Source organism: Zavarzinia compransoris, from assembly GCF_003173055.1.
Lineage (GTDB): Bacteria > Pseudomonadota > Alphaproteobacteria > Zavarziniales > Zavarziniaceae > Zavarzinia > Zavarzinia compransoris.
In genome coordinates this window covers 332,378-388,260 of sequence record NZ_QGLF01000003.1, presented here as the reverse complement: position 1 = coordinate 388,260, position 55,883 = coordinate 332,378, and the positions used below count along the sequence as shown (strand labels likewise).

Sequence of the window (55,883 nt, the reverse complement as noted above, 5' to 3'; positions counted from 1 at the left end):
CTGCTGGCGGCGATCGGCCTCGGGCTATGCGTCTCCGAATTGTTCCATGTCCGCGGCTTCGTGCGCGACCTCGTGCTCGCCCTGGCGGTCACCGGCTTCGCCGCCGTCATCCTGCGCCACACCACCCTGGCGGGGCCGGTCGCGATCGTCATCGCCGGGGGCTTCTGCCTCGGCTATCTCGGCAATCTCGCCTCGATGAACCTGTTCGGCACCGCGATCGAGCGGCCGGAACGGGCGCAGCAGCTGGCCGACTGGCGCGCGGCGGCGGCGGCCGGGCGGCTGCGCCTCTTCGTCGACGATGTCGGCCTGCGCGACCTGCTGGATTTCGATTCCCGCGACATCGGCTCGTGGAACCGGCACGACCCGATCCCGGGCGGCATTCCGACCGGTTTCGACGTCCTCGGCCCCGACGAGATCTGGCTCGTTTCCGGCTATACATTGTTCGGCTACCTGCGGGGCGAAGCCTTCGCCCCGGCCGGTGCCCTCGGCGGCTACGAGCGGGCGCCGTCGCTCGGCTGCTATGCCGGGCGGGTGGGCTGCCGGCTGCCGCTGCGCCATCACGACTACCTGATGTTCCGCCGGGGCGCCGACGGCCAGGTGGTGACCGAGGTCTTCTGACCATGGCGCCCCGCCCCTTCCTGTCGCTCGTCGTCCCCGTCCGCAACGAGGAGGAAGTGCTCGACGCCTTCTTCGCCGCCCTGGCGCCGGTGGCCGAACAGGTGGCGGCGACGGCAGGCCCGGTCGAATTCATCTTCATCGACGACGGCTCGACCGACCGCACGGCGGCCCTGCTCCGCGCCCGCGCCGAAACCGATCCGCGCGTGCGGCTGGTCTCCTTCTCGCGCAATTTCGGCAAGGAAGCGGGGTTGACCGCCGGCCTGCACTTCGCCCGCGGCGACGTGGCGGTGCCGATCGACGTCGATCTTCAGGACCCGCCCGAGCTGATCCCGGCGATGATCGCCAAATGGCGCGACGGTTTCGACGTCGTCTATGGCGAACGGGTGTCGCGCCCGACCGACACCTGGCTGAAACGCCTGTCGGCGGAACGTTTCTACCGCCTGTTCAACCGCATCTCGGACGTGCCCATTCCCTTCAACGCCGGGGATTTCCGCCTGATGGACCGGGCCGTGGTCGAGGCGCTCTGCGCCCTGCCGGAACGCACCCGCTTCATGAAGGGGCTGTTCGCCGCCATGGGCTATCGCCAGGCCGCCCTTCCCTATGTCCGACCGGAACGGGCGGCGGGGACGACGAAATTCCGCTTCCTCCGGCTCTGGGCCTTCGCCCTTGACGGCATCACCTCCTTCTCCTCGATCCCCTTGCGGGTGTGGAGCTATGTCGGCGGCGCCATCGCCCTCCTTGGCCTGCTCTACGGCGGTTTCATCGGCCTGCGCACCCTGGTCTTCGGGCGCGACGTGCCGGGCTTCGCCACGCTCGCGGTCATGACCTCGGTGATCGGCGGGCTGCAATTGCTCTCGATCGGGGTGCTCGGGGAATATGTCGCCCGGCTTTTCGTCGAGGCGAAGCAGCGCCCGATCTTCATCGTCCGCGAACTCGCCGGCTTCGACGACGAGGAGGCGGCGGAACAGGCGCGCAAGCTCGCCGGCAAGGCGGTGATCGCCCGCCATCGGCCCCGCCCTGCGCCCCAGGCGCTGGAGCCGTGACCGGCAGCAGCCTTGACAGGCGGCGGGCGAAACCCGAAGTTGCCCGCCCGAACTTCTCGGATTGGAGACTACGATCATGTCGGTATCGCTGACCCTGCCGGACGGCAGCCTGCGCTCCTATCCGGGGCCGGTCAGTGGCACTACCCTTGCCGCCGACATCGGTCCCGGTCTGGCCAAAGCCGCCCTTGCCCTGCGCGTCGACGGCATTCTCGTCGACCTCGCCCATGTCATCGAACAGGATGCCCAGGTCGAGATCGTCACGCGGAAGTCCGAGGATGCCCTGGACCTGCTGCGCCACGACTGCGCCCATGTGATGGCGGAGGCGGTGCAGGAACTGTTCCCCGGCACCCAGGTGACCATCGGCCCCTCGATCGAGAACGGCTTCTATTACGATTTCGCCCGCGGCGAGCCCTTCACCCCCGACGACCTCGCGGTCATCGAGCAGCGCATGCACGCGATCGTCGACCGCGACGAGGCGATCCGGCGCGAAGTCTGGGACCGCGACGCGGCGGCCGATTTCTTCCTCTCGAAGGGCGAGATCTACAAGGCCGAGATCATCCGCGACATTCCGGCGGGCGAGAAGATCAGCCTCTACGCCCAGGGCGATTTCATCGACCTGTGCCGGGGCCCGCACCTGCCCTCGACGGGCAAGCTCGGCCACGGCTTCAAGCTGATGAAGGTGGCCGGGGCCTATTGGCGCGGCGACCATCGCAACGCCATGCTCCAGCGCATCTACGGCACCGCCTGGCGCGACGAGAAGGAACTGAAGGACTATCTCCACCGGCTGGAGGAGGCGGAGCGCCGCGACCACCGCAAGCTGGGCCGGGAGATGGACCTCTTCCATCTGCAGGAGGAAGCGGCCGGCTCGGTGTTCTGGCACCCGAAGGGCTGGACGCTGTACCGTGTCCTCGAGAATTACATCCGCCGCAAGATCGACGTGGATGGTTACGAGGAGGTGCGCACGCCCCAGCTCGTCGACAGTTCGCTCTACGTCGCCTCGGGCCACTGGGAGATGTATGGCGACAACATGCTGAAAGTGCCGGTCGACGACGGCAAGCGCATGTTCGGCGTGAAGCCCATGAACTGCCCCGGCCATGTGCAGATCTTCAAGCAGGGCCTGGTGTCCTACCGCGACCTGCCGATCCGCATGGCCGAATTCGGCTGCTGCCACAGGAACGAGCCTTCGGGCGCGCTGCACGGCATCATGCGCGTGCGCCAGTTCGTGCAGGACGACGCCCATATCTTCTGCACCCCCGACCAGGTGGTCGAGGAAACGAAGAAATTCTGCCGCCTGCTCGAAAGCGTCTATTCGGACCTCGGCTTCACCGACTTCAAGGTGATCCTGGCCACGCGCCCGGAAAAGCGCATCGGCACCGACGCGGAATGGGACAAGAACGAGGGCGACCTCGCCGCCGCGATCAAGGCCGCCGGCATGGATTTCGAGATCTCGGTCGGGGACGGCGCCTTCTACGGCCCGAAGATCGAATTCCACCTGCGGGATGCGATCGGCCGGACCTGGCAATGCGGCACCCACCAGCTCGACAGCCTGCTGCCCCAGCGCCTGGATGCGACCTATATCGCCCCCGACGGCTCGAAGCAGCGCCCGGTCATGCTGCACCGGGCGATCCTCGGCAGCCTGGAGCGCTTCATCGGCATCCTGATCGAGCATTACGCCGGTCACCTGCCGCTGTGGCTGAGCCCGACCCAGGTGGTGGTCGCCACCATCACCTCGGACGCGGACGATTACGCCGACGCCGTCGCCGGCCTCCTCAAGGCGCGCGGGCTGCGGGTCGAGACCGATCTCCGCAACGAGAAGATCAACCTGAAGGTGCGTGAGCATTCGCTGGCCAAGGCGCCCTACATGCTGGTCCTCGGCAAGCGCGAGGCGGAGAACCGCCAGGTCGCCCTGCGCCGGCTGCACGGCGGCGAGCAGACCGTGATCGCCCTCGACGAGGCGCTCGACCGCCTCGCCACCGAAGCCCTGCCGCCCGCCTGACCAGGAGCCCAGCCATGCCGGCCGCCCCCCCGCATGTCGTCGATGTCATCCCGTTCAAGGAGCGATATTCGGCCACGGCGGCGGGGGCGATCGCGCTTTGCGTCGACCAGATGGCGGCGGTCACCGCGGCCCGCACCACCGTGCTGGGGCGGGCCTGCGCCGATCCGCTGCCGGGCGGGCGCTTCCGGCCGGTGCGCTCGTTCTTCCTCACCTATCGCTTCGCCGCAGCCTATGTCATGGGCTGGGAGGCGCTGTTCTATTTCGAAGGCGTGCTGCGCGCCCTGAAGCGCGAGAAGCCGGACATCATACAGGTCCACAACCGGCCCCTGCTGGCGGTCATGCTGCAAAGGGCCTTTCCCAAGGTCCCGGTCTTCCTGTTCCTGCACAACGACCCGATGGAAATGCGCGAATTGCGCCCGCCGAAGAATATCGGCAGCCAGCTGAAGGTGCTGGCCGGCGTCGTCGCCCTGTCGGGCTGGATCGAGAACCGGCTCTACGAGGCGGTGCCCAAGGTGCCCCGCGGCCTCGTCCATCGCATCGGCAATGTCGTCGACTGCCCGGCCGCCCATGAGGACGAGGCCGGCCTTTTCGCCGCCAAGGAGAAGCTGATCCTCTTCGTCGGGCGCATCACCGGCGGCAAGGGGCCGCTCGCCTTCGCCGAAGCCATGGTCCGCCTGCTCGACGATTATCCCGGCTGGCGGGCCCTGTGCCTTGGCGGATTCCGCATGGGCACGACCGACTGTTCGAAGCCGGACGGCTATCAGCAGCAATTCCTCGATACCGTCGCCCGCCATCAGCGCCTCGAATTCCTGGGCCCCCGGCCCTTCCCCGAGACCATGGAACAGATGCGGAAAGCGGCGATCCTGGCCGTGCCGTCGCGCCACCACGAGGCTTTCGCCCGGGTCGGGGTCGAGGGCATGTTCGCCGGTGCCGCCATGATCGTCTGCAAGAAGGGCGGCGCCCTGCCCGAAGTCGTGCCCGAAGCCTCGGGCGCCCTGCATATCGACGATGCGACGACGGCGGAGATCGAGGCCGCGACCCGCCGCCTGCTCGACGACGACGCCGAGCGGACGCGCCGCGCCCGCCTGGGCCGGGCCTATGCCCTCGACCATTACGCGCCGGCCAGCGTCGGCCGCCGGATCGACGCCCTTTATACAAGCGCCCAGCACGAGGTGACGCGATGAGCGGCCGGATTGCCGATCTTTCCGTCTTCTTCATCACCCTGAACGAGGAAGACCGCCTGGGCCCGGCACTGGCCAGCGTGCGCGACCTCGTCGACGATATCGTCGTCGTCGACAGCGGCTCGACCGACGGCACGGTGCGGCTGGCGGAACAGGCGGGCGCCCGCGTCGTCCACAATGATTTCCCCGGTTACGGCAGGCAGAAGCGCCTGGCCGAAAGCCTGTGCCGCCACGACTGGGTGCTGAACCTCGATGCCGACGAGCGGGTGACGCCCGAACTCGCCGCCGAGATCCGCGCCCTCTTCGCCGGCGGCCGCCCGCCCCAGGGCGCCTATCACACGCCGATCCTGCAACTCTATCCGCATCAGGACAGGCCGACCGCGGGCGCCTTCGAATATGACCCCGTGCGTCTCTACGACCGGGCGCGCTCGCAATATTCGGAAAGCCCGGTGCACGACCGGGTGGTGCTGGGCGCGGGCGTTGCCGCCGGGCGCCTGAAGGGCGGCATCCTGCACCAGTCGATCCGCAACCTGTCGCATCTCATCGCCAAGTCCAACGCCTATACCGACAAGCAGCTGGAGGAAATGCTGGCCAAGGGGCGCAAGGTCTCGGGCCTGCGCCTCGCCGTCGAATTCCCCTTCTCCTTCCTCAAGGCCTATGTCGGGCGGCGTTACTTCCTGATGGGCACCTACGGCATCGGCGTCGCCGCCACTTACGCCTATTTCCGCCTGATGCGGCTGGCCAAGCTGCACGAGGCCCGGCTCCTGAAAGAGAAAGTGCAGGCGAAGGGGTGAGTGCGCCGCGCGTCCTGGTCGTCACCCCCTATGGCGTCGGCGGCGGCGTCACCGAGGCGTTCTTCACCTCGCTCGAAATCCTGTGCCGGGCGGGCGGCACGCCCCTGGCCGCGATCGATGCCGGGGCCGCCTTCCGCGGCCGGCTGGCGGCGGTCGAAACCCATGAGGTGCCGAGGCTCGGCGCCGGCGGCAGCCTCAACGCCTTTCTCGCCGGCCGGCGCCTGCGCCGTCTCGCCCGGCGCCTGCGGCCGGATTTCATCCTGGCCCACAACGGGCGCTACATCGATGCCCTGGCGGGCCTGGGCGCGCCGCTGACCGGCGTCGTCCACGGCGGCAAGCTGAAGCGTTTCCTGCGCGCCGACCGGCTGATCACGGTCAATGCCGAACAGCGCGACGGCCTGATCGCCCTCGGCTTTCCCGCCGGCCGGGTGCGGCTGATCCCCAACGCCCTGCCCGTCGACACGCTGCCGCCCTTCGCCCCGCGGCCCTTCGCCCCGCGACCGCCAGCGACACCCCTGCGCATCGGCACCCTGCGCCTGCTGCTGCGCGAGAAGGGCGTCGACGTGCTGATCGAGGCCGCGGGCCTGCTGGCCGCCCGGGGCCTCGCCGTCGATCTCCACATCGGCGGCACGGGGGCGGAGGACGCGGCCCTGCGGGCCCAGGCGGCCCGCCTCGGCCTTGCCGGGCGCGTCACTTTCCACGGCTGGGTCGGCGACCAGGCCGGCTTCCTCTCCGCCCTCGACCTCTATGTCATGCCGTCGCGCCACGAGACGTTCGGCATCGGCATCCTGGAAGCCCAGGCCGCCGGCCTGCCGGTGATCGCCAGCGCCTGCGAGGGGCCGCGCGCCGTGATCCGCGACGGCGAGACCGGCCTGCTGGTCCCGCCCGGCGATGCCGCCGCCCTGGCGGATGCCGTCGCCCGCCTGAGCGCCGACCCGGCCCTGGCCGGCGATCTGGCCCGCCGGGGCCATGCCGATTGCGCCGCGCGCCACCTGCTGCCCGCGATCGCCGGCGCCTATGCGGATGTCGTCCTCGGCCATGGCTGAAACCCCGCGCGTTGCCATCGTCTTGCCCCGCTTCGCCCGCTATCAGGAACAGGGGGCGACCTCGATCGACCTCTATGCCCGGGATTCGGTCCGTTTCAGCACGCTGCCCGGGATCGCCGTGATCGGCCCGCCCTGCGGCACCCCTTTTCCGGACGGCGGAACCTATGTCCCGGTCCCGGCCGGGCCCGACTGGCGGCGCCAAGTGCTGCGGGCGCTCCGGACGATCAAGCCGGACGTGGTCGAAGTCCATCAGGACATCAACCTCGCGGCATGGGCGGCGCGGCGCCTGAAGGCCCCGGTCGTCGCCATCCGCCACAATACCCAGAAGCTGCCCAAGCTGTGGGTGCGGCGCTTTTTCAAGAACCTGCAATGGAACGCCATAGCCGCCTTCGGCTTCGTCAGCGAATTCCTGCGCACCGAATTCTGCGCGGCCCTGCCGGATTTCCAGGGGCGGAGCCATGTCCTCTATAACGGCATCGATCCCGAAGCCTGGGCCCCGCCCGCCGCCGCGGCACGGGAAAAGCTGATCGTCTATGTCGGCCGGCTGGTCCCCGAAAAGGGCGTGCCCGAACTGATCGAGGCCTGCGACCGCGTGCTCGGCCGCCACCCGGACTGGCGCCTGCTGATCCTGGGCGGCAATATGGCGGATGCGGACCGGAACACGGTCGCCGCCGCCGGCGCTTTCGCCGACCGCCGCCCCGGCCAGGTGACCATCGAGGGGCCCGTGCCCCACGACCGGCTGCCGGAACGCCTGGCGCGGGCCGCCATTGCCGCGGTGCCTTCGATCGTGCTCGAAGCCTTTGGACGGACGGCGGTCGAAGCCATGGCCGCCGGCTGTGCGCTGGTCGTCAGCCGGCGCGGCGGCCTGGCTGAAGTGGTGGCGGACGGCACGGCCGTGATCGCCGAGCCGCCGACCGCCGCCACCCTGGAACAGGCGCTCGAACACCTGATCGCCGCGCCCGATCTCCGGGCCGACATGGGCGCGAGGGCTAGGGCGGCGGTGACCGGGCGGTTTTCCCTGGCTGCCAGTATCGGGCACCACGACCAGTTGCGCCGCAGGCTTGGCGCCGCCGATTGACAAGGTGACGATGCAATCGATACACAAACCCCCTGGCCGGCCGCCGAGCGGGAGAAGGCCCAGCGGGAGAAGGCCCAGCGGGAGAAAACTGTGTCCGCAACACCCCTGATCAGCCTCGTGGTGGCGACGAGAGAGCGCGCCGCCACGCTGGAGGGCACGCTGGCAGCCTGCCGCCTCGTCGCCGGCGACGATATCGAGATCGTGGTCTGCGACAATGCGAGCGCGGACGACACCCCGGCCGTGATCGCCGCCGCTGCCGCCGCCGATCCGCGCATCACCGCCGTTCGCCGCGACGCGCGGGGGAGCATGCGGCAGAACTACGGCACCGCCCTGGCCGCGGCGCGCGGCGACTATGTCTGCTTCTTCGGCGACGACGACGCCCCTCTGCCCGGCGGCATCGCGGCACTGCGCCACATCATCAGGACGGAACGGCCCGATGCCGTCGGCTGGTCGCTGGTGGGCTACGATTGGCCGGGGGCCCGCGTCGGCCTCGAGGGCGGCGTGCTCAGTCTTCGGGCCCGCAGCCTGTTCGGCGGCCTGACGCGCATCGATGTCGAGGGCATTCGCGGGAAATTCGCGAATGCCGCCATCGAATACTACCGCGACGGCATCAACATCTATCACGGCTGCGTCTCGCGCCGGGTGATCGAACGGGTGGAGGCCGATCTCGGGACTTATTTCTTCGAGCCGAATCCCGACCTGTTCAGCTGCATCTCCAACCTGTGGTACACGAAGAATTACCTGTTCTACGGCCACCCGGTGACATTGGCGGGGGTCGGGCCGAAATCGATCGGCGCCGCCTTCTCCGCGGTCGGCGCCGCCGACGGCAAGGGCCAGGCCATCCGCGATCAGTTTCGCCGCGAGGTCGAGGCCGATCCCGTCGGCAGCCTGATCGGCCTTCAGGTGCGTTCGGTGCCCGCCCATACCTTTGCCTGCGTGGTCAAGGCCAATGAACATATGCCCGCGGCCGGGCGCTTGCCGGTCGATGCCCGGGCCTGGGCGCTGATGGTTCTCGGCAAGGGCAATGCCCAGCCCCCGCACGAGCGCGAGGCGACCCGCCTTGCCACCAGGCTGCTGGTCGAGCGCCTGGGCGCCCCCTGGACCGCGGACATGGAGCGGGCGGCGGAGGCCATGCTGGCCGCGCCCGCGCCCGTCTACCGCGGGAACCGGCTGAAGCGGGCCGATCTTCTGATTCCGGCCGGGCAGGGCCGGATCGACCAGGTGGTCCTGCTGGTCGAGCGCTTGCTCGGACGGCGCCCGCCGCCCGAACTGGGGGCCGGCGGCGGTATCGGCAAGGCCCTGGCGCTGGCGGCGGCCGAACTTCGCTGCCGCCTGCTGCCGCTCTACCGGCGGGGCTGAGATGGCGGCGGGGGATCGCACCATCATCCTGTGGGGGGCGACGGGCCATGCGCGGGTGCTGCGCGACATCCTGCTGCCCGGCGGCTGGACCATTGCCGCCGTCTTCGACAACCGCCCGGTGGCCGCCCCCTGGGCGGACGCGCCGCTGTTCATCGGCCGCGAAGGCTTCGCCCGCTGGCGCCGGGACTGGCAGGGGGCCTTGCCCGGCTTCGCCCTGGCGATCGGCAGCCACGGCTTTGCGGCCGGGAAACTGGCGCTGGCGGCATGGCTCGGCGACGAAGGGCTGTCGCCCCTGACCATCGTGCATCCGAGCGCGGTGGTCGAGCCCTCGGCCCGGCTCGGCCCCGGCGCGCAGGTGCTGGCGGGCGCGGTGATCGGCGCCGAGGCGCGGATCGGTGCCCACAGCATCGTCAATACCCGGGCCTCGATCGATCACGACAGCTGCCTTGGCGATGCCGGCCACCTGGCCCCCGGCGCCACCGTGTGCGGCGAGGTGACGATCGGCCATCGGGCCATGCTGGGCGCCGGCTGCACCGTGCTGCCGCGCCTTGCGATCGGAGACGGCGCGCTGATCGGCGCCGGCGCCGTGGTGGTGCGCGACGTCGCGCCGGAAACCCGGGTGACGGGAATCCCCGCCCGCCCCCGGCCATAGAGGATCAAACGCCCCATGCCAGCCACCCCTGAAAGCTCCGGCGGATTGAAGACGCGATGACGGTCCGAGCCCCCGAACTCATTCCCGTTGCGGCCCCCTGGATCACGGCGCGCGAAGGCGACCTGTGCCGCGAGGCGGCCCTGACCGCCTGGGGTCCCGATCACTACCGCTTCAACCGCGAATTCGAACAGTCCTTCGCGCGCTATCTGGGCGTGACCCATGCGGTTTCCCTGCCCCATGCGACGGCGGCCCTGCACCTCGGCCTTGCCGCGCTCGGCGTCGGTCCCGGCGACGAGGTGATCGTGCCGGCGGTGACCTGGATCGCCTCGGTCGCGCCCGTCACCTATGTCGGCGCGGCGCCGGTGCTGGTCGATATCGATCCCGTGACCTGGTGCATCGATCCGGCCGCGGTCGAGGCCGCGATCACGCCCCGCACCCGGGCCATCATCGGCGTCGACCTCTATGGTTCCATGTGCGACTGGCCGGCGCTGCGCGCCATCGCCGACCGCCACGGCCTGGGCCTGATCGAAGATGCCGCCGAGGCCCTGGGCTCCAGCCTGAACGGCCGCCGGGCCGGGGCATTCGGCGATGTCGCGGCCTTTTCCTTCCACGGCTCGAAGACCCTGGCCACCGGCGAGGGCGGCATGGTGACCACCGACCGCGACGATCTTCTCGCCCGCATCCAGGCCCTGCGCGACCACGGCCGGCCACCGGGCGACCGCTTCTTCCTCAACACCGAGATCGCCTTCAAGTACAAGATGAGCGCGGTACAGGCCGCCCTCGGCCTCGCCCAGATGGAACGGATCGACGCGATGATCGCGCGGAAGCGGCAGATCTTCGCCTGGTATCGCGACCGCCTGGGCCACCGCCGGGACATCCGCATCAATGCCGAGCCGCCGGGTGTCGAGAATTCCTTCTGGATGGTCTCGGTCGTGCCCGACGCCGGCTGCCCCCTGGATAAATTCGCCCTGATGGCGGCGCTGCGCGAACGCAATATCGACAGCCGGCCCTTCTTCTCCCTGCTCAGCGAGATCCCGGCCTTCGACAGCCGGCCGGAGGCGGCCCGCTTCCTGCCCCCGGTGCCGCGCGGCCGGCTGGCGGCGACGAAGGGCATCAACCTGCCCTCCGGCTACAATATGGACGAGGAAAAGGCGGATCTGGTCAGCCGGGCCCTGATCGAAGTGCTCGACGCCGCCGCCCCGGCCTGACGCCGCGGCGTTTCAACGCGGCAAGCCCCGGTCCGGCCCCAAAAGCGCGGCAAGTATGCGATAGCGCATTGCCACGGGCGCACGGACGGGGCTACAGACAAGGCCCATGTCCCGGCAACGGCAGAGGTCAATTTGAAGGCGGTCATCCTGGCGGGGGGCCTGGGCACGCGGATTTCCGAGGAATCCCACCTGCGCCCCAAACCCATGATCGAGATCGGCGGGCGGCCGATCTTGTGGCACATCATGAAGATCTACGCCCACCACGGCATCGACGATTTCGTGATCTGCTGCGGCTATCGCGGCTATATGATCAAGGAATATTTCGCCAATTACGTCCTGCACAATTCGGACGTGACGATCGACGCCACCACGGGCCGCATCACCTATCACCAGACGACGGCCGAGCCCTGGAAGATCACCCTGGTCGATACCGGCCAGGACACGATGACCGGCGGCCGCCTGAAGCGGGTGCGCCCTTACCTGCACCCGGAAGAACCCTTCTGCATGACCTATGGCGACGGCGTCTCGGATCTCGATATCCGCGCCTCGGTCGACTTCCATCGGGGCCACGGCAGGCTGGCGACGGTGGGCGCGGTGATCCCGCCCGGGCGCTATGGCGCGCTGCGCCTCGACAGTGATTTCGTCACCGATTTCACGGAAAAGCCGCCGGGCGACAATGCCTTCATCAACGGCGGCTATTTCGTGCTGCAGCCGGCGGTCCTTGACCGTATCGCCGGCGATGCCACACCCTGGGAATCGGCCCCGCTCGAGGGCCTGGCCAAGGACGGCGAGCTGGTCGCCTTCCGCCACACCGGCTTCTGGCACGCCATGGACACGCTGCGCGACAAGACGACCCTCGAAAACCTCTGGTCCGCCGGCAAGGCGCCCTGGCGCCTGTGGGCATGAGCGGCGGCCATCCCGATCCGGCGCTGTGGGCCGGGCGGCGGGTCCTGCTCACCGGGCATACCGGGTTCAAGGGCGCCTGGGCGGCACTCTGGCTGGAACGGCTGGGGGCGCGGGTCACCGGCCTCGCCCTGCCGGCCGAGGAATTGAGCCTCTACACGCTGGCCCAGGTCGGCCGCAGCCTCGAAAGCCATGTCGCCGACCTGCGCGATCCCGCCGCGGTCGAACGGGTGGTGCAGGCCGCCGACCCCGAGATCGTGCTGCATCTGGCGGCCCAGCCGATCGTGCGCCGTTCGCTGGCCGAACCGGTCGAGACTTTCGCCACCAATGTCATGGGGACGGTGCATCTCCTCGATTCGCTGCGCCGGGCCCGGGGCCTGCGCGCCCTTCTCGTCGTCACCTCGGACAAGGTCTATGCCAATGCCGAGGACGGCCGCGCCTTCGCCGAGACCGACCGGCTGGGCGGCAAGGATCCCTATTCCGCCTCCAAGGCCGCCTGCGAGATCGCGGTCCAGGCCATGGCCCAGAGCTTCCTGGCCCGGAACGGCGTCCGCGTCGCGACCGCGCGGGGCGGCAATGTGGTCGGCGGCGGCGATTTCGCCGAGGACCGGCTGGTCCCCGACGCGGTGCGCGCCGTCCGGGCGGGCCGGGCCCTGGTCCTGCGCCACCCGGAGGCGACCCGGCCGTGGCAGCATGTGCTCGACTGCCTGGCCGGCTATTTCGCCATGGCGGAGGCGCTGCTGGCCGGCACCGACCTGCCCCCGGCGTTGAATTTCGGTCCCCTGCCGGGCACGGACGTCACGGTGGGCGCCCTGGCACGGTCGATCCTCAAAGCGCTCGGCGGCGACGGGGACTATGTCCACCAGCCGGTGCCGGGCTCGGTCGAGATGACGGCCCTGGCCATCGATTCGGCGCTGGCGCGCCGGGTGCTCGGCTGGCACGACCGGCTGGCCGGCGAACGCCTTGCCAAGGCGACCGCGGATTGGTACCGAGCCTGGATCGAGGGGGCGGACGCCCGCGCCCTCACCCTGTCCCAGATCGCGAGTTTCGAGGCCCTGCCGTGACCGACCGCTCTCCGCCCTGCCGTTTCTGCGGGGCGCCCCTGACCCGGACCTTCCTCGACCTCGGCAAGACGCCGCTGGCCAATGCCTATGTGACGGCGGCGGATGTCGCGGCCGGCCGCGATCGCGCCTATCCCCTGCACGCCCGGGTCTGCGACGCCTGCCTCCTGGTCCAGGTCGACGAGGCGGTGCCGGCCGAGGCGATCTTTTCCGACTACGCCTATTTCTCGTCCTATTCCCCGGGCTGGATCGAGCACGCAAGGCGTTACGCCGCCGCCATGACCGAGCGCTTCGGCCTGACCGGCGCCTCGCTGGTGGTCGAGGTCGCCTCCAACGACGGCTATCTGCTGCGCCATTTCGTCGAGCGCGGCATTCCCGTGCTCGGGGTCGAGCCGGCGGCCAATGTCGCCGCGGTCGCACGGGCCGCGGGCGTTCCGACCGAGGTCGTCTTCTTCCACCGCGACAGCGGCCGCGACCTGGCCGCGCGCGGCTTCAAGGCCGACCTGATGGCGGCCAACAACGTCTTCGCCCATGTCCCCGACATCAAGGGCTTCGCCGCCGGTTTCGCCGAAGTGCTGAAGCCCGAAGGCGTGGTCACCTTCGAATTCCCCCACCTGCTGAACCTGATCGACGAGGTCCAGTTCGACACGATCTACCACGAGCATTATTCCTATCTCTCGCTGGTGGTGGTCGAACGGGTGCTGGCGGCGGTCGGCTTGCGCGTCTTCGACGTCGAGGAACTGCCGACCCACGGCGGCTCGCTGCGCGTCTTCGCCTGCCATCGGGGGGCGGGCCACGGCGAACGGCCGGGCCTGGCCCTGGTCCGGGCGAAGGAACGGGCGGCCGGCCTGGACCGGGCCGCGGCCTATGACGGCTTCGCCCCCAGGGTGGCGGCGGTGCGCGACGGTTTCAGCGCCTTTATCGCCAGGGCCAAGGCCGAGGGCCGGCGCGTCGCCGCCTACGGTGCCGCGGCCAAGGGCAATACGTTCCTCAACTACTGCGGCATCGCCGCCGACGACATCCTGCTGGTCGCCGATCGCAACCCGGCGAAACAGGGCCGGCTGCTGCCCGGCAGCCATATCCCGATCGTCGCCCCCGAGGCCCTGATCGAAGCCGCCCCGGACGATCTGGTCATCCTGCCCTGGAATGTCGCCGACGAAGTGGTCGAGAGCATGGCCGCGCTCAAGGCGCGCGGCTGCCGCTTCTGGACCGCGGTGCCGGCGCTCCGCGAGCGCTGAGCCCATGCGCTTCGTGCCGACGGCGATCGCCGGCGTCACCATCGTCGAGACCGAGCCCCGCCTCGACGGGCGGGGCGCCTTCGCCCGGCTCTATTGCCCGCTCGAATTCGCCGCCGCCGGGCTCGGGGATTTCCGGCCGGCCCAGGTCAACCTGTCGCGGAACACGGCGCGGCACACGCTGCGCGGCCTGCACTACCAGGACCCGCCCCGGGCGGAAGCCAAGCTGGTGCGGGTGACGCGGGGCCGCATCTTCGACGTCGCCGTCGACCTGCGCCCCGGCAGCCCGACCCTGTACCGCTGGACCGGGACGGTGCTGGACGAGGACGGTCTGCGCGCCCTCTTCATTCCCGAAGGCTGCGCCCACGGCTTCATCACCCTCGCCCCGGAAACCGACGTCCTCTACCAGATGGGGCGGAATTTCGAGCCCGGCTGGGGCCGCGGCCTGCGGTATGATGATCCGCGGCTGGCCATCGCCTGGCCGGCGGTGCCGGCGGTCGTCGACGACAAGGATCGCAACTGGCCCCTTCTCGGTGCCGACGTCTGAAAAACCGCCCGTTTTTGTTGACCCTGCGCCCAGGTGACGGTTCTAATTCCACACGGTTGAACGGTGCGAGGAGTGGCGCCCGGTCGCTGCCCCGGGGTGCCCTAGCGGAGGTTGATCATGTCCTTTTCCGTCAAGTCCTGTCTTCTGACCGCCGCGCTGGCCGCGGCGGCCTTCGCGGGGGTCGCCCACGCGGAAGACAAGGTCGTCAACGTCTATAACTGGGAAGAATATATCGACGACACGACCCTGGCCGATTTCGAAAAGGAAACGGGGATCAAGGTCGTCTATTCCACCTTCGATTCGAACGACACGCTGGAGGCCAAGATCCTGGCCGGCAAGTCGGGCTATGACGTGGTCTTCCCGTCCGGCGCCTTCCTCGAGCGCCAGATCAAGGCCGGCGCCTACCAGAAGCTGGACAAGTCGAAGCTGCCCAATCTCGTCAACCTGGATCCGGCCATCGTCGAGAAGCTGGCCCTGTTCGATCCCGGCAACGAGCATGCCATCGACTATATGTGGGGCATCACCGGCATCGGCTACAATGTGAAGAAGATCAAGGAAATCATGCCGGATGCCCCGGTCGATTCCTGGAAGATCGTCTTCGATCCCGAGATCATCGCGAAGTTCAAGGATTGCGGCGTCGCCATCCTGAACGCCCCGGACGAAGTGATCCCGGCCGTCCTCAAGTCGATCGGCGAGGATCCGAACTCCAAGGATCCCAAGGTCCTGCAGAAGGCGCTGCCGATCCTCGAAAAGATCCGCCCCTTCATCACCCGCTTCGAAGGCTCGTCGATGATCGACAAGCTGGCGACCGGCGAGGTCTGCCTGGCCGTCGCCTGGAACGGCGACGTCTTCCAGGCCAAGGCCGCTGCCGATGCCGCCAAGAACGGCATCGAGATCGCCTTCGCCGTGCCGAAGGAAGGCGCCCAGCTCTGGTTCGACTCGATGGCGATCCTCGCCGACGCCCCGCACCCCGAGGCGGCGCATGCCTTCATCAACTACATGATGAAGCCCGACGTGATCGCCCGCAATTCGGCCTCCACCCAATATGCCAACGGCAATGCGGCGGCGAAGCCGCTGATGGATGCGGCCGTGACCTCCAACCCCGGCATCTATCCGCCGGCGGAGGTGATGAGCACCCTGTTCCTGATCACCGCCTATTCCCAGAAGGAACAGCGGATCCTGAACAAGCTCTGGGAAACGATCAAACTGGGCGAATAAAGCCCGATACCGGCCGGCGCCCGGGCGGCGCCGGCCTTTTTTCATCGCTGGCCTTTTTCATCGTGACGCGTTTCCCGGCTGCGGGGTTCAGAGGGGGTTAAGGGGATGAATGTGACGAGCGCCTCGCGGGTGCCGTTCGAGCCGTGGAACGACCCACAGGCCAAGCCTTACATTCGCATCGTCAATGTCACCAAGACCTTCGGCGACTTCGTGGCGGTCGACAATCTGACCCTCGACATCTACCAGCGCGAGTTCTTCTCGCTGCTCGGGCCGTCGGGCTGCGGCAAGACCACCTTGCTGCGCATGCTGGCGGGCTTCGAACGGCCGACCGCGGGCCGGATCGAGCTCGACGGCGTCGACATGTCGGCCGTGCCGCCCTACGAGCGGCCGGTGAACATGATGTTCCAGTCCTACGCCCTGTTCCCGCATATGACCGTCGAGGACAATATCGCCTTCGGTCTCCGCCAGGACGGCGTGCCCAAGGAGGAACGCGCCCGCCGGGTCGAGGACATGCTGAACCTCGTCCAATTGACCAAGTTCGGCAAGCGCAAGCCGCACCAGCTTTCCGGCGGCCAGCGCCAGCGCGTGGCGCTGGCCCGCTCCCTGGTCAAGAAGCCGAAGATGCTGCTGCTCGACGAGCCGCTGGGCGCCCTCGACAAGAAGCTGCGCGAACAGACCCAGTTCGAGCTGATGACCATCCAGGAACAGGTGGGCATCACCTTCGTCATCGTCACCCACGACCAGGAAGAGGCGATGACCGTCTCGTCGCGGATCGCGGTGATGAACCACGGCCGCATCGCCCAGGTGGCGACCCCGGCCGAAATCTACGAATACCCGAACAGCCGCTATGTCGCCGAATTCATCGGCGACGTGAACGTCCTCGAAGGCCGCCTGGCCGAGGTCGCGTCGGACCATGTGATCATCACCTCGGCCGAGGCGGATACCCATATCTACGTCGACCGCGGCACGTCCGCCGCCTCGGGCGCCACGGTCTGGGTCGCGGTCCGGCCCGAGAAGATCGACGTCGCCCTGACCCCGCCCGAGCAGCCCGAATATAATTGCATCAAGGGCGCGGTCTGGGACATCGGCTATCTCGGCAACCTCACGATCTATCACGTGAAGCTCGAGAACGGCAAAAAGGTCACCGCCGCCGTCGCCAACCGGCGCCGCCTGCGCGACCGGCCGATCACCTGGAACGACGAGGTCTATCTGACCTGGGCCCCCGACAGCGCGGTGGTACTGGTGTCATGAGCGCGCCCGACGACAGCCCCGACCGGCCGGCCGCCGCCCTCATCACCCACGACCACGGCGATTTCCTCGATTCGCTGGAAGCCGGGCTCCGCCGCAACGGCCTCGGCTTCGCGGCCCCGGCCGTGATCCGCTTTCTGGCCCTCTTCACCGGGCGGGGCGCGGTCATCGCCCTGCCCTATCTCTTCCTGCTCGCCTTCTTCCTCATTCCCTTCTTCATCGTCCTGAAGATCAGCTTCGCCGAGACCGCCCTGGCGATCCCGCCCTATACCCAACTGATCGAGATCGTCGACGACGGCTTCGAATATTACCTGAACCTGAAGCTGAACCTCGCCAACTACTGGACGATCTTCACCGAGGACACCTATGTCCGCGCCTATCTGAACTCGGCCAAGATCGCGGCGATCTCGACCGCGCTCTGCCTGCTCATCGGCTTTCCCATGGCCTATGCCATGGCGAGGGCCAGCGAATCGATCCGCCCCACCCTGCTGATGCTGGTGATCCTGCCGTTCTGGACTTCGTTCCTGATCCGCGTCTATGCCTGGATCGTGATCCTGAAGACCGAGGGCGGGCTGCTGAACACGTTCCTGATCTCGATCGGGGTGCTTTCGCCGGACGATCCCCTGCGCATCCTGAACACCGAATGGGCGATGTATATCGGCATCGTCTATTCCTACCTGCCGTTCATGGTGCTGCCGCTCTACGCCAACCTGGAGCGCATGGACCTGACCCTGCTGGAAGCCGCGGCCGACCTCGGCTGCCGGCCGATCAAGGCGTTCTGGGTGGTGACCGTGCCGCTGGCGATCCCGGGCATCATCGCCGGCTGCTTTCTCGTCTTCATCCCGGCGGTGGGCGAATACGTCATTCCGGAGCTGATGTCGGGCGACAATGTCCGCGTGATCGGGCGCAAGCTCTTCACCGACTTCGCCAGCGAACGGAACTGGCCGCTGGCGGCGGCCGTCTCGGTCATTCTCCTGCTGATCCTGGTCATTCCGATCATGGCGTTCCAGCGCCAGCAGGCGCGATTGCAGGAGGCCGGCCGATGAAGGGACTGAGCAAGATCAACCTGGTGGCGCTGACCTTCGGCTTCGCCTTCCTCTATATCCCGATCCTCATCCTCGTCTTCTTCTCGTTCAACGACAGCCGGCTGGTGAACGTCTGGGGCGGCTTTTCCTTCCGCTGGTACGGGGAATTGTTCCAGAACGACGACCTTCTCGGCGCCGCCTGGATCTCGCTGCTGCTGGCGGCCGCGGCATCCACGCTTTCGGTCGTGCTCGGCACGGTGGCGGGCTTCGTCATGGCCCGTTTCACCAGTTTCCGCGGGCGCACCCTGTTCTCGGGCATGATCTATGCGCCGCTCGTCATGCCCGAGGTGATCACCGGCCTGTCGCTCCTCCTCCTCTTCGTCTCGATCGACTGGGGGCGGGGGCTCGGCACCATGATCATCGCCCACACCTCGTTCTGCATGTCCTATGTCGCCGTCGTCGTGCAGTCCCGCCTCGTCTCCTTCGACCGCTCGATCGAAGAGGCGGCCCAGGACCTGGGGGCGACGCCGTTCAAGACCTTCTTCGTCATCACCCTGCCGGTGATCGCGCCCGCGCTGGTCTCGGGCTGGCTGCTGTCCTTCACCCTCTCCCTCGACAATGTGGTGATCACCTCCTTCACCTCGGGGCCGGGCTGGGACACGCTGCCGGTGAAGATCTTCTCGGCCGTGAAGCTGGGCGTGAAGCCGGAGATCAACGCCCTCTCCACGATCATGATCCTGGTGGTCGCGATCGGCGTCATCGCCGCCTCCCTGGTGCAGAAACGGGCCATGGTCGAACGCCAGCGCGCCGAGCGCATGGCGGCGGCCGAGAGCTGAGACGAAAGTAAAAGATGGGCGCGGGTCAACACAGAGCTGCATGTGATGCATGAAGCTAATCGTTGAATCCGGGGCCAAACGCGCCCATCTTGTGAACAACAGGACGCCGACGGGCACCCCCCAATGGCCCGGCGGTTCCTCAGCGGTACCTTCCCCCCAATCGGTACCGCGCGCGTTTCCCAATAACGCGATAGCGCCCGATCGATCCCCCCTCGATCGGGCGCGTTTCGTTTCTGCCCCCCTCCGCCCATCTCGGACTGGACAGGCCGGGGGCTTGGGGCAATATCCCCCTATGACGACCGGCCCCGAACCCGCCTTCCGCCCTGCGGCCCCCGAGACCCTGACAACCGATGTCCTGATCGTCGGCGGCGGCATGATCGGCCTGACCGCGGCGATCGCCGTCGCCCGCGCCGGGCTTTCGGTCATCGTCGCCGAGGAAACGCCGCCGCCGCCGACCCTCCTGCCCGCCTTCGACGGCCGGGTGTCGGCGCTTGCCCATGGCTCGTGCCAATTGTACCGGGCGCTCGGGCTCTATGACGCGCTCGCGGCGGACGGCCAGCCGATCCTCGACATCCATGTCACCGACGGGCGGCTGGGCGAGGCGGCGTCGCCCCTGTTCCTGCACTTCCACCACGGCGACGTTGGGGCCGAGCCTTTCGGCCTGATGGTGGAGAACCGCCATATCCGCATCGCCCTGCACCGGGCGCTAGAGCGAATTGCCGATTCATCGAATCGGCAATTCGCTCAAATGTCATTGAATGGAGCGGTTTTGCCGGAAACCGCTCTGGCCGCCGAGGAGCGGGTCCGCCTGCTCGCCCCGGTCAAGGTCGCCGCCACCGCCCGGGACGGCGCCTTCGCCACCGCCACCCTGGCGGACGGGCGGGCGGTGCGCTGCCGCCTGATCGTCGCCTGCGACGGCCGCCATTCGCCGCTGCGCGAGGCGGCGGGCATCAGGACCGTGGCCTGGGACTACCGCCAGGCGGGCATCGTCGCCACGGTCGAGCACGAGCGCCCCCACGCGGGCGTCGCCTACGAGCATTTCCTGCCCGGCGGCCCCTTCGCCATCCTGCCCATGACCGGCAACCGCTCGTCCCTGGTCTGGACCGAGCGAGCCGACCTCGCCCCCGCCCTGATCGCCCTGGACGCGGCCGATTTCGATGCCGAGATGCGGCGCCGCTTCGGCACCCACCTGGGCGCGGCCCGGGCGGTCGGGCCGCGCTTTTCCTACCCCCTCGGCTTTCACATCGCGACCCGCTTCGTCGAGCGCCGGCTGGCGCTGGTCGGCGATTCGGCCCACGGCCTGCACCCGATCGCCGGCCAGGGCCTCAATCTCGGCCTGCGCGATGTCGCGGCCCTGGCCGAAGTGCTGGCGGACGGCTGCCGGCTGGGCCTCGATCCCGGCGACCCGACCCTGCTCGCGCGCTACGAACGCTGGCGCCGGCTCGATTCCGTGGTCATGGGCACGGTGATGGACGGGCTCAACCGCCTGTTCTCGAACGATGCGCCGCCGGTCCGCCTGCTTCGCGACCTCGGCCTCGCCGCCGTCAATCGCCTGCCGCCGCTGAAGAAATTCTTCATGCAACATGCCCGTGGTAGTATCGGGAAGCTGCCCCGGTTGCTGGACGGCAGGCCGCTTTAAGGGATTGGTGCCGCCGATGGCACAGCTGGTCGTGACCTACATGGAAATGCTGGGGCCGCCGCGCGGCGCGAAGCCCCTGGCGCCGGCCGACGCCATCGTCCGGCGCGAGGCCCCTGCGCGCGAGGATTACCTGGCCCTCTATCACGCCGTCGGCGATCCCTTGCGCTGGGACGAGCATGTCACCATGGCCGCCTCGGCGCTGGACGCCTTCCTGAGCGATCCGGCGACCCATATCCATGTCCTCCGGCTCGGGCGCCGGGCGGGCGGCTTCTGCGAATTTTCGGGCGCGGGCGGGGACACCGTGGAACTCACCCACTTCGGCCTGATCCCGGTGCTTCAGGGCCGGGGACTCGGCCCCTTCCTGCTGCATCAGGCGCTGGTCGACCTCTGGGGCCTGGGCCCCACCCGGCGGGTCTGGCTGCGCACCGACAGCTGGGACCACCCCAAGGCGATCGCCACCTATGCCCACGCCGGTTTCCGCGTCTTCGACCGGCGCACCATCTCGGTCGCAGGTTAAGGCTCAGTCGCAGGTTGATAAGGCGTCAGCGCATCAGGCCCTTGGCGCTCAGCGCCTCCAGATAGGCGACGAACATCTGGGCCTGATCCTCGCCGAAGCGGCGCAAGGTCGCCCAGGTGTAGAGGCCGCTGTCATGGCCGTCGTCGAAGATCAGGCGGACGGCATAATGGCCGACCGGCTCCGCCCCGACGACGGCGACATGGCGCTTGCCCGCGACCAGGCGCTTGGTCGCGGGGCCATGGCCCTGGACCTCGGCCGAGGGGCTTTCGACCCGCAGCAGTTCGGCCGGGATACGGTCCTTGCGGCCGTCGTCCCAATCGACTTCAAGGGCCCGCTCCGCCCGGCGGATGCGGATTTCCAGCGGCCAGGGCTCGCCGCCGCCCGCCGCGCCGGTCACGCCGGGCCGCCTTCCTCGTCCAGGCGCCGCGCCTCGTCGATCAGCATGATCGGAATGCCGTCGCGGATCGGATAGGCCAGCCGTGCGGCATCGGAGACGAGTTCGCCCCGCTCCCGGTCATAGCGCAGCTTCTGGCGCGAGGCCGGGCAGACCAGGATTTCGAGCAGCTTCGGATCGACCGTGCCGTTCGTCGTCGTATCGCTCATGACGGGAGATCCTATTGCAAAGGGGTTTCGGGTTCGCCGGGGCGCGCGGCGACCGCCATGCCGAGCAGGGTGATCATGGCGTCGGCCCGCGCCGACAGATCCTCCGCCTCGAGCAGGGCCTGTTTTTCCGCCGGCGAAAAGGGGCAGATCATGGCCAGCGCATTGACCAGGGGTTCGGCCGGGGCCCGTTCGATCGCCTGCCAGTCGGCGTTGAGGCCGTGCAGTTCGAGATAGGACCGCAGCACCGGATAAAGCCGGCTGCGCTCGAACCCCGAAGGTTCCGGCGGGGGATCGAAATCGGCGGCATAGGCGGCGAAATCCGCGACCACCTGGCGATAGGGCGTCACCCGCGCCAGTTCGGTGGCGATCCGGAAACGGCCGATCCCGGTCAGGGTGATCATGAAGCGGCCGTCGCCGGTCTCGGAAAAGGCCGTGATCTTGCCGGCGCAGCCGACCTGGAAGATCGCCGGCTCCGCCTCGCGGCTGTGGCTGTCCAGGGGCTGGACCATGCCGATCAGCCGGTGCCCGGCCATGGCGTCGCGCACCATGGCCAGATAGCGCGGCTCGAAAATATTCAGCGGCAGGCGGCCGCGGGGCAGCAGCAGGGCCCCGCTCAAGGGAAAGACCGGCAGGATCGACGGCAGTTCGTCGAAGCCGATCAGCCCGGCGCTGGCCGACATGGCCGCCCGTCCCCGTTCAGGCGAAGAGGATCGACGACAGGCGCCGGCGCCCGTCGGCCGCCAGCGGGTCCTCGAAGCCGAGCACGTCGAACAGCTTCACCAGCTGCTTGCGCGCGGCCTCGTCGTTCCACTTGCGGTCCCGCTTGACGATGTCGAGCAGGTGGTCGATCGCCTCGCCGTTGCGGCCCTCGGCATGCAGGGCGACGGCGAGGTCGAAGCGGGCCTGGAAATCGGCGGGATCGGCCTCGACCGCGGCCAGCAGGGGCCCCAGTTCGCCGACATCGGCCGCCTCATGGGCCAGGGCCAGGGCGGAACGGGCGCCGGCGACCTCGGCGTCATTGGCCTTTTCCTCCGGGATCGCGGCGAGGAATTCCGCCGCCTCGTCCAGGCTGCCGCGGGCGACGGCGATCTTGGCGAGGCCGGCCAGGGCGCCGTGGTGCTGGTCCTCGGCCTGGAGGACTTCGGCATAGGCGGCTTCCGCCTCGTCCAGCCGGCCCTCGGCGACGGCGGTGCGGGCGAACTCCAGCACGTCGTCGACGGGCGAGGCGCCGCCGGACATTTTCACCAGGCGGTCGACGAAAGCCTTCACCTGGCTTTCCGGCAGGGCGCCCTGGAAGCCGTCGACCGGCTGGCCCTGATAGAAGGCATAGACCGCGGGAATCGACTGGATGCGCATCTGTTGCGCGATCTCGGGGTTCTGGTCGACGTCGATCTTGGCCATGAGCACGGCGCCGCCGGCGGCCAGCACCGCCTTTTCCAGCAGGGGGCCGAGCTGGCGGCAGGGCCCGCACCAGGGGGCCCAGAAATCGACGATGACCGGCACCTTGCGCGAGGCGTCGAGCACATCCTGGCGGAAGCTGGCGAGGTTGACGTCCTTGATCAGGTCGGCGGCGGCGGCACCGGCGCCCTTGAGGCCGCCCGACGGGGCCTGGCCGATAAGGGTTTCCATCTTATATTCCGTCCGTTGGTCGCTGTGACCGTGCTTGCGATGCGTTAAGGACCCGGGCGTTGCGCCCCGGCCCATCAATAGGCGTCCGCGCGGCCGAAGGCACGCGCATTCGCATTACCTCATAGATGGGGCCCGCGCCAGTATCTGCAAGCAGACAGACCGATCTGCAAGCGGATGAGCCGATCTGCAAGCGGGCGAGAGGGCGTCAGGGCGCCTCGCCCTTGGCGGCCGCCCGCGCCGCCGTCACCGCCGCCAGGTCGACGAGGGCCGGGACATGGCCCGTCGCCTCGAGGAAGCGGAGGAAATCGGCCCGGGCGATCGCCGTGGTGCGGTCGTTGCGAAGGGGATGGAAGTTCAGCGGATCGAAGGCAAGCAGGCCGCTGTCCAGCACCAGGCGGACGCCGGCGGCGCTTTCGTTGGCCAGGGTGAAGGGCGTCACCGAACCGGGCGTCACGCCCAGAATCGCCAGCATCGCCTCCGGGGTGCCGAACGACAGGCGGGGCGCGCCCAGGTGCTTTTCCAGGGCCGTCAGGTCGACCCGGACATTTTCCTCGGCCACCACCAGCCAGAAGCCGCCCTTCCTGTCCTTCAGGAACAGGTTCTTGGCGTGTCCGCCGGGCAATTGCCCACGCAGGGCCTGGGCTTCCTCGACGGTATGGGCGGCGTCATGGGCGACGGTGCGGTGCGCGAGCCCGAGCGCATCGAGCCGGGCGAAGAGATCGAGATCGGTCATCGGCATGATCCCCCACTCCTACCCCATTCCGCCGCCGAAGCCCATGGCGGAACCGGGCGGCCCCGAAAATCATGCTTGCAAAGCGCAGTCGCCTCAGTATAGTGCCGGCCTCGACGTGAAGCCGGCGTTCCCTGCAACGCTGCGCATTACAGACGGCGCCAGAGCGGGCGTAGCTCAGGGGTAGAGCACAACCTTGCCAAGGTTGGGGTCGAGGGTTCGAATCCCTTCGCCCGCTCCAGTCTCCCGGTCCCTATCCCGGCCGGAAGACCACGACGGCAGCGCCACCGAAACGCCAGAGCGGGCGTAGCTCAGGGGTAGAGCACAACCTTGCCAAGGTTGGGGTCGAGGGTTCGAATCCCTTCGCCCGCTCCAGTTTTCCGATCCTCTACAGTTTCACTGCCGCATTGCCGCCGTCGGCCCAAAGGGCCGAGCCGGTAACGAAGCTCGCCATGTCGCTGGCGAGAAACAGGGCGGCCCGGGCGATTTCGGCCGGGGTGGCCAAGCGTTTCTGGGCGTGAAGGCCGGCGGCCCAGGCTTGCTGGGCGGCATCGCCCGCCATGGCGGTGACGGTGCCCCCAGGCAGCAGGGCGTTGGCGCGGATGCCGGCTGCGGCGTAGTCGGCGGTCAGGCCCTTGACCAGGCCGAGAAGGCCGGCCTTGGCCGCGCCATAGGCCCCCATGCCGGGCAGGCCGGCACTGACGCCGACGAAACTCCCGGTGAAGATGAGCGCGCCGCCGCCCCGCCGCAGCAGGGCCGGCACCTGGACCCTCGCCCCCAGGAAAGCCGCCGTCAGGTTGACCGCCAGTGCCCGCTCCCAGGCCGCGACCGGCAGTTCGGCAAAGGGGGCGGCGAGGCCGACGTCGCCCGCATTGTTGAAGGCGATATCGAGGCCGCCGAAGGCATCGACCGCCCCGGCGACCAATGCCTCGTGCGTGGCCTCGGCCGTCACGTCGCCAGGCACGGCCAGGGCCCTGCCCCCGGCGGCCGAGATTTCCGTGACCAGGCTTTCGAGAGAGGCGGGCCTTCGCGCATTCACCACCAGGCTTGCCCCTTCCCGCGCAAAGCAAAGTGCCGCGGCCCGGCCAATGCCGGACCCCGCCCCCGTGATCAAAGCCACCTTGTTCGCCAGCAAGCCCATGCGGGTGATCCTCCGTTTCGACGCGGGAGACGGTAACAAGCGAATCACCCTTCGCCTTTCGCGCGCTTGCGCCGCAATCCCTGCCCATATCGGGCAGTGCCCGGGGTTGGGCAGGCGTGCATACTGCGGCCAACAGCGCAGCCCATGCGCGGGATCGAGGGGAAGCACCATGGCCCGGAACCACGACGACAAGAGCAAAGACAAGCGCGGCCTGGACCGGAGGTCGCTGCTGATCGGCGCGGCCGGCGGCGCCGCGGTCGCGGGCGCGGCGGGGGCCGGCGTGGTGGCGCTGGACCGGACGGCGCGGAAGCTGGTGACGCCGGCGGCGGTCGAGGGTGGCGGGCCGGCGGAGATCGCCGAATCCTTTGCCGACTCCAGGCCCGCCTATGCCGAACACCCGAAGCCGGCGGCGGAGGCGCCGAACCTGATCGTCATCGTGCTCGACGATGTCGGCTTTGCCGATCTCGGCTGCTACGGCAGCGAGATCGCGACCCCGAACATGGACCGGATCGCGGCCGAGGGCCTGCGCTATGCCAATTTCCGCACCTGCGCCATGTGCTCGCCCACCCGGGCCGCCCTGATGACCGGGCTGAACCACCATTCCGCCGCCGTCGGCTGGCTGGCGGATCTCGACGCCGGCTACCCGGGCTATCGCGGCGACCTGACGCCGGAAGCGGCGACCATGGCGGAAGTCTTGCAGGAAAAGGGCTGGTCCACCCTGCATGTCGGCAAGTGGCATGTGAATGTCGCCCACAGCAACGGCGCCAACGGCCCGACCCACAATTGGCCGACCCATCGGGGCTTCGAGCGCGCCTATTGGTTCCAGGGCCATTCGACCGATTACTTCCGCCCGGCGGAATTGCTGGAAGGCACGGCCCCGGTCGAAGTGCCGCCGAGCGACGACTACTTCGTGCTCGACGACCTGACCGAGCGCGCCATCGCCTATCTGAACACCCAGCAGGCGCTGGACCCGGACCGGCCCTTCTTCCTCCAGGTCGCCTATCCCGCCGCCCATTCGCCGCTCCAGGCCCGCCCGGCCGAGCGCGACGCCTACAAGGGCCGCTACGACGTCGGCTGGGACGTGATCCGGGCGGAGCGGCTGAAGCGCCAGCGCAGCCTGGGCCTCGTCCCCGAGACCACGGAACTGCCGCCGCTCGCCCCCGGGATCGCCGCCTGGGACCAGCTGGGGGCGGCGGAACAGCGGCTCTATGCCCGCTATATGGAAGTCTATGCCGGGCTGATCACCCATCTCGACCGTTCGATCGGCAAGCTGCTGGCGGCGCTCGACACCCTCGGCCGGCGCGAGAACACGATGATCGTGCTGATCTCGGACAACGGCGGCTCGGCGGAAGGCACGCCGACCGGCACGCCCAATGTCTTCGCCGCCGCCTTCGGCCGGCCCGTCCCCCTCGAGGAAGCGGCCAAGCTCTATGACATCATGGGCGAGGACCCGACCTTCCCCCATTACCCGGTGGGCTGGGCCTGTGCCTCGAACACGCCGTTCCGGCTCTACAAGCAATATGCCCACCTGGGCGGGGTGGCCGATCCGCTGCTGGTTTCATGGCCGCGCGGGATCGCGGCCCGGGGCGAGATCCGCCACCGCTTCGTCCATGTCATCGACCTCTATCCGACCATCCTGGAGGCGCTGAAGGTGGAACGCCCCGCGACCTACGGCGGGCGGAAGCTGAAACCCCTGGAAGGGGCGAGCGTCGCCGCCACCTTCGCCAGCGACAAGGCCCCGACGCGGACCGAGCAATATTTCGAGCTGGGCGGCCAGCGCGCCTATATGGACGGCGACTGGCGCCTGGTGACGCGGCACGAGCGCGGCAGCGACTATGCCGGCGACCGCTGGGAACTCTACGATCTCTCCAGGGAAGTCAACGAACTGACCGACCTCGCCGGCCAGCACCCGGAGAAAGTGGCGGAACTGGCGGAGAAATGGCAGGCAGCCGCGGTCCGCTATGGCGTCTTCCCGCTCGACGACCGCAACCTGATCGTCAAGCTGGGCCAGGACCGCCAGCGCCAGGGCGTCCGCCCCGACTGGAGCTTCCGCCCGCCGATGGACCGGATCTCGGCCCATCTGGCGCCCCAGGTCGGCGGCCTCGGCCATGAGATCATCGCCGAGATCGAGCGCCTGCCCGGCCAGGGCGACGGCGTCCTGGTCGCCTGCGGCTCGCGCCATGCCGGCTATGCCCTGTTCATCCACCAGGGCCGGCTGGTCTACGAGCAGAACCTCGCCCCCTGGGTGGAGCGGCTGGAAAGCCCGGCCCCCCTGCCCGAGGGCCGGATCCAGGTGCGCTTCGTCCAGACCATGGTCTCGCGCCCGTTCGAGGGCGGCGGCGCGCTCTATCTCGGCGGCGAGAAACTGGTCGAGCGGCCGTTCGCCCGCATCCTTCTGTCCACCTCCTATGACGGGCTGTCGCTGGGCGCCGACCTCGGCAACCGGGTCTCCACCCTCTATACCGGTCCCAACCCGTTCCAGGGCCGCCTGATCGAGCTGCGTTACAAAATCGACAATACGCCTTTCGGGCCGCTGGAGAGCAAGCGCCTGATCGACAGTATCGGCATCAGGGTGTGATCGATTTCGTTACCATCCCCGCCGGCACCTATGACGTCGGCTCGGATGAGCATTATCCGGAGGAGCGGCCGGCGCGGCGCGTCCCGCTCGCCGCCTTCGAAATCGCCGCCCGCCCGGTCAGCAACCGGGATTTCGCCCGCTTCGCCGCCGCCACCGGCTATGTTACATCGGCGGAGCGGGGCGAGCGGCCGGGCTCGGCCGTGTTCCGCATGACGCCCGGGCCGGTCGACCTGCGCGACCCCGGGCAATGGTGGCATTTCGTCGAGGGCGCCTGCTGGCATGCGCCGCTGGGGCCGGGCTCGGCGGCCGCGGCGGACGACCTGCCCGTGGTCCATGTCGCCCGGGACGATGCCCTGGCCTTCTGCGCCTGGGCCGGCGCCCGCCTGCCGCGGGAAGAGGAATGGGAGGCGGCGGCGCGCGGCGGCCTGGCCGGCGCGCCCTATGCCTGGGGCGACAGCTTCATGCCGGACGGCCGCCTGATGGCCCATGTCTGGACCGGGGCCTTTCCCTGGTATTTCGCCCGCGGCACGCCGGGCCCTGCCGCCATCGGCCGCTATCCCGCCAATGGCTACGGGCTGTTCGACATGATCGGCAATGTCTGGGAATTGACCGGCAGCCGGTTCGCAAGCGCCGGCGACTGCGGCTGCACGGGCGGCGGGGGTGAAACCCCCTATGTCGCCAAGGGCGGTTCGTTCCTGTGCGCCGGGGAATATTGCCGGCGCTATCGCCCGGCGGCGCGGATCGGCGTCGCCGCCGACGCCGGCTCGGCCAACGTCGGCTTTCGCTGCGCGCGCTGACCGCCGCCCCGGCAGCCCCGGGTTACAGAAAGCCGGCGAGACGGCGGGTGATCAGGCCCTCGGCCTCGGCCATGATGCGGTCGATCAAGTCCTTCACCGTGGGCACGTCGTGGATCAGGCCGGCGACCATGCCGCAGCTCCAGGCGCCCGCGTCCATGTCGCCGTCGATCATCACCTTCGGGTAGATGCCGGCGACCTGGTCGTAGATGTCGCCGATGGTCAGGGCATCGCCCTTGTCCCGCTCGATCTCGAGGATGCGGGCGACGCCCGGGTTGTTGATCACCCGCTCGGTATTCTTCAGCGAGCGCATGATCAGGCGGGTGTCGAGTTCGGAGGCGGCGACCAGGGCCTGCTTCACATTCTCGTGCACCGGGGCTTCCTTGGTGGCAATGAAGCGGGTGCCCATGTTCACGCCCTCGGCGCCGAGCGCCAGCGCCGCGACCAGGCTGCGCCCGTCCGCCATGCCGCCGGAGGCGATGAAGGGGATCTTCAATTCCTCGGCCGCGCGGGGCAGCAGGATCATGTTGGGCACATCGTCCTCGCCCGGGTGGCCGCCGCATTCGAAGCCGTCGACGCTGACCGCGTCGCAGCCGATCCGCTCCGCCTTCAGGGCGTGACGGACCGAGGTACATTTGTGGACGACCTTGATCCCCGCCGCCTTCAGGGCCGGCATGTATTTCTCGGGGCTGCGGCCCGCGGTCTCGACCACGCGGACGCCGCCCTCGACGATGGCGGCGATATATTCCGGATAGGGCGGGTCGGCGAATGTCGGCAGGAAGGTGAGGTTGACGCCGATCGGCTTGTCCGTCAGGTCGCGGGCGCGGCCGATCTCGCGGGCGAGGAGTTCGGGCGTCTTCTGCGTCAGGCCGGTGATGATGCCGAGGCCGCCGGCATCGGAAACCGCCGCCGCCAGCGGCGCCAGGCCAACGAAATGCATGCCGCCCTGCACGATCGGGTGCTGGATGCCCAGAAGTTCTGTGATCCGCGTTTTCACGTCTCGCTCTCCCCTTTATGGTTGGCAACACTGTTACCACCGGGGGAGAGGGGTCACAAGGGCGCCGTCACTCGCGGCATTCGCCGGTCAGATTGCGGGTGAACGCGCCCCGGACGGCGGCCGACGGCAGGCCCTGCGCCAGCAGGTGGTGCAGCTTGGTGAAGGCCGCCTCGAAGGTGAGGTCGCGGCCGTCGATCACCCCGGCCTTGACCAGGGCGGACCCCGCGGCATAGGTGCCGAGCCGGACCCCGCCGTGCAGCGCCTGGGACAGGGCGACGACGACCACGCCCCGATTCATGGCCCGTTCGAGGAAGCCGAGCATGCGCCCGCCGAGCCCGGGCACGGTACCGCTGCCGTAGCATTCGAGGATCAGGCCCTGGGGCCCGAGGTCGAGCAGGGCGTCGAGCAGGGCCGGCTGCATCCCCGGCACCACCCGCAGCGACAGCACGGTGGCGCCGAACTGATCCGGCAGTTCGAAGGCGAGGCCGCCGGTATCGGGCTGTTTCACCGCTTCGGCATCGATCGAGAGACTGTCGTCCAGGCGGGCGAGCGGCGGATGATTGGGACTGTCGAAGCCGGCGAAATCGCTGGACGAGACCTTGGTGGTGCGGCAGCCGCGATAGAGCACCCGGTCGAAGGCGAGGCCGACCCCGGACAGGGCCGGGCAGGCGGCGAAGGTCAGGGCCGAGACGACATTGTCGAGCGCGTCCGAGCCCGGGGTTTCCAGGGGCACCTGGGCCCCGGTCACGATCACCGGCTGATCGATGCCGCGCAGCATGAAGCCGAGCGCCGAGGCGGTATAGGCCATGGTATCGGTGCCGTGCAGGATGACGAAACCGTCGTAGCGGTTGCACCGCTCGGCGATATGGCGGGCGATGCGCAGCCAGTCCGCGGGCTCCGCCTCGGCGCTGTCGATCGGCTCGTCCAGGCTTTCGATCGAGAACAGGGGCAATTGCCCGCCCCAGGGCGCCAGCTTGACGGCCAGCGCGGTCGGCAGGTCGCGCTGCGGCGACAGGCCGTCGGCCGATTGGCGCATGCCGATCGTGCCACCGACATAGACGACGAGAATCCGCCGATTGAGGTCCAGATCCGACAGCGCCACCCTCAAACTCCGCCCCACTGCACTGTTTACCCCCGCAATATTGCCCAGGGGGTATTGCCCAAGGGGGGTAGGAAAGACCGGCGGGAGATTGCCCCTCTGCCCGAACCCGGCGCCCCTTCCGGCGATCTTACTCCAGCAATCGGCGCGCGAATACGGGCTTGGGCGGAGAAAACAGGGCCGCCCCTACCCTCGACGGTCTGTCCCCTCAACCGTTTCGACCGGCGACGATGCGGTTCGGCGCCGCGTCCGGCGTACCGTGCAGGACGCAATGGGTTCCGGCCGGCGTGTGCATGGTGGCGACGCAGCGATTGCAGGCGGTACAGCCCGAGGACGGCAGCCCGGCCTGGAACCGCCGCACCAGATCGGGGTCATGCAGCAGCGCCCGGCCGAGCACGACGGCATCGAAACCGTCGGCCAGCGCCGTCCGCACCCCGGCCATCGACGTCACCCCGCCGAGATAGCCGAGCGGCAGCCGCGTCGCCGCCCGGACCGCGCGCGACGGCTCGCGGAAATAAAGCTCGCGGAAGTCGAGGCGGCGCGGCTGCATCAGCGCCAGGGCGGACAGGGCGAGGCGGGCAAGACGGTTCGGCTCGGCCGCCTTCATCTCGGCGACCGGCATTTTCGAGCCGAAGATCCACCACGGCGCCTGCACGTTCATGCCGCCGCTGAGCACCAAAAGATGGGCGCCGTCGCCTTCGAGCAGGCGGGCCAGCGCGACGACATCGGCGATGCCGTTGCCGCCGCGATAGCCCTCGAAGACGCCGATCTTGCACAGGACGGCCATGCGGCCGCCGACCGCATCCAGCACCCGTTGCAGCACCAGGCGGGGAAAGCGGGCGCGGCCCGCCATGTCGCCGCCGAAACGGTCGCGGCGCCGGTTTTCCCCCGGCGACAGGAACTGGCTGAGCAGGTAGCCGTGGCCCATGTGGATCTCGACCGCATCGAAGCCGGCCTCGCCCGCAAGCCGCGCCGCCACCGCGAAACCATCGGCCAGGGCTTCCAGTTCCGCCTCGGCCAGGGGCCGCTTGAAGGGCGTGCCGTGCAGGGCGCCGGTCGGGTTGAACCCGCCGGAAGCACTGCCCGGGCGCCGGCCGTCCGCCGGCCGGAGGAAGGAAAAGGCGCCGCCATGGGTGATCTGCAACGATGCCGCCGCCCCTTCGCGGTGGACCGCATCGGTCAGCACGCGCAAGGGGGCGACCGCCTCGTCGTGCAGGCAAAGCTGGTCGGCAAAGGTCCGGCCCGCGGGCGAAATCGCGCCATAGGCGACGGTGCAAAGCGCCGCCCCGCCCGCCGCGATGGCCCGGTGATGTTCCACCAGGGCCCGGGTCGGCAGGCCGTCCCGGCTCATGCCCTCGTTCGCCCCCGACTTGATGAAGCGGTTGCGAAGCGTCAGCGGCCCCAGGCGCAAGGGCGTGAAAGCCATGTCGATCGTCATTTCCTGCCCCGCGGTTCTCCCCTTTGGAACAGTAGAAAAGCCGATCGCCGCCCCGCCACCTCCAAAGGGATTAGCCGCCCGCCTATGTTTCTCGCCTATGTTTCTCGCCTGTGTTTCCTGCATTCCACCCCTGTGCCGCAACAGGCTGGCGCCGGGCCCGGGCCGCTTTTAGCATTTTTATCGGCACATCCCCCTAAACAACACCGACGATCAGGAGAATTGTCATGAGCAAGGGCAGGACGCTGAAACTGGGCGCCTTCATGCGGCCGATCAGCATTCACACCGGCGCCTGGCGGTTTCCCGGCGCGGTGCCGGACGCCAATTTCAACCTCGAGGAATTGATCCGCTCGATCAAGAAGCTGGAGGCGGCGAAATTCGACGCTTTCTTCATGGCCGATCACCTGGCCGTGCTGAACATGCCGATCGAGGCGCTGCGCCGCAGCCATACGGTGACCTCCTTCGAGCCCTTCACCCTGCTGTCGGCGCTGGCCATGGTGACGGAACGGATCGGGCTGATCGCCACCGCCTCCACCACCTTCGACGAGCCGTTCCACATCGCCCGGCGCTTCGCCTCCCTCGACCACATCAGCCAGGGCCGGGCGGGGTGGAACATCGTCACCACCTCGAACCCGGATGCGGCGCTGAACTTCGGGCGCGACGACCACATGGACCATGGCGAGCGCTATCGCCGGGCGCGGGAATTCTATGACGTGGTCACCGGCCTCTGGGACAGTTTCGCCGACGACGCCTTCATCCGCGATGCGGCCTCGGGCCTCTATTTCGACCCGGACCGCCTGCACCGGCTGGACCACCGGGGCGAGTTCCTGTCGGTGCGCGGACCCCTGCATATCGCCCGGCCGGTCCAGGGCTGGCCGGTGATCGTGCAGGCCGGCGCCTCGGAACCCGGGCGGCAGCTGGCGGCGGAAACCGCCGAGCTGGTCTTCTGCGCCCCCGGCACGATCGCAGGGGCGCGCAGCTATTACGCCGACGTGAAGGGCCGGATGGAAAAGATCGGCCGCGACCCGGAGCATATGAAGATCCTGCCCGGCGCCTTCGTCGTCACCGCCGATTCGGTCGAGGAGGCGCGGGAGAAGCACCTGCTGCTGGACAGCCTGGTCCATGAGGAAAGCGCCATCGCCTCGCTTTCGATCGCGCTCGGCACCGATGTCTCGGGCTTCGACCTGGACGGCCCCCTGCCCGAGATCCCGGACTCCAACGCAAGCAAGAGCGGCCGTGCCCAGACCATCGCCCTCGCCCGGCGCGAGGGCCTGACGGTGCGCCAATTGGCGCGGCGCCTCGGCGGCTATGCCGGGCTCAGCTTCGTCGGCACCGCCAAGACCATCGCCGACGAGATGGAGGAATGGCTGGAAACCCGGGCCAGCGACGGTTTCAACGTCATGTTCCCCTGGCTCCCCGGCGGGCTGGACGCCTTCGTCGACAAGGTGGTGCCGGAGTTGCGGCGCCGCGGCCTCTTCCGCCGCGAGTACGAAGGGCGGACACTGCGGGAAAACCTGGGCCTGCCCCGGCCGGCCAACCGCTTCTTTCCCTGACGCCCCTCAAGGTGCCCGATGCTGACCGACGAGCAACTCGACCGCTATGCCCGCCATATCATCCTGCGCGAGGTCGGCGGCGCCGGCCAGGCGCGGCTGCTGGCGGCCCGGGTGCTGATCGTCGGCGCCGGCGGGCTGGGGGCGCCGGCCGCGCTCTATCTCGCGGCGGCCGGGGTCGGCACCATCGGCCTCGTCGACGACGACACGGTCTCGCTGTCCAACCTCCAGCGCCAGATCATCTATGCCGGCGCCGACCTCGGCCGGCCCAAGGTGGCGGCTGCCGCCGATACGCTGGCCCGGCTCGACCCCGGCATCCGGGTCGTCGGCCATCCCCTGCGTTTGGACGATGCCGCCGCCCGCGACCTCGTTCAGGGTTACGACCTGATTCTCGACGGGACGGATAATTTCGCCACCCGCCACATCGTCAACCGGGCCTGCGTCGCCGCCGGGCGGGTGCTCGTCTCCGGTGCCGTCGCCCAGTTCGAGGGGCAGGTCGCCACCTTCACGGGCCACCTGAAGGGGGCGGCGCATCCCTGTTACCATTGCTTCGTGCCCGAGGGGACGGCCGCGGCCGCCGGTTGCGCGGCCCAGGGCGTTCTCGGGGCGGTGACCGGCGTCGTCGGCAGCCTGATGGCGGTCGAGGCGCTGAAGGAACTGACCGGCGCCGGCGACAGCCTGGCCGGCCGCCTCGTTCTCTACGATGCGTTGAGTACCCGCTTCCGCACCCTCCGCCTTGCCAAGGACCCCGCCTGCCCGGTGTGCAGCGGGGGATAGGACCCCCGCCATGACCGAAGCCCCCGCCCCCGCCGAAGCCCCCGCCCCCGTCTCTCCCTATGGCGAGGAGGATTTCCAGCGGCTGCGGCGCATGATCGGCCCGGCCGTGGACGCCTGGACCGCGCTGACCGATCCGCTCTTTCTCGGGCTCGGGAATATCCCGGCGCAAGGGCCGGTGCTGCTGGTCGGCAATCACGGCATGATGGGCACGCTCGATGCCGGCGTGATGGCCTTCGGCCTGAAGCGGCGCCTGGGCATCTGGCCGCGCGGCCTTGCCGACCATATCCATTTCGCCATCCCGCGCTGGCGCGACCTGTTCAGGGCGGCGGGCGCGGTCGAAGGTACGCCGGACGGCTTCCGCGGCCTGATGGCGCTGAAGTCCCATGTCGTCGTCTATCCGGGCGGGGTCGGCGAAGTGTTCAAGCGCCGGGGCGAGAAATACCGCCTGCGCTGGAAGCAGCGCCTGGGCTTCGCCCGCCTCGCCATCGAGGCCGGCTGCCCGGTGGTGCCCTTTTCCGCGGTCGGGGCGGACGACAGCTATTCGGTCCTGCTCGGCTCGGACGAGATCCTGAAGATCCCGGGCGCCGGGGCCCTGGCCCGGCGCCTGAAGCTGAAGAGCGACTATCTCGGCCTCTACCGCGGCTTGGGCCTGACCGCCCTGCCCCGGCCCGAGCGCTATTACTTCAGCTTCGCCCCGGCGATCGACACCGCCCGCTTCAAGGGCGAGGCCACGGACGACAATGCCTGGACGCTGCGCCGCGAGGTGGAGGCAGCGATCGAAGCCGGGCTCGACGACCTGCTCGCCCGGCGCGAGCACGACCCCCTGCGCCCCTTGCGCCGCCGCCTGATACCGCTGGCGCGGCAGGTGCTCGACCGGGCCCGCGGGCGGGCGCCGGCCGAGCAGGACGAGAGGGGGCGGGACGAGGAAGGCTGAGGCTCAGAACTCGACGTCGAGTTCTTCCAGTTCCTCCGGCTCGGCCAGGGCGGCCTTGGTCCATTCCTGCATCTGGGGCAGGTTCAGGATGCGGTTGGCATAGGCCTGGCACTTGCGGTCCAGCTTCACGTCATAAGTCTTGAAGCGGGTACAGACCGGGGCGAACATCGCGTCCGCGATGGTCAGCTTGGCGCCGAACAGATAGGGGCCGCCGTAAGTATCGAGGCAGGTGCGCCAGATGCCGATCACATGGTCAATGTCGGCCTGGGCGCCGGCCCAGACCTTGAAGCCGGGGAAATGGCTCTTCAGGTTCATGGGCAGGGCGGAGCGCAGGTTGGCGAAGCCCGAATGCATCTCGCCCGAAACCGCGCGGCAATGGGTGCGGGCGGCCAGATCCTCCGGCAGGAGGGAGGCGCCGGGAATCACTTCCTGGAGATATTCGGCGATCGCCAGCGTATCCCAGACCGTGATGTCGCCATGGGTCAGCGCCGGCACCTTGAACGAAGGCGAGAGCAGCAGGAGTTCGGCGCGGGTGCCCGGATCGTCGATCGACAGGGCCTTCTCCTCGAATTCGAGGCCGGCCAGCTTGCACAGCAACCAGCCGCGCAGCGACCAGGAGGAATAGTTCTTGCTGCTGATGGTCAAAGTGGCCTTCGCCATGGACATCCTGCCTCGCTTCTTGGGGTTCCTGCCCTAACCGACCTTTTGGTTCACTCAGGCTGAAAAATACTGCCACCTTTGCTGCATTGCACTCAAGTCCGCTCGTATCGCGCGTTAGACCAAAGGCGGAAATTGGTCCAATCCCAGATTTGACGACAGTTCCCTGTTGCACTCAGTGATCCGACCCGTTGATATTGTGGCAGTGCAGCGAAAAATGCACGGGCGTTTTCGTTCTAGTAAGCCCTTTGGGGTAAGCATTTTTCGGACCCTGATGCCAAGCGAGCCGGTGACGCATGATCTATGAGATCTACCAAGCGCAGTCAGACATGCTGGACCCGCTCCGCGCCGCGGCGCGCGGGACGGCGACCGTGTTGCGTAATCCGCTGCTGTCCGGGCTTTCCGCCTTCTACCCCTACCGCGCCTTCACCGCGGCTTTCGACGTTTTCGGCCATACCCGCCTCACGCACGACCGCCCGCCCTTCGACATCAAGTCGGTGGTGACCGGCAACCGCGAAGTGCCGGTGACCGAGGTGGCGGAATATTCCACCCCCTTCGGCACCCTGCTGCACTTCAAGAAGGACACGGCGGTCAGCCAGCCGCCGGTGCTGGTGGTCGCCCCCCTGTCGGGCCATTTCGCCACCCTGCTGCGCGGCACGGTGGTGACCCTGCTTCAGGACCACGACGTCTATATCACCGACTGGCACAATGCCCGGGACGTGCCGGTCTCGGCCGGCCCGTTCGGCTTCGACGAATATGTCGAGCATGTCGTGACCTTCCTCGAGAAGATCGGCACCCGCGGCCATCTGGTCGCGGTGTGCCAGCCCTGCGTCCATGCCCTGGTCGCGGTCATCGTCATGGCGATGAACGAGAACCCGATGCAGCCGCGCAGCATGACCCTGATGGCCGGCCCGATCGACTGCCGGGTCAACCCGACCGTGGTCAACAAGCTCGCCACCGACAACCCGATCGAATGGTTCGAGAAGAACCTGATCACCACCGTGCCCCGGCGCCTGAAGGGCGCGGGCCGGCGGGTCTATCCGGGCTTCACCCAATTGTCCGCCTTCATGAGCATGAACGCGGACCGCCACGTCAAATCGCACCGCGACCTCTATAACAATCTCGCCAAGGGCGAGTGGGAAAAGGCCGAGGCGGCCCGCACCTTCTACGACGAATATTTCGCCGTCCTCGACCTGACCGCCGAATTCTACCTGGAAACCGTGAACCGCGTGTTTCAGGAATACGAACTGGCCACCGGCAAGATGTATTGGAAGGGCCAGAAGGTCGATCCCAGCGCGGTCCGCCGCACCGCCCTGTTCACCGTCGAGGGCGAGCGCGACGACATCTGCTCCGTCGGCCAGACCGTCGCCGCCCATGATCTCTGTAGCCGCATCCGCCCCTATCAGAAGAGCCACCACCTGCAACCCGGCGTCGGCCATTACGGCGTCTTCAACGGCAAGAAGTGGGAAGGCCAGATCTACCCCCGCATCAAGAACATGATCCTCGCCAACGAGTAGGGCTGCCGGCCGGGCCATGGCGCCGGACGATTGGGACGAGGCGAAGATCCGGGATCTCCTGGGCAGGATCAATTGTGTTCTGATCACGGATTTCGCCTTCGTCGCCATGTGCGAGCGCCAATGGCTCGACCCGGCCTATCCACATGATATGACCGGCAGGCCGGGCGACCGGGCGGGCACGCTGTTCTGGCTGGAAAGATTGCTCCCCGGAACCCCGCAGGCGGTCTTCGAAGACGCCATCGCCGACGTCGATCGCTTCATCGCCGACTGCTGGCTGGAATATAAGGACACGAACGAACCGGGCTGGATGGCTCGCGTCGACGCGGCGGTGCTGCGGGCCGCCGGCGCCCATCCCCGTATTGGCCGCGTGGCCATAAGGCAGATGATGCGTAACATCCTGCACGCCTATCGCTGAGCGCCGCCGGCCTCGCCCTTGCGGAGACCGCTCAATCAGGATCGCCCGCGCAGATCGCGGCTTGCAGGGAACGATTGCCGGCCGTAATGTGAGTGAGTGCTTACTCACACGAGGCTGCCATGACCACACCGGCCGAGACCCGAAAGCGCATCGTCCAGGCTTCCGTCCGCCTTTTCGCGCAGCAGGGCGTCGGCGCGACCACGACCCGGCATATCGCCGCCGAAGCCCGCATCGCCGAGGGTACGATCTACCGCCACTTCCCCTCGAAGGAAGCCCTGGCCGACGCCATCTTCCTCGAACATTACCTTCCCTTCGCCGATGCCCTGGACCGCCTGCAACAAGGCGCGGCCACTGCGGCGGCGCGGATGGGGGCCCTGGTCGGGCATTTCTACGCCGCCTTCGACCGGGACCGGGATCTCTTCTCCTATCTGCTGCTGGGCCCCCGCGCCGCCACCATGCGCCTGCCGCCGGGCACGGTGACGCCGGTTTCGGTCCTGCGCAGGGTGGTCGAGGGGGCGAGGGCGGAAGCGCCCGCCCGCTTCCCCGCCGGCGGCGCCGCGCTGGTGACGGCCCTCGTGCTCGGCATGATCCTGCAACCGGCGGAAGCCGTCGCGCTGGGCGAACTTCCGGGGCCCCTGGCGGATCAGGCGGCGCCGGTGGTCGGCGGCATCCTGCGCGTGCTCGGGCTCGAGGGGGAGGACCGGCCATGAGCGGGCGCATCTCCTTCCAGCCCCGGCCGGCGAATGGTTTCGCCGCGCAACTGCGCCCCCTGGCCGAACGGCTGCTGGACGATCCCGCGCGCCTGCGCCGGGGCCGCCGGCTGTTGCTGGTGAAGGGCCTCTGCTTCGGCGGGCTGGCGGCGCTGGCCTATGGCGGGCTGCTGAGTGCCGGCCCCTCGCCCGCCCAGGCGGCGCTGGCCGCCGTCGCCTTCGGCCTCGCGGCCCTGCTGCTGGCGATCAACATCGGCCATGACGGCGCCCATGGGACGCTGGTCCGCCGGCGTGGGCTGAACCACCTGCTGCAATTCCTGACCTTCGTGCCGATCGGGGTCGATGCCTATCTGTGGCGCTTCCGGCATATCGCCTCGCACCATGTCTTTCCGAATGTGAACGGCTCGGACATCGATATCGACGCCAACGCCTTCCTGCGGCTGTCGCCCAACCAGCCCTGGCGTGGGCGCTTCCGCTTCCAGCATCTCTATGCCCCCGCGGTCTATGGGCTGGTGGCGCTGCACAGCACCTGGGTCCAGGACTATGCCTATCTGTTCCAGCGCGACCTCGCCAATGCCCGCGACATCCGCCACCCCTGGCCGCGCTATCTCGAATTCGCGCTCGGCAAGGCGATCCATGTCGCGCTCTGGTTCGGCGTGCCGGCGCTGGTCCTGCCCTTTTCCGTCGCCGAATTGCTCGGCCTCTACCTGCTCGGGCTCGGGGTCATGTCGGTGGTCTTCGTGTTCATGCTGGTCGGCACCCATTTCTCGACCGCCGCCCTGTTTCCCGTGCCCGACGCCGAGGGCCGGCTCGGCCATGACTTCGCCGAACATGCCCTGGTCACCTCGATCGATTGGGCGCCCGCAAGCCCCATCGCCGGCTTCCTGGCGGGCGGCGCCAATACCCATGCCGCGCACCACCTGTTCCCGCGCGTGCCCCATGTCCACTACCGGGCGCTGACGCCGCTGATTGCCGAGACCGCCGGGCGCAACGGCCTCGCCTACAACCGGCGCAGCTTTCCCGGCATGGTGGCCGACCATTTCCGCTTCCTGTACCGCATGGGCCGCCCGGTCACGGCGCCGCCGAGCGCCGCCCGGCCGCAAGGCGGATGAGGACATAGGCCAGCAGCCCCGCCGGCCCCAGCAGCAGGGTCAGCACCAGGCAGGGCACCACCAGAAGATGGGGCACGCCCCGGCGCCGGGCGTCCCGCACTTCCCAGGCGCCGACGAAAAGATCGAAGGCAAGGTAATGGACCCAGCCGGTCAGGACCGCGACCGGACTGGTGAAAAGGCGCATCACGCCTTCCAGCGTATCGAAGCCCCCGCCCTCGACCCCGCCGGCAAAGGCGGCGCCCGCGCCCCCGGCCAGCAGCGCGACATAGACGGCGCCCAGGATGGCCGGCACCGCATAGCCCGCCACCACCTTCGGCCCCGGCGCCCAGCCGGGCGCCAGGATCAGCAGGGCCCAGAAGGGCAGCACGCCGTAATTGAAGACCAGGAACAGAAGATCAAGCGTTTCCCGCGCCATCAAGGCACCCCCAGTTGCCGCATCAGCGCGGCGGCATCGAACAGGCCCCAGCGTTCCTTGATCCGGCCGCTGTCGGCCTCCAGCTTCCAGAAGAAGGTTCCCGTCACCTCGACCCGGCTGCCGGTCGGGGCGATGCCGCGGAAGGGGCCGCGGTGGGTGCCGAAGAAGCGGCTGCGCACCGCCACCCGGTCGTCCTCGGCGACCATGTCGACGATCTCGACCTTGAGGTCGGGAAAGGCGGCATGCAGGCCGGCGATCTGGCTCTTCACGCCCTTCGGCCCGCGCACCGCCTCGCCGGGCGAGGAATGGTCGACGAAATCCGGCGCCACCTGGGCGTCGATCGCGGCGGCGTCATAGCGGTTGATGCTGCAATCGTAATGGTCGCGAATGATCGCCTTCAGGCGTTCCTTGTCCAGGCCCATGCGATCCTCCCTGGCTTTGTTCTGGTTCGTTGAAGCGGGAACGACAGCGCGGACATGATCGCATTTGTCATGAAATCCCGCTATCCCTTCGCGGGTCCGTTTCATGGGATGGTCATGACCGCTTCTCCCGGCCTCGGGGCACTGGCCCGCGCCTTCACCCGCATCGGCTTCATTTCCTTCGGCGGCGTCGCCGGGCAATTGGCCCTGATGCATGAGGAAGCGGTCGACCGCCGCCGCTGGATCGACGAGGCGACCTATCTCCGCGCGCTCAACTTCTGCATGCTGCTGCCGGGGCCCGAGGCGCAGCAGCTGGCGACCTTCATCGGCTGGCGGCTGGCCGGCTGGCGCGGCGCGATCGTCTGCGGCGGCCTGTTCATCCTGCCCGGCGCCCTGATCATGGCCGGCCTTGCCTATGTCGTCGCTGCCCATGGCGCGGTGCCGGCGATCGCCGCCCTGTTCACCGGGGTGAAGCCGGTCGTGGTCGGCATCGTCGCCGCCGCCCTGTGGCGGCTCGGCCGGCGGACCCTGACCGGCGCCCGGCCGCTGGCCCTGGCCCTGGCCGCCCTGGTCCTGATCCATTGGCTGGGCGCGCCCTTCCCGGCCATCGTCCTCGGCGCCGGCGTGATCGGCTGGTGGCTGTCGCGCGGGGACGGCGCCGGGCCGGCGGCCCTGACCGCGCCCTCGGCGGCGGCCTGGCGGCGGCTGGCGGCGCTGGTGCTGGTCTTCGCCCTGCTGTGGGCGGTGCCGGTCGGTCTGGCGGCCGGCCTTGCCGGCGGCGTGATGCCCGACCTTGCCCTGCTGTTCACCAAATCCGCCTTCGTCACCTTCGGCGGCGCCTATGCCGTGCTGCCCTATATCGCCGAACAGGCGGTCAATGTCTTCGGCTGGCTGGGCGCCGGGGAAATGGTCAACGGGCTGGCGCTGGCCGAAACCACGCCCGGGCCGGTGATCCTGGTGCTCGAATATGTCGGCTTCCTGGCCGCCTACAAGGCACCGGCGGGGCTCGATCCCCTGGCGGCGGGGCTGCTCGGGGCGGCCCTCGTCACCTATGTGACCTTCCTGCCCAGCTTCCTGTTCATCCTGGCGGGCGCGCCCATGGTCGAATATCTCGCCCGCTCGGCGGCCGCGGCCGGCGCGCTGGCGGCGATCACCGCCGCCGTCGTCGGCGTCATGGCCAATCTGGCGCTGTTCTTCGGCGAGGCCGTGCTCCTGCCCGGCGGCCGTTTCGACTGGACCATGGCGGCGATCGCGCTGGCCGCGCTGGTCGCCGTCATGCGTTTCGGCATCGCCGTGCACTGGCTGGTGGCGGCGGGCGCCGCCCTCGGCCTGGCGCTCTATAGTTAAAGCGCGGCCGCGATCTCGTCCACGATCGCCCGGGCCTTGGCGGCCGGATCCGGGCTGCGCAGGATGTCGCGGCCGACGACCACATGGTCGGCGCCGGCGGCGATCGCCTCGCCCGCGGTCATCACCCGCTTCTGGTCGTCCTTCGGGCTGTCGGCCGAGCGGATGCCGGGGGTCACGATCCTGATATGGGGCCCGAGCAGGCTGCGCAGCTTCGCCGCCTCGAAGCCGGAGGCGATGACGCCGTCGGCCCCCGCCTCCTTCGCCTTCAGGGCGCGGTGGACCACGAGATCCTCGAGCGGCATGGCAAAGCCCATGTCGGCCAGGTCGTTCTGGTCGAGCGAGGTCAGCACGGTGACGGCGAAGATCAGCGGCTTGCGGGCGCCGGCATCGGTCCGCGCCTGGACCGCGGCGCGGACGATCGGGGCATCGCCGGTCACGGTCAGGAATTCCGTGCCCGTGCGCGAGATATTGGCGGTGGCATTGCCCACCGTCGCGGCGATATCGGTCAGCTTGGCGTCGAGGAAGACTTTCTTGCCGAGGCGGAACAAGTCGTCCGCCAGCGACAGGCCGCCGCCGAACACCTGCTGCAAGCCGATCTTGTAGAAGGACACCGTATCGCCGAGCGCCGCGACCACGTTCCGCGCATCGATGACGCGCGGCACATCCAGGGCGACGATCAGGCGATCGCGCAGGGGAATGTCGAGACGGGCCTGCGGCGACGCCACGGCCGGCCCTAGACGTTCAGCAGTAGATGTTCGCGTTCCCATGCCGAGATCACCTGTTGATAGGCATCATGTTCCGCCTGCTTCACTTCCATGAGCAGGGTGACGAATTCCTCGCCCAGAACCTCGCTCAGGTCTCCGGCGCCCTTCAGCTTGTTCAGGGCATCGGGGAGGTAGCGGGGCAGGGCAAATTTGCGGCTGTAAGCACTGCCGACGATCGGGTCGGTCGGCTCCAACTCATTTACCATGCCGATATAGCCGCAGGCCAGTGAAGCCGCGATGACGAGATAGGGATTCGCATCCGCCCCCGGCACCCGGTTCTCGACCCGGCGCGCCTCGGGCCCCGATTCCGGCACGCGCAGGCCGGCGGTGCGGTTCTCGCGCGCCCAATGCAGGTTGATCGGCGCCGACATGAAGCGGGTCAGCCGGCGATAGGAATTCACGTTGGGCGCGATCAGCGGCATGGCCGCCGGCAGGTGTTTCTGCAAGCCGGCGATATGGGCGCGGAAAAGCGCCGTGTCGTTGCCCTCGTCGTCCGAGAACAGGTTGCGCCCGGTCTTGATGTCGACCACCGACTGGTGCAGGTGCATGGCGCTGCCCGGCTCGTCGGAATAGGGCTTGGCCATGAAGGTGGCATAGACGCCGTGGCGCATCGCCGCCTGGCGCACGGTGCGCTTGAACATGAAGGCCTGGTCGGCCATCGACATGGGGTCGGCGTGGTTGAAGTTGATCTCGCACTGGGCGCGGCCGGCCTCGTGGATCAGGGTGTCGACGTCGAGTTCCTGGGCCTCGCAGAACTGATAGACATCCTCGAAGATCGGGTCGAATTCATTGACCGCGTCGATACCGTAGGACTGGCTGCCCGTCTCCGCCCGGCCCGAGCGGCCGATCGGCGGCTGCAGGGGATAGTCGGGATCGACGTTCTTGGCGCAGAGATAGAATTCCAACTCGGGGGCGACGATCGCCTTCCAGCCCTTGGCGGCATAGAGGTCGATCACCCGGCGCAGCACCTGGCGCGGCGCGATCGGCACCGGCCGCCCGTCGCGATAGACGCAGTCGTTGATCACCTGGGCGGTCGGATCGTCGTACCAGGGCACGATCGACAGCGTGTCCGGGTCGGGCTTCAGCACCACGTCCGGCTCGGTCGGGTCGGTCACTTCCGAATCGACGAATTCGCCGGTCACGGTCTGCGAGAAGATCGATTCCGGCAGGCGCAGGGAATTGTCGGTCTGGCTCTTCAGGAACTTGGAGGTGGGCAGGATCTTGCCCCGGGCGACCCCGGAGATATCCGGCACCAGGCATTCGACCTCGGTGATGTGCCTTTCGCGAAGCCAGACATCGAGCTGCGACATGACCATAAATTCCTTTTGGGCAATGAGGCGCCCATTGTGCCGGGCCGCGCCGCCGATTGCATCAGCGACCCGCCGCCCGCGCCATAAAATCCGGCGTCAGCGATCGTGGCGGTTACCCGTCACCCCCGGGGGATCGGCGAAGGTGAAGAGCTTGTTCTCGAAGGTGACGTCCTGGCGGATGTCCTCCAGCGTCACCACCGTATTGATACCCTGGGCGTCCAGCACCTGCCACTGGCGGAATTCGAAGGGATTCTCGGTGAAGACCAGGGTCAGCTTGCCGTCGTCCCGGTGCTCGGGCGCGACCACCGATACCGCGAAGGCCTGGGCGTCGCGCAGCACCTCGGTCACCTCCAGGCCGTCGTCGAACTTCACCTTGTCGCGGACGAGCACGCCGATCGGCGTCCGCCCCAGGGGATAGCGGTCGACCTGCTTGATCTCCGTGTCGTAGACGACCAGCCAGGTGCCGTCGGCGACGATCAGCAGGGGCGTCGGCGGGGCATATTCGAAGCGCAGGCGGCCGGGCCGGCGCAGCATCAGCTTGCCCTCGGCGAAGCCGCCGTTCGAATCGACCTGGGTGAAGCGCGCCTCCAGCGTCCGGATGCCGTTGAACAGGGCTTCCACCCGGGCGATATCGGCCTTGTCCCGGTCGCTCAGGGCGGCGGCAAGGCTTGGCCGGGCGAACAGGGACAGGCGGGCGAACAGGGACAGGCCGGCCGCCCCAAGGGCGAGGCCGAGCATCTGGCGGCGGTCGGGTCGAAACACGGTCTTCGGCATGGCCGCGACAGTGGTTCAGCAACAAGGCCAAAGCAAGGCCGAATGCCGCCGCAGGCCGAGCCCGCCGCCCAGCATTGTGCTGCCGGCATTGTGCTGCCGCCCGTCTTCGCCGACAGTTCGGGCGGGGCCGCCGACGTCGTTGATGGAGACCGCCATGAGTACCACGGATTTCTTCCGCAACATGATGGACACGATTTCGCGCCGGGGCCGGCACTGGTTCACGGGGCGGGAGGCGACGCTCGCCCTGCCGGCGCAGTTCCGGCCCGATTTCGCCGCCCTGGTCGATGCCCTGCTGTCCGGCCGGGGCGAGGCGTCGGGCGTTGCCCGGGCGCGGGAGATCCTGGAGGCCTGGCAGGCCGTCGACGACGGGCAGAAGCGCGATTTCTTCACGCTGCTGGCGGAATCCTATGGCCCCCGGGCCGACCGGCTGGACAAGGCGATCGCCGACTATAAGGCCGATCCGGGCCTCGCCACCCAGGCCGCCCTGCATCGCGCCGCCGAACCCCGGCGCCAGGACGTGCTGCGCCGGCTGAACCTCGCCCCCGGCGGCATCGCCACCCTGGTGCGCATGCGCGAGCACCTGCTGGGCATCAAGCGCGGCGATGCGGCCCTGGAGGCGCTGGACGACGATTTCGCCCACCTCTTCGCCAGCTGGTTCAACCGCGGCTTCCTGGTGCTGGAGCGGATCGACTGGTCGACCCCGGCCAATATCCTCGAACGCATCATCGCCTATGAGGCGGTGCACCAGATCCACGACTGGAACGACCTCAGGCGCCGGCTGGCGCCGCCGGACCGCCGGCTCTATGCCTTCTTCCACCCGCAGCTGGTCGACGATCCGCTGATCTTCGTCGAGGTCGCGCTGGCCGGCGCCATTCCCGGCAATATCCAGGGCGTGCTGGCTGAAGGCCGCGATGCCATCGACCCCAAGGCGGCGACCACCGCCGTCTTCTATTCGATCTCCAATTGCCAGGAGGGCTTGCGCGGCATTTCCTTCGGCAATTTCCTGATCAAGCAGGTGGTCGAGGACCTGCGCCGCGAACTGCCGGGCGTCACCACTTTCGTCACCCTGTCGCCGGTGCCGGGGTTCAGCCGCTGGCTGAAGGAAATGCGCGCCGACGAGGGCGAGCGGTCCGATTTCCTGACCAGCGCCGACCGCATGGTGCTTCAGGCCCTGGACCGGGCCGACTGGACATTGTCGCCGGCCCTGGCCGAATCGGTGAATGCGGTGCTGGCCCGGGTCACCGCCCATTACATGCTGCGCGCCCGCACGCGCGACGGGCGGGTGATCGATCCGGTGGCGCGCTTCCACCTCGGCAATGGCGCCAGGCTCGAGGCGATCCATCCCCTGGGCGACCGCTCGACCAACGGCATGCGCCAGTCCTATGGCGTCATGGTCAATTACCTCTACGACCTCGACCATATCGAGGCGAACCACGAAGCCCTGGCGACCCGGGGCGAGGTGGTCGCCGCCCCCGCCGTCCACGCCCTGCTGGCCGCCCCCGACACCCCGGCCCCGGCCCAGGGCGGCGGGCGGTTCCGCATCGGCGGCTTTTCCCGCACCCGGGGCGAGGGGCGCGAAAAGGAAGCGAGATCATGAGCAATCACCTGTTCGACCGCCTGACCGCCCGGGCCGGCGACCGCGGCCGGCCCTTCGTCCTCGGCCACGGCGGCACCGCACCCGTCACCTATGGCGACCTGCTGGACCGGTCGGCGCGCTTCGCCCATGCCCTTGCCGGCCTTGGCGTGGTGCCGGGCGACCGGGTGGCGGTCCAGGTCGAGAAAAGTATCGATGCCCTCTTCCTCTATCTCGCCTGCGTCCGGGCGGGGGCCGTCTTCCTGCCCCTCAATACCGGCTATACCGCCAGCGAGCTGGCCTATTTCATCGGCGATGCCGAACCCCGCCTCGTGGTCGTCGACCCCGGCAAGGACGCCGCCCTGCGCCCGCTGGCGGAAGGGCTGGGCGCGCGCTGCGAGACCCTGGGCACGAAGGGCGACGGCAGTCTGGCCGCCCTGGCCGCCGGCGCCCCCGCCACCTTCACTGATGTCCCGCGCGGGGCGGACGATCTTGCCGCCATCCTCTATACCTCCGGCACCACCGGGCGCTCGAAAGGGGCGATGCTCTCCCACGCCAATCTCGCCTCCAATGCCGAGACCCTGGTCGACTATTGGCGCTTCGGCGACGGCGACGTGCTGATCCACGCCTTGCCGATCTTCCATACCCATGGCCTGTTCGTCGCCACCAATGTCGTCCTGATGGCGGGGGCCGCCCTCTACTTCCTGCCGAAATTCGATGCGGACGAGGTGCTGGCCCTGATGAAGACCGCCACCTGCCTGATGGGGGTGCCGACCTTCTATGTCCGCCTTGCCGGCCATCCCGGGCTGAGCCGGGCGGCGACGGCGGGGATGCGCCTGTTCATTTCGGGCTCCGCCCCCCTGCTGGCCGAGACCCACCGCGCCTTCGAGGCGAAGACCGGCCATGCCATCCTCGAGCGCTACGGCATGACCGAAACCAACATGAACACCTCGAACCCCTATGACGGCGAGCGCCGGCCCGGCACCGTGGGCTTTCCCCTGCCCGGCGTCGGCTTGCGCATCGCCGACCCTGAGAGCGGCGCGCCCCTCCCCGCCGGCACCATCGGCATGATCGAGGTCAAGGGCCCCAATGTCTTCCAGGGCTATTGGCGCATGCCGGAAAAGACCGCGGCGGAATTCCGCGCGGACGGTTTCTTCATCACCGGCGACCTGGGCCTGATCGACGAGCGGGGCTATGTCCAGATCGTCGGCCGGGGCAAGGACCTGGTGATCAGCGGCGGCCTGAACGTCTATCCGAAGGAAGTGGAGGGCGAGATCGACCGCCTGCCCGGCATCGTCGAAAGTGCCGTGATCGGCCTGCCCCACCCGGACCTGGGCGAGGGCGTGACCGCCGTGGCGGTGCGGGAAAAGGGTGCCGCGACCGACGAGGCCGCCGTGCTTGCCGCCCTCGAGGACCGGCTGGCGAAATTCAAGCAGCCGAAAGCGGTGCTCTTCGTCGAGGATTTGCCGCGCAACACCATGGGCAAGGTGCAGAAGAACCTGCTGCGCGACCGGTACCGGGATCTCTACGCCCGGTAGACGGCAGAGGGGCGAGGGGGATCCCCCTCGCCCGCCCTTGATTGATCAGGCGAAGATGGTCGCCAGCTTTTCGTTCGACGAGAAGGCGGGGGTCGCCTTGCTCATGTCGGCGATCTTGTCCCAGGCGGCGGCCACGTCTTCCGCCGTCGCCTCGGCGCCCAGCTTCACGCCCGTGCCCTCGACGATCTGGACCAGCGAGTAATAGCCGGCGCCGGCTTCGAGAATGGCGCCGTTCGGGCTGTTTTCCTGCACCAGGTGCAGCACGCCCGAGGTCACCAGTTCCGGCTTCAGGGTTTCGAGTACCGCCGGCGGCAGCAGGTTCTCGGTCATGCGGGTGGCGGCGACCGGCGCGATCGTGTTCACGCGGATGTCGTTCTTCTGGCCTTCCAGCTTCAGCGTGTTCATCAGGCCGACGAGGCCGAGCTTGGCCGAACCGTAGTTGGCCTGGCCGAAGTTGCCGTAGAGGCCCGAGGCGGACGAGGTCATGACCACGCGGCCGTAGTTGTTGGCCTGAAGATGCGGCCAGGCGGCCTTGGTGACATAGACCGAGCCGAGCAGGTGGACTTCCAGCACCAGGCGGAAATCGGCCAGTTCGCCCTTGGCGAAGCTCTTGTCGCGCAGGATGCCGGCATTGTTGATGACGATGTCGAGCTTGCCGAAAGTGTCGATCGCGGTCTTCACCAGGGCTTCGGCGGTTTCCGCGGTCGAGACCGAATTGGTGTCGGCCACCGCTTCGCCGCCCAGGGCCTTGATCTCGTCGACGACGCGCTGCGCGGCGCCCGCCGAGGAACCGGAACCGTCGACGGCGCCGCCCAGGTCGTTGACCACGACCTTGGCGCCGCGCGCGGCCAGCGCCAAAGCATGGCTGCGGCCGAGACCGCCGCCCGCGCCGGTGACGATGGCGACGCGATTGTCGAAGCGGATGGACATGCTTGCTCTCCTCTGTTTTCTGTCTTGCACGCGATTACCGAACCTTGGCGGGTTCTACCGCGTCCGGGGGGTGGGAGGTCAAGGGTGCAGTGCGTCGAAAGCCGCAGCTTTGTGGCCCGGCCCGGGTCAGCCTTGCGCGACGACGACGCTGGCGTGCAGGACCTGGGCTTCCTCGCGGGTCAGGCCCAGCCAGCGCCCCTCGACGTCGACCGGCAGCAGGTGGACGCCGTCCGGCGTCACCCCCAGGATCAGCTTGTCCCGGGCATCGAGCACGATCGGCCTTGCCTGCCGGGGCACGGCCCAATCGCGCTTGCCGGCGCGGCGGAACAGGCCGCCCTCCTCCACCCGCCAGCCATAGCGCGAGGCATGGACAAGGCGCAGCGCCACCGCCTGGGCCGGCTGCTGGCGGAAGGCCTGGCGCAGGCCCCGGCCATAGGCGAAGGCCCGAAGCGACTTCCAGACGCCGGCGATACTGCCGAGGACGCAAAGCCCGACGAGGCCGCCAAGGGTCAGGCCGCGGTCGGCCAGCCGCTCGAAGCCGAGGGTGGTGCCGAGACGGTCCCCGCGCAGCGGATCGGCCACGACCCGGAATTCATAGTCCTGGCGCGGCCAGTCGAAGAAGAGGAGCTGCGACCCGTTTTCGATCCGGGTGCCGTCCGCCTGCCGGGCCGAGAGAGTCATGTGGCAATGGATGACGAAGAGATAGCTCCGGCACCGGCCTTCCTCCATCCGGCCCTCCGGGGCCGGCCGCCAGCGCGCGGGATCCGCGGCCGCGTCGCGGGCCAGTTCGGGACCGAACGCCACCGCCACCCCGACGGCGAAGGAGAGGAGAAGCACGATCACCACTGCGATCTTTGCCGCGCCGCGCCCGTCCAGCCCGGGCGGGCGCACCTCCAGCGGCCGGCGCGGCAAGACGATACGCGACAGATTGATCATGAATACACCCCTGAGGACGCGGGACCGACGGGACAATATACCATCGTTTGTATTCCGGCGGCAGCCCCGGGCATGGTTTACGCGCGCTTGACCCCGGCGGCCTCCAGGCTGGCCCGCAGCGCCGCCCGTTCCGCCGCGTCGAGGCCGGGCCAGGCGCCGGCAAGGTCGACCGGCAGGAAATGCACATTGTCCGGCGTCACCCCGAGGATCAGCCCCCGCCCGGGGTCGAGGACGATCGGGGCGGCACTGCCGGGCACGGCCCAGAACCGCGTGCGGTCGCGCAGGACCCCTTCCGCCACCGCGACATGCCAGCCCCAGCGATTGCCCCGGGCGAGGCGCAGCAGGGCCGGGCGAGCCGGCTGGGCCGCGAAGGCGCGGATCATGCCCCGGCCGTAGCCCCAGCCCTCGACCATGCGCCAGAGGCCGATCGCGGCGATCAGCCCGACCAGCGCCATGACCGCGGCATAGGTGCCGAGCCGGTTCCACAGCGCGGTCAGGGCCACCGACGCCAGCAGGCGGCCCGGCCGCTCCGGATCGGCCAGGACCGCGGTCCCATAGTCCCGGTCGGGCAGGTCGACGAAGAAGATCGACGAGCGGTCGCGGACCATCGCGCCCGCCGGCCCCCGGGCTTCCAGCTCGAAATGGCAATTGACCAGGAACAGGCGGGCGGAACATTGCCCTGCGACCAGCCGGCCGGCCGGGGCCGGCCGCGCCCGCTCACGGCTGGCGAGGTCGGCGGCAAGGCCGGGCAGCAGCCACCAGGACAAGACCGCCATCAGCCCCGCCATCGCGAGAACCGCAGCCAGGAAGCGAATCATGCCGCGCAGCCCGAGGCCGGGCGGCCTGACCCTGAGCGGGCGGCGCGGCAGGACGATGCGGGAAAGATCGGGCATGGCCCCCTCAAAGACCGGGCGGCGCCGGCGGCTGCCACAAGGTCCAGCCGCGATAGAGCGCCAGCAGGCGAAGCCCCAGGCAGAGCAGGGCCCCCCCGATCATGGCCGGCTGGGCGGCGATGCCGAGGGCCTGCCCGGCGACCACGGCATAGCCCCCGGCCAGGGCCGCCACCGCATAGATTTCCGCCTGAAGCACCAGGGGCGTGCGGGTGACGAGCAGATCGCGCAGGATGCCGCCGCCGATCCCGACCACCATGCCGACCGCCGGCGCCATCAGGGGATCGACCTGGAAGTCCAGCGCCTTGCCGGTGCCGGCGGCGGCGAAGAGGCCAAGGCCGATGGCATCGAACAGGCGCACCGGCTTGGCCAGCCGGCCGATGCCGTTCCGCGCCAGGATGGTGAAGATCCCGCCCGAAAGGGCGATCGCCGCATTCCGCCACGAGGTCAGGGTTTCAGGCGGCGTCGCCCCAAGCAGGAGATCGCGCAGGATGCCCCCGAACAGCGCGGTGACGAAGGCGAGCAGCAGCACGCCGAACAGGTCCAGCCGCTCGCGCAGCGCCAGTGCCGCGCCCGAAACCGCGAAGACGAAGATCCCCGCCCCGTCGAGCACCAGCAGCAGCCATTCGACGGGCTGTTCGAGCGGGGGCAGGGCGTGCATCGTCGTCTCCCCTTCGGGCGGGCGGGAGAACAGTGTAACCCGCTTTTACCGCGTCAGGCTGCGGGCGATCACCATCTGCTGGATCTGGCTGGTGCCCTCGTAGATGCGGAAGATGCGGACGTCGCGGTAGAAGCGCTCGATGCCGTAATCGGCGACATAGCCGGCGCCGCCGAAGATCTGCACCGCCCGGTCCGCCACCCGGCCGACCATTTCGGAGGCGAAATACTTGCAGCAGGCCGCCTCGGTCGCGACATTCTCGCCGGCGTCGAAGCGCCGGGCGGCATCGCGCACCATGCATTGGGCGGCATAGATTTCGGTCTTGCAGTCGGCGAGCATGGCCTGGACCAATTGGAAATCGGCGATGCGCTGGCCGAACTGCCGGCGCTCCGAGGCATAGGCGATACTGTCCTCGAGCAGGCGTAGCGCCACCCCGACGCAGACCGACGAAATATGCAGCCGCCCGCGGTCGAGCACTTTCATCGCGGTCTTGAAGCCCTTGCCCTCGACGCCGCCGATGAGATTCTCCGCCGGCACGCGGGCATCCTCGAAGATCACGTCGGCGATCTTGGCGCCCTGCTGGCCCATTTTCTTTTCCGGCTTGCCGATGCGCACCCCGGGCGTGCCCGCCTCGACCACGAAGGCGGAAATCCCGCCGGCGCCCTTGATCTCGGGGTTGGTGCGGGCCATCACGGTGAAGATCCCGGCGGTCGGCGCATTGGTGATATAGCGCTTGGTGCCGTTCAGGACATAGTGGTCGCCGTCGCGCCGGGCGGTCGTCCGCAGCGAGGCGGCGTCCGAGCCCGCCTCCGGCTCGGTCAGGCAGAAGGAGGACGTCAGGGCGCCGCTGGCCAGGTGCGGCAGGTATTTTTCCTTCTGCGCCGCCGTGCCGTCGATGATCAGGCCCTGGGCGCCGATGCCGACATTGGTGCCGAAGGCGGAGCGGAAGGCCGGCGAGGTCTGGCAGAAGGTGAACATCACCTCGATCTCGTCCGCCATGGCAAGGCCGAGGCCGCCGTATTCCTCCGGGATCGACAGGCCGTAGAGGCCGAGATCGCGCATCTCCGCCAGGATGTCGGCCGGGACCGCGTCGTCGTCCGCCACTGTCGCCTCGTTGGGGCGCAGGCGCTCGCGGACGAAGCGGGCCAGGGTCTCCAGCAATTGGGCGCGGGTCTCGCGGTCGAGGGCCATGAATCTCTCCCCTTGTCGTTATGTCCCCTTATCGTTCCGTCGTGGGGCGGAGTGAAGCATTTTCTAGGTCACCCGACCAGTGTTTCGCCACCCCCCGGGGCGCCGCTTCGTGGTAGGAGAGGGCCTTGATTCGGTGACGGGAGTCGGTGGCGCATGAAGGTCGGTATCGAGATGGGCCAGCAGGCGAGTGGATCGCCCGCGATGCTCGATCTTGAGGAATTGCTGGCGACCCGCCTGCTGGTGCAGGGCAATTCGGGCTCGGGCAAATCCCACCTGCTGCGCCGGCTGCTGGAACAGAGCGCGCCCCATGTCCAGCAGGCGGTGATCGACCCGGAGGGCGATTTCGTCACCCTGGCCGACCGATACGGCCATGTCGTGGTCGAGGCGACGCGCAGCGAGGACGACCTGACCCGGATCGCCGCCCGCGCCCGCCAGCACCGGGTCTCGGTCGTGCTCAGCCTCGAGGGGCTGGATGCCGAGGCCCAGATGCGCTGCGCCGCCGCCTTCCTGGGCGGGCTGTTCGATGCCGACCGCGATTTCTGGTACCCGATGCTGGTGGTGGTGGACGAGGCCCAGCTCTTCGCCCCCGCCGCCGCCGGCGACGTCTCCGACGAGGCGCGGAAACTGACCCTGGGGGCCATGGCCAACCTGATGTCGCGCGGGCGGAAACGCGGGCTGGCCGGGGTGATCGCCACCCAGCGCCTGGCCAAGCTGGCGAAGAATGTCGCCGCCGAAGCCTCGAACTTCCTGATGGGCCGTACCTTCCTCGACATCGACATGCAGCGCGCGGCCGATCTTCTCGGCATGGACCGGCGCCAGGCGGAAATGTTCCGCGACCTGCCGCGCGGCCATTTCGTCGCCCTCGGCCCCGCCCTGTCGCGCATGCCGCTGCCGCTGCGCATCGGCGCGGTCGTCACCAGCAGCCGCTCGACCAGCCCGATCCTGGTGCCCCTGCCGGACCAGCCGCCGGTCGATGCCGCCGACCTGATCTTCACGCCGGGCGCGGACGAACCGCCGGTGTTCCGCCCGGCGCCGCGGGCCCCCCTGCCCTCGCCCACCGCCGACATCATGCTGGAACTGGCGCGCGGCCGCCCGGCCAGCCTGGGCCCGCCGCCCACGGTCGAGGAGCCGGACGACGGCCTGAGCGACGAGGAGCGGAAAGCCGCCTGGCAGGAGATCATGGCCGCGATCCTGGCCGATCCGGACGCCGCCTATCGCACCGTCGCCGTGCTCTACCAGGATTTTCTGGTGCGCTGCCGGATCCGGCGCCTGACCGGGGCGCCGCCGGACCTGCCGGCCTTCCGCCGCCTGCTGGCCATGGTGCGGGCGGGGATCGACCCCCGCTCGGGCGATGATTCGGCCTCGGCCCGGGCGATCGAGATGGCGGCGAAACTGTCCGAGGACCTGCAGGGCATTTTCCTGCTGGTCGCCCAGGCGGCGATCGCCGGCCGCCCCTGCCCCGGCGATGCCGCCATCGCCCGGGCCTATGGCACCCAGTCGCTGGGCCGGGCCCGGCGCCTGATCACCTATCTCGAGGAATGCGGCCTGATCGTCGCCCGCACCGATTTCCGCGGCCAGCGGGTGATCGCGGTGCCCGACCTCGGGGCCGAGACCGCGCCGGGCGATGCCAACGCCCCGGATGCGGCGGCAGGCTAGGGTGACAGCAGGCGGGCGATGGTCAGGCGCATGGCGTCGAGCATCGCCTCCCGGTCCAGCGACGGGTTGCGAATCGCCCTGATGGTCAGGCCCTCGTACAGGGCCGCGATCATTTCCACCCGGCCCATCAGCCTGTCGGCGGTGCCCGGGTCGGTGCAGCCGCAGTCGGCGGCAATCATCTGGGCCAGGGTTTCCCGCATGCAGCGGTCCGATTCGGCGACCAGGGCCGCCACCTTCGGATTGCGCGAGGCTTCGACCGAAATCTCGAGGAAAAGCCCGGCATAGTCGGGGTCGCACATGTCGTCGAAGCCGAAATCCGCCTGCTCGACCATGGCGTCGACGAAGGAGCCGCCGGCCGACTGCAACCGCTCCATCGCCTCGCGGAATTCCTGGAGATCGTCTTCGATGAAGGCGGCGATGATCGCCTCCTTGTTCTCGAAATAGTGATAGATGTGGCCGACGCTCATCCCCGCCTCCTTGGCGAGGGCCGCCATGGAGGTGGAATGAAAGCCGTTGCGCCGGAAACAGCGCATCGCCGCCTCGATGATCTGGCGGCGGCGGGATTCCGCCTTGCTGTCGGCACTGTTGTCGCTTGGTACCATGCCTGCCCCTTGGAGCGCGCCGCCGATCCACCGATCGGCGGCGACTGCAAATCCGACCTTGACTTCAAGTTAGAATGAACATTCATTCTATACAACGCTGCCGGTAAGGCGACGACATAAAAAGCGTCAGGGGGGACCACGGCGGAGGGAACTACGGCGGGGCGCAGGCCCTGTCACGATCGGGTTGTACAGGTGCCGCATGCCTTTCAATAAGCGTGTCCTTTCGGCCGCCACCGCGCTGGCCGTTGCAGGTTCTCTTTTTCTTGCCGGCTGCGACCAGCAGCAGCAGCAGGGCGGCGGCATGCCGCCCATGGGCCCGGTCGAGGTCGGCGTGGTCACCATCACGCCGCAGCGGGTGGACCTGACCTCGACCCTGTCGGGCCGGGTGATTCCGGTGCGCCGGGCCGAGATCCGGCCGCAGGTCAGCGGGCTGATCACCGATGTGCTGTTCACGCAAGGGGCCCTGGTGAAACCGGGCGATCCCTTGTTCCAGATCGATCCCGCGCCCTATAAGGCGACGGCCGATGCCGCCACCGCCGCGGTCGCCCGGGCCGAGGCCGGCCTCGAGATCGCCCGCCTGAACGAGCGGCGCTATGCCGAACTGGTGCGCACGAGCGCCACCAGCCGCCAGTCCTATGACGATGCGGTCGCCACGCGGAAGCAGGCGGAGGCGGAGGTCGCCTCGGCCAAGGCCAGCCTTGCCGCCGCCCAGGTCGATCTCGGCCGCACCCTGATCGTCTCGCCCATCGCCGGGCGCATCGGCCTCGCCTCCGTGTCGCAAGGGGCGCTGGTCCGCTTCGACCAGCAGGAGGCGCTGGCCATCGTCCACCAGATGGACCCGATCTATGTCGACGTGAACCAGTCGAGCGCCGAACTGCTGCGCCTCAAGGCCGACATGGCCCGCGGCGCGCTGTCGGACGTCGAGCCGGGCAGCGCCAAGGTGCGCCTGATCCTGGAAGACGGTTCCGCCTATGACCAGGAAGGCGAGATGAAGCTGG

General features: G+C 68.9%; 55 protein-coding genes and 2 tRNA genes (2 of these 57 running past the window's edge). 36 read left to right on the top strand and 21 right to left on the bottom strand.

Annotation, left to right across the window (positions count from 1 at the left end; genetic code table 11):
* The 20 genes from DKG75_RS12530 to DKG75_RS12435 all read left to right on the top strand — a co-directional run.
* Nucleotides 1-618 carry the 3' portion of a hypothetical protein gene (locus DKG75_RS12530; protein ID WP_109921455.1) on the top strand. It extends 834 nt beyond the left edge of the window, so only the last 618 of its 1,452 coding nucleotides appear in the window; the start codon falls outside the window, past its left edge; the stop codon is at nt 616-618.
* 2 nt (nt 619-620) lie between these two features.
* The gene (locus DKG75_RS12525; RefSeq protein ID WP_109921454.1) at nt 621-1,661 is read left to right on the top strand and encodes a glycosyltransferase family 2 protein; all 1,041 of its coding nucleotides are present in this window, start codon (nt 621-623) and stop codon (nt 1,659-1,661) included.
* Nucleotides 1,662-1,737: 76 nt separating this feature from the next.
* A complete protein-coding gene (thrS, locus tag DKG75_RS12520) occupies nt 1,738-3,657 on the top strand; it encodes a threonine--tRNA ligase (RefSeq protein WP_109921453.1) in 1,920 nt (639 codons plus the stop codon).
* Nucleotides 3,658-3,671: 14 nt separating this feature from the next.
* Nucleotides 3,672-4,841 (top strand): glycosyltransferase family 4 protein, encoded by a 1,170-nt coding sequence (locus DKG75_RS12515; protein WP_109921452.1) that lies wholly within the window; start codon nt 3,672-3,674, stop codon nt 4,839-4,841.
* Entirely contained in the window at nt 4,838-5,632 is a 795-nt protein-coding gene (locus tag DKG75_RS12510; protein WP_208112107.1) for a glycosyltransferase family 2 protein, read from the top strand. The genes DKG75_RS12515 and DKG75_RS12510 overlap by 4 nt, the downstream gene beginning before the upstream one ends.
* A complete protein-coding gene (locus DKG75_RS12505; protein ID WP_109921451.1) occupies nt 5,629-6,678 on the top strand; it encodes a glycosyltransferase family 4 protein in 1,050 nt (349 codons plus the stop codon). Before DKG75_RS12510 ends, DKG75_RS12505 begins: the two co-directional genes overlap by 4 nt.
* On the top strand, nt 6,671-7,756 hold the full coding sequence (locus tag DKG75_RS12500) for a glycosyltransferase family 4 protein (protein WP_166646518.1): 1,086 nt from the start codon (nt 6,671-6,673) through the stop codon (nt 7,754-7,756). Before DKG75_RS12505 ends, DKG75_RS12500 begins: the two co-directional genes overlap by 8 nt.
* A gap of 90 nt (nt 7,757-7,846) precedes the next feature.
* Nucleotides 7,847-9,115: a glycosyltransferase family 2 protein gene (locus tag DKG75_RS12495; protein ID WP_166646519.1), complete on the top strand. Its 1,269-nt coding sequence runs from the start codon at nt 7,847-7,849 to the stop codon at nt 9,113-9,115.
* A gap of 1 nt (nt 9,116) precedes the next feature.
* Complete coding sequence (locus DKG75_RS12490; RefSeq protein ID WP_109921448.1) at nt 9,117-9,767, top strand: acetyltransferase; 651 nt, start codon at nt 9,117-9,119, stop codon at nt 9,765-9,767.
* Between the two features lie 56 nt (nt 9,768-9,823).
* A complete protein-coding gene (locus tag DKG75_RS12485) occupies nt 9,824-10,975 on the top strand; it encodes a DegT/DnrJ/EryC1/StrS family aminotransferase (protein WP_109921447.1) in 1,152 nt (383 codons plus the stop codon).
* Nucleotides 10,976-11,107: 132 nt separating this feature from the next.
* Nucleotides 11,108-11,881, top strand: coding sequence for a glucose-1-phosphate cytidylyltransferase (gene rfbF, locus DKG75_RS12480; protein ID WP_109921446.1), 774 nt, complete (start codon nt 11,108-11,110; stop codon nt 11,879-11,881).
* Nucleotides 11,878-12,942, top strand: a complete 1,065-nt coding sequence (rfbG, locus tag DKG75_RS12475; RefSeq protein ID WP_109921445.1) for a CDP-glucose 4,6-dehydratase — start codon at nt 11,878-11,880, stop codon at nt 12,940-12,942. Before rfbF ends, rfbG begins: the two co-directional genes overlap by 4 nt.
* Nucleotides 12,939-14,177 carry a class I SAM-dependent methyltransferase gene (locus tag DKG75_RS12470; protein ID WP_109921444.1) on the top strand — a complete coding sequence of 413 codons (1,239 nt, stop codon included), beginning with the start codon at nt 12,939-12,941 and terminating at the stop codon, nt 14,175-14,177. The genes rfbG and DKG75_RS12470 overlap by 4 nt, the downstream gene beginning before the upstream one ends.
* A 4-nt stretch (nt 14,178-14,181) precedes the next feature.
* Nucleotides 14,182-14,721: a dTDP-4-dehydrorhamnose 3,5-epimerase family protein gene (locus DKG75_RS12465; protein WP_109921443.1), complete on the top strand. Its 540-nt coding sequence runs from the start codon at nt 14,182-14,184 to the stop codon at nt 14,719-14,721.
* A gap of 117 nt (nt 14,722-14,838) precedes the next feature.
* Entirely contained in the window at nt 14,839-15,939 is a 1,101-nt protein-coding gene (locus tag DKG75_RS12460; RefSeq protein ID WP_109921442.1) for a polyamine ABC transporter substrate-binding protein, read from the top strand.
* A 105-nt stretch (nt 15,940-16,044) separates the two neighbouring features.
* Nucleotides 16,045-17,190 (top strand): ABC transporter ATP-binding protein, encoded by a 1,146-nt coding sequence (locus DKG75_RS12455; RefSeq protein WP_109921441.1) that lies wholly within the window; start codon nt 16,045-16,047, stop codon nt 17,188-17,190.
* Nucleotides 17,187-18,233 (top strand): ABC transporter permease subunit, encoded by a 1,047-nt coding sequence (locus DKG75_RS12450; protein ID WP_109921440.1) that lies wholly within the window; start codon nt 17,187-17,189, stop codon nt 18,231-18,233. Before DKG75_RS12455 ends, DKG75_RS12450 begins: the two co-directional genes overlap by 4 nt.
* Entirely contained in the window at nt 18,230-19,048 is an 819-nt protein-coding gene (locus tag DKG75_RS12445; protein WP_109921439.1) for an ABC transporter permease subunit, read from the top strand. The genes DKG75_RS12450 and DKG75_RS12445 overlap by 4 nt, the downstream gene beginning before the upstream one ends.
* Nucleotides 19,049-19,340: 292 nt before the next feature.
* Nucleotides 19,341-20,687, top strand: a complete 1,347-nt coding sequence (locus DKG75_RS12440) for an FAD-dependent monooxygenase (RefSeq protein ID WP_109921438.1) — start codon at nt 19,341-19,343, stop codon at nt 20,685-20,687.
* A 16-nt stretch (nt 20,688-20,703) separates the two neighbouring features.
* Nucleotides 20,704-21,204, top strand: a complete 501-nt coding sequence (locus DKG75_RS12435) for a GNAT family N-acetyltransferase (protein WP_109921437.1) — start codon at nt 20,704-20,706, stop codon at nt 21,202-21,204.
* Between the two features lie 25 nt (nt 21,205-21,229).
* On the opposite strand, the gene DKG75_RS12430 is transcribed toward DKG75_RS12435, so the two are convergent.
* From DKG75_RS12430 to DKG75_RS12410, 5 genes are all read right to left on the bottom strand, one after another.
* Nucleotides 21,230-21,601, bottom strand: coding sequence for a gamma-butyrobetaine hydroxylase family protein (locus DKG75_RS12430; protein ID WP_109921436.1), 372 nt, complete (start codon nt 21,599-21,601; stop codon nt 21,230-21,232).
* The gene (locus DKG75_RS12425) at nt 21,598-21,807 is read right to left on the bottom strand and encodes a Trm112 family protein (protein WP_109921435.1); all 210 of its coding nucleotides are present in this window, start codon (nt 21,805-21,807) and stop codon (nt 21,598-21,600) included. The genes DKG75_RS12430 and DKG75_RS12425 overlap by 4 nt, the downstream gene beginning before the upstream one ends.
* Nucleotides 21,808-21,818: 11 nt before the next feature.
* Nucleotides 21,819-22,487 (bottom strand): LON peptidase substrate-binding domain-containing protein, encoded by a 669-nt coding sequence (locus DKG75_RS12420; protein WP_109921434.1) that lies wholly within the window; start codon nt 22,485-22,487, stop codon nt 21,819-21,821.
* Nucleotides 22,488-22,503: 16 nt separating this feature from the next.
* Entirely contained in the window at nt 22,504-23,436 is a 933-nt protein-coding gene (locus DKG75_RS12415) for a thioredoxin family protein (RefSeq protein ID WP_109921433.1), read from the bottom strand.
* 205 nt (nt 23,437-23,641) lie between these two features.
* The gene (locus DKG75_RS12410) at nt 23,642-24,175 is read right to left on the bottom strand and encodes a prolyl-tRNA synthetase associated domain-containing protein (RefSeq protein WP_208112108.1); all 534 of its coding nucleotides are present in this window, start codon (nt 24,173-24,175) and stop codon (nt 23,642-23,644) included.
* Between the two features lie 157 nt (nt 24,176-24,332).
* Here DKG75_RS12410 and DKG75_RS12405 point away from each other — a divergent pair.
* Nucleotides 24,333-24,407 (top strand) — tRNA-Gly (locus DKG75_RS12405).
* Nucleotides 24,408-24,466: 59 nt separating this feature from the next.
* A tRNA-Gly gene (locus DKG75_RS12400) sits at nt 24,467-24,541 on the top strand.
* A gap of 13 nt (nt 24,542-24,554) precedes the next feature.
* Here the strand turns inward: DKG75_RS12400 and DKG75_RS12395 are convergent.
* Nucleotides 24,555-25,307 carry an SDR family oxidoreductase gene (locus DKG75_RS12395; RefSeq protein ID WP_109921431.1) on the bottom strand — a complete coding sequence of 251 codons (753 nt, stop codon included), beginning with the start codon at nt 25,305-25,307 and terminating at the stop codon, nt 24,555-24,557.
* 169 nt (nt 25,308-25,476) lie between these two features.
* Here DKG75_RS12395 and DKG75_RS12390 point away from each other — a divergent pair, with 169 nt between their 5' ends.
* Both DKG75_RS12390 and DKG75_RS12385 read left to right on the top strand, forming a co-directional pair.
* Nucleotides 25,477-27,885 carry an arylsulfatase gene (locus DKG75_RS12390; RefSeq protein WP_109921430.1) on the top strand — a complete coding sequence of 803 codons (2,409 nt, stop codon included), beginning with the start codon at nt 25,477-25,479 and terminating at the stop codon, nt 27,883-27,885.
* Entirely contained in the window at nt 27,882-28,682 is an 801-nt protein-coding gene (locus DKG75_RS12385; RefSeq protein ID WP_109921429.1) for an SUMF1/EgtB/PvdO family nonheme iron enzyme, read from the top strand. The genes DKG75_RS12390 and DKG75_RS12385 overlap by 4 nt, the downstream gene beginning before the upstream one ends.
* Before the next feature lie 22 nt (nt 28,683-28,704).
* Here DKG75_RS12385 and DKG75_RS12380 read toward each other — a convergent pair whose 3' ends face one another.
* The 3 genes from DKG75_RS12380 to DKG75_RS12370 all read right to left on the bottom strand — a co-directional run bounded on the left by DKG75_RS12380 (nt 28,705) and on the right by DKG75_RS12370 (nt 32,213).
* Complete coding sequence (locus tag DKG75_RS12380) at nt 28,705-29,676, bottom strand: NAD(P)H-dependent flavin oxidoreductase (RefSeq protein ID WP_109921428.1); 972 nt, start codon at nt 29,674-29,676, stop codon at nt 28,705-28,707.
* Nucleotides 29,677-29,743: 67 nt separating this feature from the next.
* Nucleotides 29,744-30,778, bottom strand: a complete 1,035-nt coding sequence (locus DKG75_RS12375; RefSeq protein WP_109921427.1) for an asparaginase — start codon at nt 30,776-30,778, stop codon at nt 29,744-29,746.
* A 205-nt stretch (nt 30,779-30,983) separates the two neighbouring features.
* Nucleotides 30,984-32,213: an NADH:flavin oxidoreductase gene (locus DKG75_RS12370; protein ID WP_109921426.1), complete on the bottom strand. Its 1,230-nt coding sequence runs from the start codon at nt 32,211-32,213 to the stop codon at nt 30,984-30,986.
* Between the two features lie 224 nt (nt 32,214-32,437).
* On the opposite strand from DKG75_RS12370, the gene DKG75_RS12365 reads away from it, so the two are divergent.
* Genes DKG75_RS12365 through DKG75_RS12355 form a run of 3 tightly spaced genes read left to right on the top strand, consistent with a single transcriptional unit; the run spans nt 32,438 to nt 35,471 of the window.
* On the top strand, nt 32,438-33,763 hold the full coding sequence (locus DKG75_RS12365) for an LLM class flavin-dependent oxidoreductase (protein ID WP_109921425.1): 1,326 nt from the start codon (nt 32,438-32,440) through the stop codon (nt 33,761-33,763).
* Between the two features lie 18 nt (nt 33,764-33,781).
* Nucleotides 33,782-34,537, top strand: coding sequence for a HesA/MoeB/ThiF family protein (locus DKG75_RS12360; RefSeq protein ID WP_109921424.1), 756 nt, complete (start codon nt 33,782-33,784; stop codon nt 34,535-34,537).
* Nucleotides 34,538-34,547: 10 nt separating this feature from the next.
* On the top strand, nt 34,548-35,471 hold the full coding sequence (locus DKG75_RS12355) for a lysophospholipid acyltransferase family protein (protein WP_109921423.1): 924 nt from the start codon (nt 34,548-34,550) through the stop codon (nt 35,469-35,471).
* Between the two features lie 3 nt (nt 35,472-35,474).
* Here the strand turns inward: DKG75_RS12355 and DKG75_RS12350 are convergent, their stop codons facing one another.
* On the bottom strand, nt 35,475-36,131 hold the full coding sequence (locus tag DKG75_RS12350; RefSeq protein ID WP_109921720.1) for a glutathione S-transferase family protein: 657 nt from the start codon (nt 36,129-36,131) through the stop codon (nt 35,475-35,477).
* 326 nt (nt 36,132-36,457) lie between these two features.
* Here DKG75_RS12350 and DKG75_RS12345 point away from each other — a divergent pair, with 326 nt between their 5' ends.
* From DKG75_RS12345 to DKG75_RS12330, 4 genes are all read left to right on the top strand, one after another.
* A complete protein-coding gene (locus DKG75_RS12345) occupies nt 36,458-37,645 on the top strand; it encodes a polyhydroxyalkanoate depolymerase (protein ID WP_425086491.1) in 1,188 nt (395 codons plus the stop codon).
* A gap of 16 nt (nt 37,646-37,661) precedes the next feature.
* Nucleotides 37,662-38,060, top strand: coding sequence for a hypothetical protein (locus tag DKG75_RS12340; protein ID WP_109921421.1), 399 nt, complete (start codon nt 37,662-37,664; stop codon nt 38,058-38,060).
* Nucleotides 38,061-38,179: 119 nt separating this feature from the next.
* Nucleotides 38,180-38,770 carry a TetR/AcrR family transcriptional regulator gene (locus tag DKG75_RS12335; RefSeq protein WP_109921420.1) on the top strand — a complete coding sequence of 197 codons (591 nt, stop codon included), beginning with the start codon at nt 38,180-38,182 and terminating at the stop codon, nt 38,768-38,770.
* Nucleotides 38,767-39,882 (top strand): fatty acid desaturase family protein, encoded by a 1,116-nt coding sequence (locus tag DKG75_RS12330; RefSeq protein WP_109921419.1) that lies wholly within the window; start codon nt 38,767-38,769, stop codon nt 39,880-39,882. The genes DKG75_RS12335 and DKG75_RS12330 overlap by 4 nt, the downstream gene beginning before the upstream one ends.
* On the opposite strand, the gene DKG75_RS12325 is transcribed toward DKG75_RS12330, so the two are convergent.
* Both DKG75_RS12325 and DKG75_RS12320 read right to left on the bottom strand, forming a co-directional pair.
* Entirely contained in the window at nt 39,842-40,297 is a 456-nt protein-coding gene (locus DKG75_RS12325; protein WP_109921418.1) for an ABA4-like family protein, read from the bottom strand. The two genes, DKG75_RS12330 and DKG75_RS12325, sit on opposite strands and share 41 nt — an antisense overlap.
* Nucleotides 40,297-40,719, bottom strand: a complete 423-nt coding sequence (locus tag DKG75_RS12320) for an ester cyclase (protein WP_166646520.1) — start codon at nt 40,717-40,719, stop codon at nt 40,297-40,299. Before DKG75_RS12320 ends, DKG75_RS12325 begins: the two co-directional genes overlap by 1 nt.
* A gap of 114 nt (nt 40,720-40,833) precedes the next feature.
* Here DKG75_RS12320 and chrA point away from each other — a divergent pair, with 114 nt between their 5' ends.
* Nucleotides 40,834-42,063, top strand: a complete 1,230-nt coding sequence (gene chrA, locus DKG75_RS12315) for a chromate efflux transporter (protein WP_243746562.1) — start codon at nt 40,834-40,836, stop codon at nt 42,061-42,063.
* Here chrA and pyrF read toward each other — a convergent pair.
* The 3 genes from pyrF to DKG75_RS12300 all read right to left on the bottom strand — a co-directional run bounded on the left by pyrF (nt 42,060) and on the right by DKG75_RS12300 (nt 44,899).
* Entirely contained in the window at nt 42,060-42,788 is a 729-nt protein-coding gene (pyrF, locus tag DKG75_RS12310; protein ID WP_208112109.1) for an orotidine-5'-phosphate decarboxylase, read from the bottom strand. The genes chrA and pyrF overlap by 4 nt on opposite strands.
* Before the next feature lie 8 nt (nt 42,789-42,796).
* The gene (locus DKG75_RS12305; protein WP_109921719.1) at nt 42,797-44,137 is read right to left on the bottom strand and encodes a glutamine synthetase family protein; all 1,341 of its coding nucleotides are present in this window, start codon (nt 44,135-44,137) and stop codon (nt 42,797-42,799) included.
* Between the two features lie 96 nt (nt 44,138-44,233).
* Nucleotides 44,234-44,899, bottom strand: a complete 666-nt coding sequence (locus DKG75_RS12300) for a LolA family protein (RefSeq protein ID WP_166646521.1) — start codon at nt 44,897-44,899, stop codon at nt 44,234-44,236.
* 166 nt (nt 44,900-45,065) lie between these two features.
* Here DKG75_RS12300 and DKG75_RS12295 point away from each other — a divergent pair, with 166 nt between their 5' ends.
* Both DKG75_RS12295 and DKG75_RS12290 read left to right on the top strand, forming a co-directional pair.
* On the top strand, nt 45,066-46,508 hold the full coding sequence (locus DKG75_RS12295; RefSeq protein WP_109921413.1) for a malonyl-CoA decarboxylase: 1,443 nt from the start codon (nt 45,066-45,068) through the stop codon (nt 46,506-46,508).
* Entirely contained in the window at nt 46,505-48,022 is a 1,518-nt protein-coding gene (locus DKG75_RS12290; protein WP_109921412.1) for a malonate--CoA ligase, read from the top strand. Before DKG75_RS12295 ends, DKG75_RS12290 begins: the two co-directional genes overlap by 4 nt.
* A gap of 45 nt (nt 48,023-48,067) precedes the next feature.
* Here DKG75_RS12290 and DKG75_RS12285 read toward each other — a convergent pair whose 3' ends face one another.
* The 5 genes from DKG75_RS12285 to DKG75_RS12265 form a co-directional block, all read right to left on the bottom strand.
* A complete protein-coding gene (locus tag DKG75_RS12285) occupies nt 48,068-48,952 on the bottom strand; it encodes an SDR family oxidoreductase (protein WP_109921411.1) in 885 nt (294 codons plus the stop codon).
* A gap of 126 nt (nt 48,953-49,078) precedes the next feature.
* A complete protein-coding gene (locus DKG75_RS12280; RefSeq protein ID WP_109921410.1) occupies nt 49,079-49,888 on the bottom strand; it encodes a hypothetical protein in 810 nt (269 codons plus the stop codon).
* 77 nt (nt 49,889-49,965) lie between these two features.
* Nucleotides 49,966-50,781, bottom strand: a complete 816-nt coding sequence (locus tag DKG75_RS12275; protein ID WP_109921409.1) for a hypothetical protein — start codon at nt 50,779-50,781, stop codon at nt 49,966-49,968.
* A 7-nt stretch (nt 50,782-50,788) separates the two neighbouring features.
* A complete protein-coding gene (locus DKG75_RS12270) occupies nt 50,789-51,439 on the bottom strand; it encodes a trimeric intracellular cation channel family protein (protein WP_109921408.1) in 651 nt (216 codons plus the stop codon).
* Between the two features lie 45 nt (nt 51,440-51,484).
* The gene (locus DKG75_RS12265; RefSeq protein WP_109921407.1) at nt 51,485-52,627 is read right to left on the bottom strand and encodes an acyl-CoA dehydrogenase family protein; all 1,143 of its coding nucleotides are present in this window, start codon (nt 52,625-52,627) and stop codon (nt 51,485-51,487) included.
* A 153-nt stretch (nt 52,628-52,780) separates the two neighbouring features.
* Here DKG75_RS12265 and DKG75_RS12260 point away from each other — a divergent pair, with 153 nt between their 5' ends.
* Nucleotides 52,781-54,283 (top strand): helicase HerA domain-containing protein, encoded by a 1,503-nt coding sequence (locus DKG75_RS12260; protein ID WP_109921406.1) that lies wholly within the window; start codon nt 52,781-52,783, stop codon nt 54,281-54,283.
* Here DKG75_RS12260 and DKG75_RS12255 read toward each other — a convergent pair.
* Nucleotides 54,280-54,885, bottom strand: a complete 606-nt coding sequence (locus DKG75_RS12255) for a TetR/AcrR family transcriptional regulator (RefSeq protein WP_109921405.1) — start codon at nt 54,883-54,885, stop codon at nt 54,280-54,282. The genes DKG75_RS12260 and DKG75_RS12255 overlap by 4 nt on opposite strands.
* Nucleotides 54,886-55,084: 199 nt before the next feature.
* Here DKG75_RS12255 and DKG75_RS12250 point away from each other — a divergent pair, with 199 nt between their 5' ends.
* Nucleotides 55,085-55,883: the 5' portion of an efflux RND transporter periplasmic adaptor subunit gene (locus tag DKG75_RS12250; protein ID WP_109921404.1), read on the top strand. Its footprint extends 386 nt past the window's final position; 799 of the gene's 1,185 nt are visible here — the first part of the coding sequence; the start codon lies at nt 55,085-55,087; its stop codon lies beyond the right edge, outside the window.

Coding starts and splice junctions, on each gene's coding strand:
- DKG75_RS12525 (WP_109921454.1), top strand. CDS start 621: ATGGCGCCCCGCCCCTTCCTGTCGCTCGTCGTCCCCGTCCGCAACGAG.
- thrS (WP_109921453.1), top strand. CDS start 1,738: ATGTCGGTATCGCTGACCCTGCCGGACGGCAGCCTGCGCTCCTATCCG.
- DKG75_RS12515 (WP_109921452.1), top strand. CDS start 3,672: ATGCCGGCCGCCCCCCCGCATGTCGTCGATGTCATCCCGTTCAAGGAG.
- DKG75_RS12510 (WP_208112107.1), top strand. CDS start 4,838: ATGAGCGGCCGGATTGCCGATCTTTCCGTCTTCTTCATCACCCTGAAC.
- DKG75_RS12500 (WP_166646518.1), top strand. CDS start 6,671: ATGGCTGAAACCCCGCGCGTTGCCATCGTCTTGCCCCGCTTCGCCCGC.
- DKG75_RS12490 (WP_109921448.1), top strand. CDS start 9,117: ATGGCGGCGGGGGATCGCACCATCATCCTGTGGGGGGCGACGGGCCAT.
- DKG75_RS12485 (WP_109921447.1), top strand. CDS start 9,824: ATGACGGTCCGAGCCCCCGAACTCATTCCCGTTGCGGCCCCCTGGATC.
- rfbG (WP_109921445.1), top strand. CDS start 11,878: ATGAGCGGCGGCCATCCCGATCCGGCGCTGTGGGCCGGGCGGCGGGTC.
- DKG75_RS12465 (WP_109921443.1), top strand. CDS start 14,182: ATGCGCTTCGTGCCGACGGCGATCGCCGGCGTCACCATCGTCGAGACC.
- DKG75_RS12460 (WP_109921442.1), top strand. CDS start 14,839: ATGTCCTTTTCCGTCAAGTCCTGTCTTCTGACCGCCGCGCTGGCCGCG.
- DKG75_RS12455 (WP_109921441.1), top strand. CDS start 16,045: ATGAATGTGACGAGCGCCTCGCGGGTGCCGTTCGAGCCGTGGAACGAC.
- DKG75_RS12450 (WP_109921440.1), top strand. CDS start 17,187: ATGAGCGCGCCCGACGACAGCCCCGACCGGCCGGCCGCCGCCCTCATC.
- DKG75_RS12445 (WP_109921439.1), top strand. CDS start 18,230: ATGAAGGGACTGAGCAAGATCAACCTGGTGGCGCTGACCTTCGGCTTC.
- DKG75_RS12440 (WP_109921438.1), top strand. CDS start 19,341: ATGACGACCGGCCCCGAACCCGCCTTCCGCCCTGCGGCCCCCGAGACC.
- DKG75_RS12435 (WP_109921437.1), top strand. CDS start 20,704: ATGGCACAGCTGGTCGTGACCTACATGGAAATGCTGGGGCCGCCGCGC.
- DKG75_RS12425 (WP_109921435.1), bottom strand. CDS start 21,807: ATGAGCGATACGACGACGAACGGCACGGTCGATCCGAAGCTGCTCGAA.
- DKG75_RS12420 (WP_109921434.1), bottom strand. CDS start 22,487: ATGTCGGCCAGCGCCGGGCTGATCGGCTTCGACGAACTGCCGTCGATC.
- DKG75_RS12415 (WP_109921433.1), bottom strand. CDS start 23,436: ATGGAAACCCTTATCGGCCAGGCCCCGTCGGGCGGCCTCAAGGGCGCC.
- DKG75_RS12410 (WP_208112108.1), bottom strand. CDS start 24,175: ATGCCGATGACCGATCTCGATCTCTTCGCCCGGCTCGATGCGCTCGGG.
- DKG75_RS12395 (WP_109921431.1), bottom strand. CDS start 25,307: ATGGGCTTGCTGGCGAACAAGGTGGCTTTGATCACGGGGGCGGGGTCC.
- DKG75_RS12390 (WP_109921430.1), top strand. CDS start 25,477: ATGGCCCGGAACCACGACGACAAGAGCAAAGACAAGCGCGGCCTGGAC.
- DKG75_RS12370 (WP_109921426.1), bottom strand. CDS start 32,213: ATGACGATCGACATGGCTTTCACGCCCTTGCGCCTGGGGCCGCTGACG.
- DKG75_RS12365 (WP_109921425.1), top strand. CDS start 32,438: ATGAGCAAGGGCAGGACGCTGAAACTGGGCGCCTTCATGCGGCCGATC.
- DKG75_RS12360 (WP_109921424.1), top strand. CDS start 33,782: ATGCTGACCGACGAGCAACTCGACCGCTATGCCCGCCATATCATCCTG.
- DKG75_RS12355 (WP_109921423.1), top strand. CDS start 34,548: ATGACCGAAGCCCCCGCCCCCGCCGAAGCCCCCGCCCCCGTCTCTCCC.
- DKG75_RS12350 (WP_109921720.1), bottom strand. CDS start 36,131: ATGGCGAAGGCCACTTTGACCATCAGCAGCAAGAACTATTCCTCCTGG.
- DKG75_RS12345 (WP_425086491.1), top strand. CDS start 36,458: ATGCTGGACCCGCTCCGCGCCGCGGCGCGCGGGACGGCGACCGTGTTG.
- DKG75_RS12340 (WP_109921421.1), top strand. CDS start 37,662: ATGGCGCCGGACGATTGGGACGAGGCGAAGATCCGGGATCTCCTGGGC.
- DKG75_RS12335 (WP_109921420.1), top strand. CDS start 38,180: ATGACCACACCGGCCGAGACCCGAAAGCGCATCGTCCAGGCTTCCGTC.
- DKG75_RS12330 (WP_109921419.1), top strand. CDS start 38,767: ATGAGCGGGCGCATCTCCTTCCAGCCCCGGCCGGCGAATGGTTTCGCC.
- DKG75_RS12325 (WP_109921418.1), bottom strand. CDS start 40,297: ATGGCGCGGGAAACGCTTGATCTTCTGTTCCTGGTCTTCAATTACGGC.
- DKG75_RS12320 (WP_166646520.1), bottom strand. CDS start 40,719: ATGGGCCTGGACAAGGAACGCCTGAAGGCGATCATTCGCGACCATTAC.
- chrA (WP_243746562.1), top strand. CDS start 40,834: ATGACCGCTTCTCCCGGCCTCGGGGCACTGGCCCGCGCCTTCACCCGC.
- DKG75_RS12305 (WP_109921719.1), bottom strand. CDS start 44,137: ATGTCGCAGCTCGATGTCTGGCTTCGCGAAAGGCACATCACCGAGGTC.
- DKG75_RS12295 (WP_109921413.1), top strand. CDS start 45,066: ATGAGTACCACGGATTTCTTCCGCAACATGATGGACACGATTTCGCGC.
- DKG75_RS12290 (WP_109921412.1), top strand. CDS start 46,505: ATGAGCAATCACCTGTTCGACCGCCTGACCGCCCGGGCCGGCGACCGC.
- DKG75_RS12285 (WP_109921411.1), bottom strand. CDS start 48,952: ATGTCCATCCGCTTCGACAATCGCGTCGCCATCGTCACCGGCGCGGGC.
- DKG75_RS12280 (WP_109921410.1), bottom strand. CDS start 49,888: ATGATCAATCTGTCGCGTATCGTCTTGCCGCGCCGGCCGCTGGAGGTG.
- DKG75_RS12275 (WP_109921409.1), bottom strand. CDS start 50,781: ATGCCCGATCTTTCCCGCATCGTCCTGCCGCGCCGCCCGCTCAGGGTC.
- DKG75_RS12270 (WP_109921408.1), bottom strand. CDS start 51,439: ATGCACGCCCTGCCCCCGCTCGAACAGCCCGTCGAATGGCTGCTGCTG.
- DKG75_RS12265 (WP_109921407.1), bottom strand. CDS start 52,627: ATGGCCCTCGACCGCGAGACCCGCGCCCAATTGCTGGAGACCCTGGCC.
- DKG75_RS12260 (WP_109921406.1), top strand. CDS start 52,781: ATGAAGGTCGGTATCGAGATGGGCCAGCAGGCGAGTGGATCGCCCGCG.
- DKG75_RS12255 (WP_109921405.1), bottom strand. CDS start 54,885: ATGGTACCAAGCGACAACAGTGCCGACAGCAAGGCGGAATCCCGCCGC.